The following is a 54,041-nucleotide window of genomic DNA, read 5'->3' on the forward strand; positions in this document are numbered from 1 at the left end:
CAGCATGAACGTGCGGTCGTCGGGATGGTCGGCCATATGCTCGGCGACGCCGTCGAGCACCCGGCCCATCCGCACCCTGGCGCCGGTGCGCGGCACCTTCTCGCAAAAGACGGCGGTGCAGTTCGGCTTGGCGAAGATCGCTTGCGCCACGTCTCTCCCGACCTTGCGCTGGTCCACGTCCCAGGCGGCGACCACGCGGATGTCGCTCGGCCGGTAGCCGCCCAGCTCCCAATGCATCAGCCCGACATGCTCGTTCGCGCCCTCCCGGTAATGCGCCAGCCCCTGAACCAGAGAACTCGCGCAATTGCCCACGCCCACGATCGCGACGTTAATGGAGCGGTCCGGATCATGGAGGCTCATGCGGCGGCTCCTTCGTTGAGAGTGACGAGCTTCGCGCCCCATGCGCCCCACACCAGCCGCGACAGGGAGGCTGGTCCGATCTCGAAGCGCAGGACGTTGTCGAGCGGCAGGCCAATGGCGGTCGCGATGAGCGCCTTGATCACATCCTGATGAGAGACAAGCGCGACCGTCTGACCGACGTGTCGCTCGGCGATCTCCGCGGCAAAGGCCGCCACGCGTCGCGCAACAGAGGCATATGGCTCGCCGTTCGGGGGGCACCCACTCCCGCGATGCTCGTTCCAGGCGGTGAAAGCAGGAGTGTCGATCAGATCGTCGATCGGCTGCCCGGTCCAATCGCCGAGATCGATCTCATCAAGCGCATCATCCTCCTCGACCGCGATGCCGCGACGCGCAGCCAATGCTTCGGCGGTCTCCCGTGTGCGCTGACGGGGAGAGCAATAGATCGCGTCGATCGGTTCGACAGCGAGCCGGTCAACCAAGGCGCGGGCCTGTTTCCGGCCCGCCTCGGTCAACGGCACGCCATCGGCGCGGCCGGTGAAGCGCTGGTTCAGATCGCCATGGGCCGCATGCCGGATCAGCAGCAGGGTCACGGTCATACGGGGCAGCTACTTAGCTTCATTGGCAGGCGTAACCGCCCACCCGCCCGGTAGTTCCGCGAGCGAAACGCAAATGCCTGAAGGCTCAAGGGAACTTAGATGATGATGCTTGGTTTAGGGGCGGAACGATACGGCTGCGGAACGCCTGAACCACGGAGAGTTTCCGAACATGACAGAGAAGGTGCTGATCACGGGGGGGGCGGGCTTTATCGGCCGCTTCGTCGCCGACGAACTGCTGCGGCGCGGCCATCAGGTGCGGGTGCTCGACAGCCTGATCGAGCAGGTGCACGGCGACTGCGAGCGCCCGGCGGGCCTGGCCGAGGATGTCGAACTGGTCCGCGCCGATGTCCGCAACGGCGATGCGGTGATGAAGGCGTTGCAGGGGATCGACAGCGTCATCCACCTTGCAGCGGAAGTGGGCGTCGGCCAGTCCATGTATGCGGTCGAGCGTTACACCTCGGTCAACGATGTCGGCACGGCCGTACTGTTCGAAAAACTGATCGAGCAGCCGGTCCGCCGGGTCGTCACTGCCTCCTCGATGAGCATCTATGGCGAGGGCCTGTACCGCGACGCGGACGGGAAGCTGGTCGAGAATGCCGAGCGCGGTTCGACCGCCGAAGGCCGCGGCGGCTGGGATCCGCTGGACGCCCAGGGCCGCCCGCTGACGCCGGTCGCCACGCCCGAATGGAAGCGGCCGAACCTCGCCTCCATCTACGCGCTCAACAAATATGTGCAGGAGCGCACCACGCACATCCTGTCGCAGCCCTATGGCATCGAGGGCGTGTGCCTGCGGCTGTTCAACGTCTATGGCCCCGGCCAGGCGCTCTCCAATCCCTATACGGGCGTGCTCGCGATCTTCGCATCGCGGCTGCTCAACAACCAGGCGCCGATGATCTTCGAGGATGGCGAGCAGCGCCGCGACTTCGTCTATGTCGGCGACGTCGCGCGCGCCTTTGCCGACGCCCTGGAAAAGCCCGGCCTGTCCGGCGAGACGTTCAACATCGGCTCCGGCAATGACCGGTCCGTCACTGAAGTGGCCACCGAACTCGGCAAGGCGATGGGCAAGCCGCTGCTGCCTGAGATCGTCGGCAAGGCGCGGATCGGCGACATCCGCCACTGCTTCTGCGACACAACCAAAGCAGCGGAGCAGCTCGGCTTCCGTGCTACCAACGACTTCCAGGAAGGACTCGCCGAGCTTGCCGAGTGGGTCGCCGAACAGACCGCAGAGGATCGCGTCGAGCAGGCGCGGGCCGAGCTGGAAGCGCGGGGCCTGGTCGCATGAGCGGCCCAGTCCTCGTCACCGGAGGGGCGGGGTTCATCGGCTGCAACCTGGCCGACCGGCTGGCACGCGACGGGCATGAAGTGATCATCCTGGACGCGCTGGCCCGCGCCGGCGTCGAGACGAACCTGGAATGGCTCAAACAGCGGCACGGAGATCGCATCCGGCCGATCATCGCCGACATTCGGGACGAGGAAGCGATCACCACTGCAGTGCGCGACGCTGCGGCGGTCTTTCACATGGCGGCGCAGGTGGCGGTCACGACCAGCCTCGCCGATCCGCTCGACGATTTCGACATCAACATCCGCGGCACGCTTGCGCTGCTTGAGGCTGTGCGGCGGCGCGGCGGCCAAGTGCCCGTGATCTTCGCGTCGACCAACAAGGTCTATGGCGACCTCGCCGACATCGAGCTGCGCGAGGAAGGCGATCGCTGGACGCCCGTCGACACAGAAGTTCGGAAACGCGGAATCTCTGAAGCCCGGCCGCTCGACTTCCACACGCCTTATGGCTGCTCCAAGGGCGCGGCCGACCAATATGTGCTCGATTATGCCCGCAGCTACGGCCTGCCCACGGCAGTGGTGCGGATGAGCTGCATCTACGGGCCGCGCCAGATGGGCACCGAAGACCAAGGCTGGGTGGCGCATTTCCTGATCCGGGCGCTCGAGGGCAAGCCGATCACCATCTATGGCGACGGCAAGCAGGTCCGGGACGTGCTGAATGTCGCCGATGCGGTGGAGACCTATCTCGCCGCCTGGGCGCGGATCGACCAGGTCGGCGGCCGCGTGTTCAACCTTGGCGGCGGCCCCGACAACGCGATCAGCCTGCGCCAGCTGATCCGTCACATCGAAGCGCTGACCGGAACGCCAATCGATATGCGCTACGAGGATTGGCGGGCGGGCGACCAGCGCTATTTCGTCGCCGATGCACGCGCGGCGCGCGAAACGCTCGGCTTGGCTGCGCCGAAAGGGTGGCAGCAGGGCATTGCGGAGTTGGCGCAATGGCTGGCGGACGCGCGCGGCCTGCCGCTCAAGGCGCTGCAGATGGAAGCCGCCGCGTGACGCGAGTCCTGCTGACTGCCGACACGGTCGGCGGCATTTGGCAATATGCAACGGACCTCGCGTCCGGCCTTGTCGAGCTTGGCGATGAGCCGGTGATCGTGACGCTTGGGCCTCGTCCGACGGCAGCGCAGCGAGCCAGTGTCGTGCCGGGCGTGGAGCTCATCGAAACCGACCTGCCGCTCGACTGGCTGGCCGTCGGCCCCAGCGAGCTGACCGAGGCGGCAGAAGGAATAGCCCGCCATGCCGATCGCGTCTGCGCCGACATCGTCCAGCTCAACGCACCGGCGCTTGCCGCATCTATGCGCTTCGACCAGCCGGTCGTCGCCGTGGCCCATAGCTGCGTCGGCACCTGGTGGCAGGCGGTCCGCGGCGGGCGGATCGACTCCGACCTTGGCTGGCGCGCCGAACTGACCGGCGAGGGCCTGGCGACAGCGGACGCGATCGTGGCGCCGAGTGGTGCCTTCGCGGCGATGCTGCAACATTGCTACGGTCTCGAACAGGCGCCGAAGGTGGTGCACAACGGAAGGCGGCCGCTCCAGATCGCAACAGGCGAGCCGCAGAACGTTGCTTTCACCGCCGGCCGGCTGTGGGACGAAGGCAAGAATGTCGCCGTGCTCGATCACGCGGCCCGCCTGACCAAGGTGCCGATCCGGGCCGCAGGGCCGGTCTTCGGTCCCAATGGCACCGGCATCAGCCTGTCCAACCTGCAGGCGCTGGGCAGCCTCGACGCGCACGGTGTCGGCGCTGTTCTCGCCGGGCGACCAGTCTTTGTTTCAGCCGCCGTGTACGAGCCGTTCGGCCTCGCCGTGCTGGAAGCAGCGCAGGCGGGGTGCGCCCTGGTTTTGTCGGACATTCCGACCTTTCGCGAGCTTTGGGAAGGCGCTGCCCGCTTCGTCTACCCGCATGACGCGGCCGGCTTCGCCCTCGCGCTTGAAGAGATCGTCGGCGACCCTTCGCTGCGTGCCCAGCTCGGCGCGGCGGCGCAGGCACGCGCCGCCGCCTATTCGGTGAAACGGATGGCGGCGGGCATGGCGGCGCTCTACGCCTCGCTGCCTGTCGCCGCGCGGGCGTTGGAGGCGGCATGAGGATCGCCTATTTCACCCACTCGCTCGCGAGCTGCTGGAACCATGGCAATGCGCACTTCCTGCGCGGCGTGCTGCGGGAGTTGCAGGCGCTGGGGCATCAGGTGGAGGCATTCGAGCCTGAGGGGGCGTGGAGCCTCCAGAACCTGCTCAAGGACCATGGCGAGGCTGGTCTCGACGCCTATCGCGCCGCCTATCCGGAGCTGAGCTCGACCGTCTTCAAAGCTGACGACGATCCCGCCGAACTCGTCGCAGACGCGGACCTGGTCATCGTGCATGAGTGGAACGAGCATGCGCTGGTCGCAGCGCTCGGCACCGCACGAAAGCGGGGCGCCCGGTTCACTTTGCTGTTCCACGACACTCACCACCGCGCGGTCAGCGAACCGGAGTCGATGCGGGCCTATGACCTTAGCGGCTATGACGGCGTGCTCGCTTTCGGCGAGACGCTGGCCGAGGTGTATCGCCGCTGGGGCTGGGGCGACCGTGTGTTCGTCTGGCATGAGGCCGCCGATACCCGCCTTTTCCATCCGCCCGCCCAGGAAGGCGGCCGCCAAGGCTTGGTCTGGATCGGCAACTGGGGCGATGGCGAACGCTCTGAAGAGCTCGAAACTTTTCTCCTCCGCCCTGCCCGCGCCGCCGGGCTGCCGCTCGACATCTATGGCGTCCGCTATCCGGCGGCAGCACTCGCCAAGCTGGACGAGCATGGCGCCAGATTCCGCGGCTGGCTGCCGAATGCGCGGGCGCCGGAAATCTATGCTCGGCACTTGGCCACGGTGCACGTGCCGCGCCGCTTTTACGTCGAAAGTTTGCCCGGCATCCCCACGATCCGCGTCTTCGAAGCGCTCGCCTGCGGCATCCCGCTCGTATGCGCGCCTTGGGACGACAGCGAAGGCCTGTTTCGGCCCGGCGAGGACTATCTCGTCGCCCCGACAGGCGAGGCGATGACCCGGCATTTGGCCGATCTGCGTGACGATCCCGACCTCCGCCAATCGCTCGTCGCGAGCGGCTTGGCCACCATCCGCGACCGCCACAGCTGCGCACATCGGGCCGAGGAGCTGCTCGGCATTGTCGAGCAGCTCACGGCACCCGCCCTCATGAAGGCCACCGCATGAAGATCGCATTTTACGGATCCAGCCTGCTTTCCTCCTACTGGAATGGCGCCGCGACCTATTATCGCGGGCTGCTCCGCGATCTGGCGTTGCGCGGGCACGAGATCACTTTCTATGAGCCGGACGCATTCGACCGGCAGCAGCATCGCGACATCGAGCCGCCGGAATGGGCGCGGTCCGTCGTCTACCCCGCGACCGAGGAGTCGCTCGGCCAGGTACTCGCGGAGGCGCGCCACGCGGATGTGGTGGTGAAGGCCAGCGGCGTCGGCGTGTTCGATACCGAGCTGCTCCAGGGCGTGATCCGCCATGCGAGTCCGCACGCGATCCGCATTTTCTGGGACGTGGATGCGGCGGCGACACTCAATGAGATGCGCGGCGCCCCCGATCACCCGCTGCGTGAAGCGCTGAAGGACCTCGATTTCGTCTTCACCTATGGCGGCGGCGATCCAGTGGTCGATGCCTATCAGGGCTTCGGCGCGGCGCGCTGCGTGCCCATCTACAATGCGCTCGATCCCACCACTCACCATCCGGTCCCGCCCGACGAGCGCTTTGCATCGGACCTCGCCTTTCTAGGCAACCGCTTGCCCGACCGGGAGGCGCGCGTGGAGGAATTCTTCCTGAAAGCCGCGGCGGCGCTCCCGGACCGTTCCTTCCTGATCGGCGGCAATGGCTGGCACGATAAGGTCATGCCGTCGAATGTCCGCCATCTCGGCCATGTCGGCACCGCCGATCACAACGCCTTTAACTGCACGCCGTTGGCGGTCCTGAATGTCGCGCGCGACTCGATGGCCAATGTCGGCTTCTCGCCGGCGACGCGGGTGTTCGAGGCGGCGGGCGCCGCGGCCTGCCTGATCACAGACTATTGGGAAGGCATAGAGCTGTTCCTGAAGCCCGACGAGGAAGTGCTGGTCGCCCGCGACGGACAGGATGTCGCCGAGCATGTCCGCGCCCTGACGCCGGAGCGCGCGCGGACAATTGGGGAAGCCGCACTCGCCCGTGTCCTGGCCGAACACACTTACGAGCTGCGCGGAGCACAAGTGGACGACATCCTCACCGCCGAAATGGCGCAGCGGCGCGAAAGGGCGGCTGCGTGAAGCTCGTCGTTCTCGGGCTCAGCCTGTCCTCTTCCTGGGGCAATGGTCATGCGACCACATTTCGCGCGCTGCTGAAGGCATTCGCGGCGCGCGGCCACTCGATCCTGTTCCTGGAGCGCGACAAGCCCTGGTATGCGTCGAACCGCGACCTGGGCGAGGTCGATTACTGCCGGCTGGAGCTCTACGACTCGCCCGACGACCTGAACCGCTGGCGCGGCGAAGTCGCGGCGGCAGATGCCGTGATCGTCGGCTCCTATGTGCCGGACGGTGTCGAGGTCGGCGCATGGGTGCAGCGCACCGCCCAGGGCGTGACCGCATTTTACGACATCGACACGCCGGTCACCCTCGCCAAGCTGGAACGGGATGATTTCGAATATCTAACGCCCGAGCTGATCCCCGGATATGACGTCTATCTGTCCTTCACCGGCGGCCCGACGCTCAGGCACATCGAAGATCATTACGGCTCGCCCGCCGCGCGGCCGCTCTACTGCTCCGTCGATGCTGAGCGCTACCGGCCGCTCGACATGCCCAAGCGCTGGGATCTCTCCTATCTCGGCACCTACAGCCCGGACCGGCAGCCGACGCTCGATCGGTTGCTGATCGAGCCCGCGCGGCGCTGCCCGGACAGGCGCTTCGTCGTCGCCGGCCCGCAATATCCGGTGGACTTAGACTGGCCGGCCAATGTCGAACGGATCGACCATGTGCCACCGGCCGACCATCCGGCGTTCTATGCTGCCTCGCGCTTCACCCTGAACGTCACCCGCGCCGACATGATCAAGGCAGGTTGGTCGCCTTCTGTCCGGCTGTTCGAAGCGGGGGCCTGCGCCACGCCCATCATCTCGGATCGGTGGGACGGCATCGACGACCTGTTCGCGCCCGGCCGGGAAATCATCCTCGCCGACACCAGCAAAGACGTGATCGCCGCCCTGGACACCGATGCCGCCGAAATGGGGCGCGCGGCCCAGGCCAAGACTCTGTCCGGCCACACGGCCGGACACCGGGCGGAGGAGCTGGAGAAGTGGCTCATCGAGGCAGCAGAGTCCGGACGTGAAACATTCCGGACTCGAAAGAGTTCAGCGGCTTAGCAGTTGATGAAGAAGAAGTCCGAGCGGCGGGGGCCGGAGTAGGATGAATGAAAGATAAGAAGGTCGCGTTCGTTGCCGGCGGTGCCGGATTCATCGGTTCCCATATGTGCGATCGGCTGATCGCGGACGGCTATCATGTCCTGTGCCTCGACAATCTCCAGACCGGCCGCGAGGAGAATATCCGCCACCTGAAGCGCGAAAGCCGCTTCGACTTCATCGAACATGACGTCACCGCCCCGCTGCCCACCGCCGTCACCCGCGCCGCCAGGAACATCGCGTTCGTCTATAATCTCGCCTGCGCCGCCTCGCCGCCCCACTATCAATCAGACCCCGAGCACACGATGCTGACCAATGTCGTCGGGACGTCGCATCTGCTGCGGCTGGCGGAGAAGGCCGGCGCGCGCTTCTTCCTGAGCTCGACCAGTGAAGTCTATGGCGACCCGGAAATGCACCCGCAGCCGGAAAGCTATCGTGGCTGGGTGAACTGCACGGGTCCGCGCGCCTGCTATGACGAGGGAAAAAGGTCGGCGGAGACACTCTCCTTCGACTTCGACCGGCTCGGCCGAGCGGAAGTGCGCGTGGCACGCATCTTCAACACCTATGGCCCCCGCATGCGTCCGGACGATGGGCGCGTGGTGTCGAACGTCATCTGCCAGGCGCTATCGGGCGAGGACATCACCATCTATGGCGACGGCAGCCAGACGCGCAGCTTTTGCTATGCCGACGATCTTGTCGAAGGCCTGCTGCGCCTGTCGCGCTACGAGGGCCCGCAGCCGGGTCCGGTCAACATCGGCAATCCGGTCGAGCTGACTGTGTCCGATCTCGCCGACCGCGTCATCGCGCTGACCGGCACCGACGCCGAGCTGGTTTACCGCCCGCTGCCGATCGACGACCCGCGCCGCCGCCGCCCCGATATCTCCAAAGCCAAGCAGCTGCTCAAATGGCAGCCGCGCGTCAGCCTTCAGGAAGGGCTGGAGCAGACCATCTCCTGGTTTACGCGTACGATCGATCGGCCGCAGCGGAGGACCGAAGCGGACCAGATGGTTGTAGCTGCGGAATAGCGTTCGCTGTTCCCCGGCGCAGGCCGGGGTCCACCTTACCGCAACCATGGGCCCCGGCCTGCGCCGGGGAGCAAGCACGCTCAGCGCCGATAGGCCGGCAGTTTCAGGCCCCGCACGATCGCCAGCGCGCGGAGGCCGAAGCCGAGCAGCACCGCTAGCGGCGCGGCGATCACGGCCGCCACGCCAACCCAGCTCAACAGCACGAACAGGGCGGCGGCCAGCGCGGCAGCGGTAACATAAAGTTCCGGCCGCAACAGGATCGACGGCTCACCGGCCAGCACATCGCGGATGATGCCGCCGACACAGGCAGTGATCACGCCCATCAGAACGGCAACGACTGGAGGCACTCCGAAGGCCATCGCCTTGGCCGCGCCGAACACGGCATAGGCGGCGAGCCCGACCGCGTCGAACCAGTCGAGCGCCCGTTCGCTCCACCAGCGCCGCGGTGTCACCCAGATCAGCAGCGCGGTGCCGAGGCACACGGCGGCGACGCGCCAGTCCCGCACCCAGAAGACCGGCGCGTCGATTAGCAGGTCGCGGACCGTGCCGCCGCCGACGCCCGTCACCAGTGCAAAGAAGGCGAAGGTGACGAGGGTCTGCCCCCGCTTGGCCGCCGCCAGAGCGCCCGATGCCGCGAACACGGCGATGCCGAACAGGTCGACCCAGCCGAGCAGGTCGCCGAGCGGGTTCACGCGCCCTTGCGGTGCTCGCCCTTCACCCAGCGAACGGTACCGGTCGACGCGCGCATAACGATGCTTTCGGTCGTCATGCAGCCGCCCTTCATGGTCTTGACGCCGCCGAGCAGCGAGCCGTCAGTCACCCCCGTCGCGGCGAAGATGCAGTCCCCCTTGGCGAGTTCGGTCAGGTCATAGACCTTGTTCAGATCCTCGATCCCCCATTTGCGCGCCCGGCCGCGCTCGTCGTCGTTGCGGAACAACAGCCGCCCCTTGAACTGCCCGCCGACGCAGCGCAGCGCCGCCGCCGCAAGCACGCCCTCGGGGGCGCCACCCGATCCCATATAGACGTCGATCGTTGTGTCCGGGTTGGTGGTGGCGATCACGCCGGCCACGTCGCCGTCGGGGATCAGCATGATGCCGCAGCCGACTTCGCGCAGCTCCGCGATCAGCTTTTCGTGGCGCGGCCGGTCGAGTACGCATGCGATGATCTCGTTCGGCTGCACGCCCTTGGCCGCGGCGATGGCGCGGACATTGTCGGCCGGGCTCTTGTCCAGGTCGATGACGCCTTCCGGATATCCGGGGCCGACCGCCAGCTTGTCCATATAAACGTCGGGCGCATTCAGCAGGCACCCCTTCTCGGCGATGGCGAGCACGGCCAGCGCGTTTGGCCCGGCCTTGGCGGTAATGGTCGTCCCTTCCAAAGGATCGAGTGCGATATCGATGGGCGGGCCGTCACCGGTGCCGACCTTTTCGCCGATATAGAGCATCGGCGCTTCGTCGCGCTCGCCTTCGCCGATCACCACCGTGCCATCGATATCGAGCGTGTTGAGTGCCGCGCGCATCGCCTCGACCGCCGCAGCATCGGCCGCCTTCTCGTTGCCGCGCCCGATCAGCTTCGACGCGGCGATCGCCGCCGCTTCGGTCACGCGGACCATCTCCAGCACCAGCACGCGATCAAGATTCTGGCTTGCACTCACCATCGAAATCTTTTCCTCTCCCTGAACTTGAGGCGCGATAAGCGAGGGGTGTGACGATGTCGAGAATGACAGCCTTGCTGCTGCTCCTGGCGGCGCCCGCTTCAGCGACCGAGCCGATGGACGCCTATCTCGAACAGACCACGGCGGAGCCGCGCTGCCGTGCAGCCCAGGGCGACGAGATCATGGTCTGCGGCCGGCGCGAGGCCGACAAATACCGCCTGCCCTTCGTTCCCGCCCCGACACCCGGCGATCCAAAGGCGCGCGGCGTGCATGAGGAACGCGCGCGACTCGTTTCGACAGAGGTGCCGTGCCAGCAGCGCGGACCCCATCTGATCGGCTGCGGCATGGTGGGCATCAAGGTCAGCACCAAGATTGGCAGCGGTCAGGTCGAGTATCGGCCGCTGGCGCCTTGATCAGTCCTGCAGCCACTCCGGCACGCGTTCGGCATTCATCACCGTTGCAGCGCTAATCCGGTCAGCCACGACGGCAAACCGGCCGCCATCGACCATGACCTCGGGCACCAGCGAGCGGCTGTTGTAGGTGGACGCCATGGTTGCGCCGTAAGCGCCGGCCGTGCGGAAGATGGCGAGGTCGTCGCTCCTCACCACATCGATCTCGCGGCCCATGGCAAATGTGTCGCCGGTCTCGCACACAGGACCTGCGATGTGCGCCGTCATCCGTTCGCCGGAGGGCCGAACCGCTTCGAAGTGGTGGTAGGCGCCGTAGAGCGCCGGCCGCGCCAAGTCGTTCATAGCGGCGTCCACGATCACATAGGGGTGCGTGACGCCGGGCTTCACCCAGATGACCTTCGTCATCAGCACGCCGGCATTGCCCGCGATGACCCGGCCGGGCTCGAACATCAGCTCGACATCCCAACCTTTCGTCACCCGCGCGACCATCTCGCCGAGATCGGTCGGCCATGGCGCGGGGTCTTCGGGCCGGTAGCGGACGCCAAGACCGCCGCCGAGATCCGCGCGGTCTACTTGCTCCCCGGCCGCCCTCAGCTCGCCGATCAGCTGGCCGATCTTCACATAGGCGGCTTCGAGCGGATCGACGTTGCTCAACTGGCTGCCGATGTGACAGGCGACACCCCGCATCTTCAGTCCAGGCAGCACCGCAAGGCGCGCATACATGGCGGGCGCCTGGTCGATTGGCACGCCGAACTTGTTGTCCGCCTTGCCGGTCGAGATTTTTTCATGTGTGCCGGCATCCACATCCGGATTGACGCGGAGCGTGGCGGAGACCCGCTGACCCCGCGCCGCCGCGAGGGCGGAAAGAACATGGCCTTCCTCCTCATGCTCCAGGTTGAACTGGCCGATGCCGGCGTCCAGCCCCTGCGCCAGCTCCGCAGGTGTCTTGCCCACGCCTGAGAAGACGATGTCCTCCGCCCGCATGCCGGCTGCGAGCGCCCGCACCATCTCGCCACCCGATACGATGTCGGCGCCATAGCCCTGGCGCGCCAGGACCTTCAGCACGGCAAGGTTCGGATTGGCCTTAACCGCGAAGGCCAGGTGCACTCGGCCGAGCCCCTCCAACGCTTCGCGGAACACGCGCGCGTGGCGCTCCAGCGTTGCACGCGAATAGACGTAGACGGGCGTGCCGACCGCCTCTGCGATCGCGCGCAGCGGCACGTCCTCGGCATGAAGTTCGCCGCGCTTTAGCTGGAAATGGTCCATCAGCTGGGCGGCAGGTCGAATCGGTCGTCGCGCCGCTCTTCCGACTGGCGCAGCAGCTCGTCGCTACGCCGCGGCCGCGCCTGGGTCTCGGGCATCATCAGCTGGCTGGGCGTGGAGGTCGCCTGCGCCGCATAAGGCTTGGGCGGCAGGCCCTCGCCCGCAGCCGGGCGCAGCTCCTCACGACCGCCGCAGGCGGTGAGGGCAAGCGCCAACACCAGCGCTCGTCCCGAGCGTTTAACCTTGATCACTGATCCTCTCCCATCCCGATCGCGGCCTTGGCATCCGCGATCCTGGCCCGCACCTGGTCCGGTGCGGTGCCGCCATGGCTGGTGCGCGAGCCGACGGACGCGCCGACGCTCAGCACGCCGAACACCCGCGCATCGATGCGGCCATCGATCGCCCGCAGTTGCTCCAGGCTCAGCGCCTCCAGCGCCTTGCCCTCCGCCTCCGCCACCCGCACAGCGGTGCCGACGATGTGATGCGCCTCGCGGAACGGCACGCTTGCTTCGCGCACCAGCCAGTCGGCCAAGTCCGTCGCCGTCGCAAAGCCCGCTTCCGCCGCCTGCAGCATCCGGTCGGCGCGAAAGGTCACGCTGCCGATCATGCCCGTCATCGCCGCGATCGACAGCGCCAGCAGGTCGTGGGCTTCGAACACCGGCGGCTTATCGTCCTGCATGTCCTTCGAATAAGCGAGCGGCAGCCCCTTCATCGTTGTCATCAGCGCGACCAGGCAGCCCTGGATACGCCCGGCATGGCCGCGCACCAGTTCGGCCGCGTCGGGATTGCGCTTCTGCGGCATGATCGACGAGCCGGTCGACCAGGCGTCCGATAGCTGGACGAAGCCGAAAGGCTGGGAGGCCCAGAGGATCATCTCCTCCGCCAGTCGCGACAAATGCATCGCGCAGGTAGCGCAAGCGAATAGGAATTCGAGCGCGAAGTCGCGGTCGGAGACTGCATCGAGGCTGTTGTCGGTCGGCCGGTCAAAGCCGAGCGCCTCGGCGACCGCGAACCGGTCGATCGGAAAGCCCGTACCGGCCAGCGCCGCGGAGCCCAATGGACACTCGTTCAGCCGCGCGCGAGCATCCTCGAAGCGGCCGCGGTCGCGGTGGATCATCTCGAAATAGGCCATCAGATGATGGCCGAGCGTCACCGGCTGAGCCGACTGGAGGTGCGTGAAGCCCGGCATCACCGTGTCCGCATGTTCCTCGGCACGGCCGATCAGCACCGACTGGAAGGCGGTCAGCGCGGTGTCGATCTCGTCGATCGCATCGCGCACCCAAAGCCGGAAGTCGGTCGCGACCTGGTCGTTGCGCGAGCGGGCTGTGTGAAGCCGCCCCGCCGCCGGTCCGACGATCTCCGCCAGCCGCGCCTCGACATGCATATGGATATCTTCGAGCGCCGAGTCTTCGGGCACACCCGTGTTCGCATATTCCGCGACGATCTGCTCGAGACCGCGGTCGATCGCCTCGGCGTCCACTGATGAAATGATCCCTTGCCGACCCAGCATCTCGGCATGAGCTCGGGACCCTTGAATGTCCTGGCGCCACATCCGCTTGTCGAAGCCGATCGAGGCATTTATCTCGCGCATCACCGCAGCGGGCCCTTCGGCGAAGCGCCCGCCCCACATGGCATTGGAGCTGTCCGTGCGCCCAGCGATTGCGCTTCTCCTCGGGACTCTGTTGATCGCGGGGTGCGATAGGGAAACCGCGCCGCCCCCGCAAGCGAAGCACGAGGCGCCGGCGAAAGGGCCGGAACTGACCGGCACGCTAGACATTTCGCAGCGCGGCAAGGCGGCGCCTGCGGACAGCTTCGTCGATCCCGCGGGGAAGCCGGTGACGCTCGCCGCCTTCAAGGGCAAGCCGGTGCTGGTCAATCTCTGGGCGACCTGGTGCGGCCCCTGCGTCGCCGAGATGCCGACCCTGGACGGCATCGCCCAGCGCGCCGGCGGCAAGCTGAAGGTGCTGACGGTTAGCCAGGACCGCGCAGGCGTCGACATCGGCAAGACCTTCGCGAAGGGCGGCTACAAGCTGCTCGAGCAATATCGCGATCCGGAGAGCAAGCTCGGCTTCGCCTTTGCAACCGGCATGCTGCCGACGACCGTGCTTTATGACGCTGAGGGCAAGGAGGTCTGGCGCGTGGTCGGCGCGATGGACTGGAACGGTCCCCGCGCCAACACCCTGCTCGCCGAGTTCATCGGATAAGCTTGCGCCCTCGAGCGTTCATACGGGCGAGGAGATTGTGAATGGACGACGATCGCGTCTGGGCGTTCGAAGCGAGCCTGTGGAAGGCTGACGCGGAGCATTATCAGGACTGTATCGATCCGGAAGTGCGGATGGCGCTGCCGACGCCGCCCTTTCTGTTCGAGGGCGAGCAGGCGATCGAGGCCGTGGCCGGCACGCCACGCTGGTCCAATGTCGCGTTCGAGGACGGCACCATCTCGCGCCCGCAGGAGGGCCTGATCGTCGTCGCCTACACCGCGCATGCCCAGCGCGCGGGCCAAGAGAAATATGTCGCTCACTGCACCAGCACCTACCGCAAGGACGAGCAGGGCGAGTGGCAGGTGATCCAGCACCAGCAGACGCCGAGGCTGGTGGCGGGGGCTTCCTCCTAATTCCGTTCGCTTCGAGCGAAGTCGAGAAGCGTATCTCGACTTCGCTCGATACGAACGGTGCTTAAGTTCAATCCCTCAGCAGCTCGTTGATCCCGGTCTTCGCCCGCGTCTGCGCGTCGACCCGCTTCACGATCACCGCGCAATAGAGTGACGGGCCCGGCGAGCCGTCCGGCAAAGGCTTGCCCGGCAACGACCCCGGCACCACCACCGCGTAAGGCGGTACCTTACCCATGAACACTTCACCCGTCGCGCGGTCGACGATCTTGGTCGAGGCGCCGATGAACACACCCATCGACAACACCGCGCCTTCGCCTACGACTACGCCCTCTGCGACTTCGGAGCGGGCGCCGATAAACGCGCCATCCTCGATGATCACTGGCCCGGCCTGGAGCGGCTCCAGCACGCCGCCGATGCCGGCGCCGCCGGAGATGTGCACGTTCCTGCCGATCTGCGCGCAGGAGCCGACCGTCGCCCAAGTGTCGATCATCGTTCCCTCGCCGACATAACCGCCGATATTGACGAAGCTCGGCATCAGCACGGCGCCGGGCGCGATGTAAGCGCCATGGCGCACGACGGCGCCCGGCACCGCGCGGAAGCCGGCCTTGCGGAACTCCGCCTCGCTCCAGCCGGAGAATTTGCTCGGCACCTTGTCCCACCAGCTGGCAGTGCCCGGACCGCCAGCGATCAACTCCATGTCGTGCAGACGGAAGGAGAGCAGCACGGCTTTCTTCAGCCACTGGTTCACGCGCCAGCCGCCCTGCCCGTCCGGTTCAGCGACGCGCGCTTCGCCCTGGTCGAGCAGCCGCAGCGCCTCGGCGACGGCGGCGCGGGTCTCGCCGACCGTCTGCGGGCCAATGTCCCCCCGCGCTTCCCAAGCCGCCTCAATCGTGTCGGTGAGCTTGCCGCGGTCCATCATTCCCCGTCTCCCAAAATCTCGTGCAGCCAGGCGCCCAGGTCGGTCACTTCATAATCGACATAGGCGCGGTCGTCTTCGCCGCGGCCCTGCTCCGACCCGTTATTGACCCAAACCGTGGTCATGCCGATTGCCTTAGCCGGCTTCAGGTTGCGCGCCATGTCCTCGACGAACAGCGACTCTTGGGGCTCGATGCCGAAGGCTTCGGCCATGCTTTCATAGGCGCGGGGCTGGGGCTTCGGCTCATAAGCGCAGGCGTGGATGTCGTGGATCGCCTCGAAGCTCTCCAACAGACCCAGCCGCGCCAGCACGCGCCGGGCGTAACTCTCGTCGCCATTGGTGAAGATCAGCTTCCGCCCGGGCAGCCGCGCTATGGCCTCGACCAGCCGCCGGTCCTCCTGCAGCACATCCATTTCGATATCGTGGACATAGTCGAGGAACGCGTGCGGCTCGATGCCATGCTCCGCCATCAGCCCGGACAGGGTCGTGCCGTGATTGTGGAAATAGTCCTTCTGCAGCGCCCGCGCTCTGTCCCAGTCCAGCCCCAGCAGGTCCTGGATGAAGCGGGTCATCCGCGCGTCGATCAGCCCGAACAGGTCCGCCGACGCCGGGTAGAGCGTATTGTCGAGGTCGAAGATCCAGTTGCGGATTTGGGCAAGCTGCGGAAGCATAGGGCCGCGCCTAGCTGCGACGCCCGGCTGCGGCAATCTGCAGTCTGTGTTAAGCATAATGCAATGCCCTTCAGACTAGCGAAGGGCTCGACCTGGGCAGGGGCCATGCCGGAATGAGTAAGCGTAAAGCGTGCGGGGCGACCGCCCTGATGTTATTGGCGATGTTCGGGCTGAGCGGCTGCGGCGGCGGAGGTGGCGGTGGCGTCAACTCGACGCCAACACCGCCGGTCACGGTGACGCCGGCGCCCTCGCCCACTCCGGCTCCGACGCCGACACCCACCCCGACTCCGACGCCAACCCCTACGGCGACCTTTCGCACCAACGAGTATAATCGCTCGCTGGGCCTCGAACTCGCGAACGCAGTGCCCGCCTATCAGGCAGGCGCGAGCGGACGCGGCGTGACGGCGGCCGTGATCGACAGCGGCGTCAATCCGAACAGCCCGGAGTTTGCCGGCCGGATCGCGGCGGCCTCGCAGGACCTGTCGGGTTCGCGTGGCGTCGGCGACGAAGGCGGCCATGGCACGGCCGTCTCCGCCGTGTTGCTCGCCGCCAAGAACGACAGCGCCATTCATGGCATGGCCTTTGAAGCGACCCTGCTTTCGCTGCGCACCGATACGCCGGGCAGCTGCAATAGCGACGGCGACTGCTCGCATCGCGACAATGCGATCGCCCGCGCGCTCGACGTCGCGGTTGCTCAGGGTGCGAAGGTCGCCAACCTGTCGCTGGGCGGCTCCAGCGCCAACTCGATGCTGCGCGCGGCGATCGGCCGGGCAACCGCCGCCGGGATGGTGATCGTCCTGTCGGCCGGCAATGACGGACAGGCCAATCCGAGTGGGCTTGCCCTCGCAGCCACCGACTCGATGGCGCGGGGCCAAGTTATCGTCGCGGGCGCGCACGATACCAGCAAGTCGATCTCGTCCTTTTCGAACCGCGCCGGCCAAGCCGCAAACGTGTTCGTGACCGCGCTGGGAGAGAATGTGCGCTCGTTCGACGAGAACGGTACGGCACTGATTTACAGCGGCACATCCTTCTCGGCGCCTCATGTTTCGGGCGCGGTGGCGCTGCTGGCGCAGGCCTTTCCGAACCTCACCGGCGCGGAGATCGTGCAGCTGCTGCTCGAAAGCGCGGACGATCTCGGCGCGCCGGGCACGGACCCGGTCTATGGCCGCGGCGTGCTCAACATCGGCCGTGCCTTTCAGCCCCGCGGCGGCGCTTCCCTTGCCGGCTCGCAGGTCGCGCTCGACCTGACCGGCAACAGCGCGACGCTCTCTCCGGCGATGGGAGACGCGGCGCAGCAGGGCATGGGCGCAATCATTCTGGACGGCTTCGATCGCGCTTTCGCCGTCGATCTCGCCCGCTCCGTCCGCAACGCCTCGCCGCAATCGAGCCTGACCGGCACGCTGTCACGCAGCCATCGCGGCGCCAGCTTGGCGATGGGCGACACCCGCATCGCCGTGTCGATCGCCGACACACCCGGCGGCGCGGCCGTGCGTCGGCTCTCGCTTGCTCCCGCAGACGCAGTGCGCGCGCGGACCACTGCCGGCATGATCGCCAGCCGCATCGATCCGCGCACCAGCTTGGCGCTCGGTTTCGGCGAGAGCCGGGACAGCCTGGCCGGCCAGCTTGCCGGACGAGTGGAGCCAGCCTTTCTGGTCGCGCGTGGCTCAAGCGACGGTCTTGGCTTCGATCGCCGCGACCAAAGCTCCGCCGCGATCCGGCACATGTTTGGCCGCGTCGCCGTGACTGCGGGTATGGAGTCCGGAGACGGCCTGCTGCTCCGCCGCGACCGCCTCACGCGTGACGCCTATCTGCGCTCCCCTTACTCGCTGCTGAGCATCGGCGCGGATCGGCGCTTCGGCGGACTGCGCCTCGCGGGCGGGCTGACGCGGCTGCAGGAGGAGCGGACTTTGCTCGGCGCCCGCTTCGGCAGCGTCTTCGGCGCGAGCGGCGGCGCGAGCTGGTTCGCCGATCTGAGCGCCGACTGGAGCCTCGGCCAGGGTTGGCGCCTGGGCGCATCGGCGCGCCAGGGCTGGAGCGTGCCTGCCGGTGGCGGCCTGCTGACCGAGCGGCCGGCGATCCGCTCCAACGCGTTCAGCTTCGATGTCGGCAAGGCGGGGCTGTTCTCGCGCGGCGACTTGTTCGCGGTGCGCGTGTCGCAGCCGCTGCGGGTCTCGGGCGGCGGGCTGAACGTGCGCCTGCCGGTCGGCTATGATTATGACAGCGGCGCCGCAAGCTTCGCCGACCAGCGCCTGAACCTCGCGCCTGAGGGCCGGGAGCTGGCACTGGAGGCAAGCTATTCGCGCATGTTCCTGGGCGGCCGCGTCGACACCAATCTGTTCTGGCGGCAGGATCCCGGTCATTTCGCGGCGGCGCCGGACGATCTCGGAGCGGCACTGCGCTGGCGGACGGAGTTCTAGGCTTCGGCGACCTTTGTCGCTAATGCGACAGCGGTGTCAGACTTTGATCTTCTGATCGTCGGCGGCGGCATCAACGGTGCCGCCATCGCCCGTGAAGCTGCGCTCAACGGCTTGCGCGTGTTGCTGGTCGAGAAGAACGATCTCGCCTCGGCGACCTCGTCCGCTTCGACCAAGCTGATCCATGGCGGGCTGCGCTATCTCGAATATTATGAGTTCAAGCTGGTCCGCGAGGCGCTGATCGAGCGCGAACGGCTGCTCAAGGCCGCGCCGCACCTGATCTATCCGATGGAGTTCGTGCTCCCGCACCGGAACACGCTCCGGCCCAAATGGATGATCCGCGCCGGGCTGTTTCTCTACGATCATATTGGCGGCCGCATGTCGCTGCCCAAGTCGCGCGGGATCAAGGGCGGGAGCTATCTCGCTCCGCTTAAGGAGGTGACCGACGGCTTCGTCTATTCGGACGCCTGGGTCGACGATTCGCGGCTGGTTGTGCTGAACGCCCGCGACGCCGCCGACAATGGCGCGGACATCGCGACCCGCACCGAGCTTCTCTCTGCCCGGCGAGACGGCGGCCTCTGGCGCGCTCACCTCAGCGACGAGCGCGAGGTCACCGCCCGCGCGCTCGTCAACGCCGCGGGTCCGTGGGTCGCGGAGATCGCGCAGCGGCTGGGCGTCAACAGCAAGGCCGGCGCCCGCCTGATCCGCGGCAGCCATCTAATCGTGCCCAAGCTGTTCGAGGGCGCGCACGCCTATATCCTGCAGCAGCCCGACCGTCGCATCGTCTTCGCCATTCCCTATCAGGGCCACACGCTCGTCGGCACGACCGACGTGCCGGTCGAGAGCCCCGCCGAAGCGCCGATCAGCGCAGAGGAGACGGACTACCTTCTCGCCGCGGTCAACCGCTATTTTGCCAAGCAGACGGCACAGGATGACGTGATCTCGACCTATGCGGGTATCCGCTCGCTCTACGACGACGGCGCCAGCGAAGCGCGTCAGGTCACGCGCGACTATGTGCTGGAGCTGGACGAGGCCGGCCCGCCGCTCCTTTCCGTGTTCGGCGGGAAGATCACCACGGCGCGGCACTTAGGCGAAGTGGCGGTGGCCAAGCTGGGGCGGCCGCTTGGGCTCGATCCTCTTTCGGTCACCAAGGCGCGTATCTTCCCGGGCGGAGAGATGGACGGGTTCGCCGACTTCCTGGCGAAGGTCCGTGCTCGGTGGCCCTGGCTTGGAGACGAACGGAGCTATCGAATGTCCCGCGCCTATGGCTCGATGCTTGAGGCGATGATCGGCGACCGCGGCGATCTGGGCGAGGAATTCGGCGCCGGCCTAGGTGCGGTCGAAGTCGATTGGCTGGTCGAGCGCGAATGGGCGCGCACAGTGGAGGACATCCTCTGGCGCCGAACCAAGCTGGGGCTCACGAGCGAAGTGGATGAAGCGCGGCTTCAGCACTACCTCAGAAAATAGGGACAGTCCCTATTTTCTGATCGGCGGGCTGGGTTTTGGTTTTCCCGATATGCCGCTAAGCGCCCGCGCATGACCATCAAGCATGCGCTCTCCGTTACCCGCCAACAGGATTTCGCCGCCTGGTACCAGGCCGTCGTCTCCGAAGCCGACATGGCCGAGGATTCGGGCGTGCGCGGGTGCATGGTCATCCGCCCCTGGGGCTATGGCATCTGGGAGCGGATGCAGCGGCTGCTGGACGACGCCATCAAGGCGACCGGCCATGAGAATTGCTATTTCCCGCTCTTCATCCCGCTCTCCTATTTCGAGAAGGAAGCGGAGCATGTCGAAGGCTTCGCCAAGGAAATGGCGGTCGTCACCCATCACCGGCTTAAGGCGGTGGACGGAAAATTGGTGGTCGATCCCGAGGCCAAGCTGGAAGAGCCGCTGGTGGTGCGTCCCACGTCCGAGACGGTGATCGGCGCCGCCTTTTCGCGCTGGGTGCAGAGCTGGCGCGACCTGCCTGTGCTGATCAACCAATGGGCGAACGTCGTTCGCTGGGAAATGCGCACCCGCATGTTCCTGCGCACCGCCGAGTTCTTGTGGCAGGAAGGCCATACCGTCCATGCCAGCGAAGCCGAGGCGCGCGAGCACACGCTGCGCATGCTCGAAGTCTATCGCCGCTTTGCCGAGGAATGCGTCGCCATGCCCGTCGTGGCGGGCGAGAAGCCGGAGAATGAGCGCTTCCCCGGCGCCGTCGCCACTTACTCGATCGAAGCGATGATGCAGGACGGCAAGGCGCTGCAGGCCGGCACCTCGCATTTCCTCGGCACCACCTTCAGCCAGGCGCAGAATATTCGCTTCCAGAATGCGTCCGGCGAGCTCGAGCTGGCGCAGACGACCAGCTGGGGCGTGTCGACGCGGATGATCGGCGGCATGATCATGGTCCATGGCGACGATGACGGTCTGCGCGTGCCGCCGCGCCTCGCCCCCTATCAGGTTGTGATCGTGCCGATGCTGCGGGAGACGGACGAAGATGCGGCCGTGCTCGACTATGCCCGTGCGCTGACGGCCGAGCTCAACGCGCAACGCGCTCTGGGCGAGCCGGTGCGCGCGCTGCTCGACGGCAAGGCGATCAAGGCATCGAACAAGCGCTGGTCCTGGGTGAAGAAGGGCGCGCCGGTGATCGTCGAGGTCGGTCCGCGCGACGTCGCCGCAGGCAATGTTTCCGTGATCCGCCGCGACCGGCTCTATCAGGAGAGCGGCAAGCTCGCCTCCTCGATCCAGCCCCGGGCCGAGTTCTTGAGTGCCGTGCCGGCGCTGCTGGAGGAGATCCAGTCGGGCATGTTCGCGGAAGCCAAGACTCGTCTCGATACGAACATCCGCCGCGGCGTGGCTGAATTCGCCGAGCTGGAGCGCTTCTTCGCTGAAGCCGAGCAATTCCCCGGCTGGGTCGAGGTCCAATGGTCGAAGCCGAGCGGCGGGGACCTGGAGGCGGTCGATCAGCGGCTGAAGGCGCTGAAACTAACCTTGCGCAACGTGCCCGAGAATGCGGAGCCGGCCTCCGGCACCTGCATCTTCACCGGCAAGCCGGCGGTCGAGCGGGTGCTGGTGGGACGGAGTTACTAGGCTCCCACCGACCACCCCACTCCGTTCGGCCTTAGCCTGTCGAAGGCCTGCCTTCCCTTCTGCACCTCAGCAAGAACAAGGGAGGGCTTCGACAAGCTCAGCCCGAACGGTGTTTGGGCGAACTCAGGTTAGCTAAACCTTACCACACCTTGATACGCTCTTCCGGCTTCAGGAAGAACTTGGTCCCCGGCTTCACGTCGAAGGCCGAATACCAGGCGTCGAGGTTGCGGACGACATAGGGTCGCCACATGCCCGGCGTATGCGGATCGGTGGTTAGGATCTGCAGCATGAACGGCTCGCGATACTTGTTCCGCCACACTTGCGCCCAGCCGAGGAAGAAGCGCTGGTCGCCGGTGAAGCCATCGATCACCGGCGCCGGCTTGCCGCCGAGCGACAGCTTATAGGCGTCATAGGCGACGGTGAGGCCCGCCAGGTCGGCGATGTTCTCGCCCAATGTCAGCTCGCCATTCACTTTCTTGCCCGGCAGCGGCTCATAGGCGCCATACTGGGCGACGACCTTGTCGGTATAGACCTTGAACCGCTCGGCGTCCTGCGGCGTCCACCATTCGGTCAGGTTGCCGGCCTTGTCGAACTTGCGGCCCTGATCGTCGAAATGGTGGCTGATCTCATGCCCGATGACGGCGCCGATCCCGCCATAGTTGACCGCATCGTCCGCATTCGGATCGAAGAACGGCGCCTGCAGGATCGCCGCCGGGAAGACGATCTCGTTCATCAGCGGGTTGGCATAGGCGTTGACCGTCTGCGGCGTCATGCCCCACTCGCTGCGGTCGACGGGCTTGCCGATCTTGTCGAGCTCACGCTGGTATTCGAAGCGGGTCGCGCGGACGAAATTGCCATGGGCGTCGCCCGGCCGGACCTCGAGCGCCGAATAATCGCGCCACTTGTCCGGATAGCCGATCTTGTAGGTAAAGGCGGCGAGTTTCTCGCGTGCGGCCTGGCGAGTCTGCGGCGCCATCCAGTCAAGCTTCTGCAGCCGCACGTCAAACGCGGCGATCAGGTTCTTGACCAGCTGCTCGGCCTTGGCCTTGCTCTCCGGCGGAAAATACTTGGCGACGTAGAGTTCGCCCACGGCTTCGCCCATCGCGGCGTTGACCAGATCGACGCCCCGCTTCCACCGGTCCTTCAGCTTCGGCGTGCCGGCCAGAGCGGTGCCCTTGAACGCGAAATTCTCTTCGACGAACGCTTTGGGCAGCAGCGGCGCTGCTTCTGACAGGGTGTGGAAGGTCAGATATTCCTTCCAGACCGACAGCGGTTCCGACGCGATCAGCGCCGCCGTTCCGGTAACGGCGCTCGGCTGGGTGACGATGATCTGCGGCTGCCTGACGCCGGCGGCGGGCAGAAAGGCGGCCCAGTCCAGACCGGGCATTTTGGCGCCAAGTTCGGCGGTTGAGACCGGGTTGTACAGCTTGTCGATCTGGCGCGATTGGGCGGCCGTCCAATGGGTCTTCGCGATCTTCGTCTCCAGATCGAAGATGCGCTGCGCCTTGGCTTCGGCATCGGCGATCCCCGCCAGCTTCAGCATGCTGGCGATGTGCGCCTTGTACTTGGCGCGCGCTTCCACGAACTTCGGGTTGCTGTCGTCGAGATAATAGTCGCGGTCGGGCAGCCCGAGGCCGCTTTGGCCGGCATAGACCGAGTAGACGCGGTTATCCTTCAGGTCCTGCTCGACAAAAATGCCGACCGGAACGGTGATGCCGGCGCGATTGGCGTCGCCCATCCAGCGGGCGAGCTCGGACGGGCTCGACAGCGCGGCAATCGCATCCAGCTGGGGCTTGATCGGCGCGATCCCCTTCGCCTCGATCGCGGCCTCGTCCATGAAGGCGGCATAGTAGGTGCCGACCTTTTGCGAAGTGCTGCCCGGCGCGCCGTTGCTGGCAGCCGCGGCTTGGATGATGTCGCGGGTGCGCTGGTCGGACAGGTCGCGGAGCACGCCGAAGCCGCCCCAGCTCGACCGGTCCGCGGGGATCTCGGTCGTCCGGTCCCAGTTGCCGTTGGCGAACTTATAGAAATCGTCGCCGGCCGAGACCGTGCGATCCATACCGGCCGCGTCAAAGCCGAAGCTGCCGAGCGCCGGCTTGGCCGTCTGGGCGTAGGCCGAGACGGCGAGCGTCAGCGCTGCCGCTCCGACGAGGAGAAATGCTTTCATGTGGTCATCCCCGGAAACAAAAGACGAAAGAGCTTAACGGCTTAGCTGCTCGCGGCAACAGCGCTTCATGTCGTTTGTCGGCGCTGGTTCGCCGTTGATCGACCGGTCGGCTTGGGCGGCTCCGGCTCTGCCGCCGCGGGCAGGCGCAGCCGCACGAGAAGGCCGCCCAGATCCTCGCTCTCTTCGAGCGAAACGGTGCCGCCATAGATTTCGGCCACGTCGCGCACGATGGCGAGGCCGAGGCCGGTGCCGGGTTTCGTAGTGTCGAGCCGCGCGCCGCGGTCGAAGATGCGCTGCCGCTCCTCCTCCGGGATGCCGGTGCCGTCGTCCTCGACCAGGAACTCGACGAACCCCGCTTCTCCGGACACCGTCACGAACACGCTGCCGCCGCCATATTTGGCGGCGTTCTCGATAAGATTGCCGAGCAGTTCGTCCAGATCCTGGCGCTCCATATGGACGAACAGCGTCTTGGGCCCGCTGACGTCGATCCGCACATCGGGGTAGAGGCGGCCGACGGCGCGCTCCACCGATTCAAGGCTCGGCCAGACCTGCGCGCGGCTATGAGCATGGCCGCGGCGGCCAACGGCGCGGGCGCGGGCCAGATGATGATCGACCTGACGCCGCATCGTGGTCGCCTCGCGGCACACCGTGTCCGGCAGGTCGGGCGCGTTCGCCGTCGCGGCGTTCATGATGACGGTCAGCGGCGTCTTGAGCGCATGAGCCAGGTTGCCAGCGTGGCGCCGCGCCTCCTCCGCCTGCTTCTCGTTATGCTCGATCAGGCCGTTCAGCTCTTCGACCATCGGCGTCAGCTCGTCGGGCAGCGGCTCATCCACACGCGTGGCAAGCCCCGAGCGCATCTTCGCGATCGCGGCGCGCACCCTCCGCAGAGGCAGCAGCCCGTAATAGGTCTGCAGCGCCGCAAGCACGATCAGGCCGAGCCCCAGCAGCGCGAAGCTGCGCACCAGCGTCCGCCGCAGCACGTCGATCTGCTCGTCGAGCGCGGCGCGGCTCTGCGCAACCTGGAAGCGCCAGCGCACGGGAGAGCCCGGCAAGGTCACGTCGCGCTCGAGTACGCGCAATGGTTCGTCCCTGAACTCCTTGGTGTCGTAGATGTGGACGTCGACATCGGCGTGGCGGCCGCGCACCTGAAGCGAGCGGTCCCACAGGGAGCGCGAGCGGAAATGCTCGAAGCCTTGGCCGCTGATCTGGTAATAGAGGCCAGAATTCGGCTCGAGGAAGCGCTGGTCGCCGAGCGGCCGGTTGAGCAGCACTTCGCCCGCCGGCCCGATCTCCGCCGAAGCGACCATCGCGGTCAGCACATAGTTCAGCGAATCGTCGAAGTTTCGCGTGATGGCGTTGGTGAGCACCCGGTCGAGCGCCAGCCCGCCGCCGAGCAGCAGCAGCCCGATCCAGGCCGCCGCGATCAGGATCATGCGACGGCTCAGCGAGCCGGTGGACTTGCGGCGTTGTTTCGCGACTTCACTCAACTTGTCCACCCAACCGGTTCGGCCTGAGCTTGTCGAAGGCCTCCCTTATTCTTCCCGGCCTCTTAGAAAGGGAGGGCTTCGACAAGCTCAGCCCGAACCGAGTTTTATGTTCAAGCTGCGTTCGAATCTTCGAGGCTGTAGCCGAGGCCGCGGATGGTGGTGATCACGTCCTGTCCCAGCTTCTTGCGGATGCGGGTGACGAACACTTCGATGGTGTTCGAATCGCGGTCGAAATCCTGGTCGTAGATATGCTCGATAAGTTCGGTGCGGCTGACCACCTTGCCCTTGTGGTGCATCAGATAGCTGAGGAGCTTATACTCCTGCGCGGTCAGCTTCACCGGCTCGCCGGCGAGCGTCACCTTGCCCGACCGCGTATCCAGACGCACGTCGCCGGCGGTCAGTTCGGAGCTGGAATTGCCCGAAGCACGGCGGATCAGCGCCCGCAGCCGCGCGATCAGCTCTTCCGACTGGAATGGCTTGGCGAGATAATCGTCGGCGCCCGCATCAAGTCCCGCCACCTTATCTGACCAGCTGTCGCGTGCGGTCAGCACCAGCACCGGCATCGCCCGGCCTTCCTTGCGCCAACGATCGAGCACGGTCAGGCCGTCGATCGTGGGCAGCCCTAAGTCGAGCACCACCGCGTCATAGGTCTCGGTTTGGCCCAGAAAATGGCCGTCCTCGCCGTCATCCGCCAGGTCGACGGCATAGCCGGCGCCCTCCAGCGTCTTCCTCAGCTGTGCCCCCAGGGTGGGTTCGTCCTCGACAATCAAAACGCGCATCTAGTTTCCCTCAAAAGCCCGAACGGCCGATCACCGCGCCCGTGCGGGCATCGACATCGACCCAGATCACGGTGCCGGCCCGCATGAACTTCAGCCGATAAACGCCACCATCGAATTCAGGACCCAGATAGGTGCTGCCCCGCATCCGCGGCAGCACCCGGTCCTCAATCTCACGCAACGAAAGCACCTGGCCGGACTTCCGGGCCTCGAACGCTTGATACTGGTCGCCCCGGCGCTGCGCCGAAGCCGGCACCGCAAGAGCAAGCGCAACAAGCGCCAGAGAGACAATACGCGTCATGCAGGTCATGGCCATAGCCGTTACTTGCAAGGCTTTGAATAGCCCATGAATGCTGCCGTTGGCGCTCGTTCAGCCAAGCTGATAGGAGCCGCGCCCATGTCCGCTCCCGTACTCGCTTATGAAAATCTCGGCTTGGTTCAGGGCTCCGGCTGGCTGTTTCGCGGCCTCGACCTTTATGTGGGCGAGCGCGACCGCCTGGCGCTGATCGGCCGCAACGGCGCCGGCAAGACGACGCTGCTGAAGCTGCTCGCCGGCCGCGTCGATGCCGACGAAGGGCGGCGGACGATCGTGCCCGGAACCAATGTCGTGCTGCTGGAGCAGGATCCGGACGTCTCCGCGTTCGCCACGCTACGCGATTATGCGACCAGTGGAAGCCCGGCGCCGGAGCTGCACGAAGTGGAGGCGATCGCCGACCAGATCGGCCTCGACCTTTCCCGCTCGGCGCAGACCGCGTCGGGAGGCGAGCGGCGCCGTGCGGCAATCGCCCGCGCGCTGGCGCTCGCCCCCGACGTCCTCCTGCTCGACGAGCCGACCAATCATCTCGATCTCGCCGCCATTGAATGGCTGGAAGCCTGGCTCAATCGCTTCAAGGGCGCCTTCGTCGTGATCAGTCACGATCGGACCTTCCTGACAAGGCTGACCCGCTCCACGCTGTGGCTCGACCGCGGCAATATCCGCCGAGCCGAAGTCGGCTTTGGCGGGTTCGAAGCCTGGCAGGAAAAGGCCTATGCCGAGGAAGAGCGCGCCGCGCAGAAGCTGGACGCGAAGCTGAAGCTGGAACTGCACTGGCTGCAGCGCGGGGTGACGGCGCGTCGCCGACGCAATCAGGGCCGGCTCGAAAAGCTCAATCAGATGCGTGCGCAGCGGGCGGCGATGCTGGGCCCGCAAGGCGCCGCCAAGCTCGCCATCGGCACCGACGATATCCGGACCAAGTCGGTGATTACTGCGGACAAGGTCACCAAGCGCTTCGGCGACCGGACGATCATCAAGGACTTCACGCTACGTATCCAGCGGGGCGACCGGATCGGCATTGTCGGCGCGAACGGTGCCGGAAAGACGACGCTGCTGCGCCTGCTGACTGGCGAGATCGCGCCGGACGAAGGCAGCGTCACGCTCGCCAAGACGCTCGACGGGGTGATCATCGACCAGCAGCGCAGCCTGCTCTCCCCGGACAAACGCGTGCGCGACGTGCTCGCCGATGGCGGCGACTGGATCGAAGTGCTCGGCACCAAGAAGCACATCCACGGCTATCTGAAGGAGTTCCTGTTCGACCCCGGTCTCGCCGATGCGCGGGTCGGCACGCTGTCAGGCGGCGAGCGCTCGCGCCTGCTGCTGGCGCGCGAGTTCGCGCGGCGGTCGAACCTGCTGGTGCTCGACGAGCCGACCAACGATCTCGACCTGGAAACGCTCGATTTGCTGCAGGAAGTCATCGCCGACTATGAAGGCACCGTCCTGATCGTCAGCCACGACCGCGACTTCCTCGACCGCACCGTCACCGTGACGCTGGGCCTCGACGGCAGCGGCAAGGTCGATATCGTCGCCGGCGGCTATGAGGATTGGGTACGGCAGCGAGCCGCGGCTCCTTCACGTTCCCCGGCGAAGGCCGGGGTCCAGCCGACGCGAGACACTGGGCCCCGGCCTGCGCCGGGGAGCAAGAAGCTCAGCTACAAGGATCAGCGCGATTATGAGCTGCTGCCCAGGCGCGTCGAGGAACTGGAAGCCGCCATCGCCCGCGACGAAGCAGCGTTAGCGGACCCCGATCTCTACACCCGCGATCCGAAGCGCTTCGCCGCGCTTACCGCCGCGATCGACAAGGCGAGGGAGGAGAAGGACAAAGCCGAACTCCGCTGGCTAGAGCTGGCGGAGCAGGCGGAGGCATTGGCGAGCTAAGCCCCTCCCCTTCAGGGGAGGGGTTGGGGTGGGGCTGTTGCCCCATCCGAAGTCTTCGGGCGAGCAGACGCTCGCCCCCACCCCTTACCCCTCCCCTGAAGGGGAGGGGCTATGGGTCAGGCACTTTTCATCCGCTCGCGCACGCGGCGTTCCAGGATGGTCAGCGGCATCGCGCCTTCTTTCAGCACTTCGTGGAACTGCTTGACGTCGAAGCCCGGCTGGCGCTCCGCCTCGGCGCGTAGCCGCTGCCAGACGCCGTGGCCGACCTTGTAGCTGCACGCCTGGCCGGCCTGGGTGCAGTAGCGCTCGACCTCGCGCTGGGTGCGCGGGCGCGCGAAGCCGGTGGTCTCGACCATATAGTCGGTCGCCTTTTCGCGGGTCCAGCGCTTGTCGTGCAGTCCCGTGTCGACGACGAGGCGCGTCGCGCGGAACAGGTAGGATTGCAGGAAGCCGGCGCGCTCCAGCGGCGTGCGATAGACTTTCGCCTCGTCGGCCACGCTCTCCGCGTACAGCGCCCAGCCCTCCGAATAGGCCGAGAAACCGCCCAGCTTGCGCAGCATCGGAATGTCTTTGGAGGTTTGCGCGATGCTGATCTGCAGATGGTGGCCGGGCGTGCCTTCGTGAAAGCTAAGCGCCGGCAGCGTGTATTTTGGCCAGTCGCGCACATCCTTCAGGTTGATGAAGTAAATGGCCGGCCGCGAACCGTCGAGCGAGGCGCGGCGATAATAGCCGTTGGACGCGCCGTCCTGGATCTCCACCGGCACCGCACGAATCTCGAGCGGCTGGTCGGGCAGCGTCGCGAAGAAGCGCGGCAGCTGAGCGTTCATCCGGCGGACGTCATCGTTCAGGCTCTCGATCAGCGCGGCGCGGCCGTCCGCAGTGTCCGGATAGACCTGGTCTGGCCGGGCGTTGAGCTGAGCAAGGCGAGCACCGACACTGCCGCGGGTTAGTCCCTCAGTGCGAAGAATCTTATCCAGCTCGGCGCTGATTTCCGCCACCTGCGCCAGGCCCATGCGGTGCACTTCGTCCGGGGACATGGTGGTGGTCGTCATCTGCTCGAGCGCCGCGGCGTAGATGGCATCGCCCTGGGGGAGCCGCCACACGCCATCCCCAGGCCGAGTGGATGGCCGCAGCGCCTCGATGGCCGCGATCTGGCGGTCGAGCGCGGGATAGACCTTGTCATCGACGATGCGCGTGGCGCGAGCGGCCCAGTCTCCCGCGACATTCGCCGACTTGGCGCGCGTGACGAGCGACTGGACCATGCCCGACTGGTCAGGCGCGGCACTGCGCAGCTTGCGCATCTGCACGAGCGTCAGGTCCAGCGACCAGGCAGGAGCGAGGAAGCCACGGGCCGCCTGAGCTCGCTGCTCCGCCGCTTCTTCGTCGAGCACACGCGAGAACGCCTCCAGTCGCGCCAGATAGGCTTCGGCATCGGCCGATGTCTTGATCGTATGGGCAGAGTTCAGGAAGTCGGGCATCGAGAAATAGGCGCCGCCCTGCTGAAAGATCGGATACGGCCGCACGACGCTGTCGATGCCGAAGCGTGCCGGCGCGACCTCCTGGCCCTCGAGCGAATAGACCAGCACATCGCGATTGAGTTCGTTTGCAGACGAAAGGCCGTTCAGCGCCCGCAACCGTGCCAGCGCCCGACGGGTGAGCGCCAGGTCCTTCTGCCGCTCCTCGGCAGTGCGCGGGGACAACTGGCTCTTGAGACTCGCCAGCGGCCCCTGATCGAGGCCGAGCGACGTCGCCAATTCCGGCGACCGCGCCACCGCTTCGTTGAACAGCTGCTCGAAGAGCGCATTGGCGGCAGCATCGCCGCTCCCGGGCTGGGCAAGCAATTGCGCCGGCAGCAGGCTTGTGCCGGCAAGCAGGGCGGAGCTGGTCAGAAAGGCGCGGCGATCCATGGCATCCCTCTCGATCTTTTGTATTTCGGGCGGGATAGCCACCGGTTTCCGCCCCGCCAGCGCGTTTCGACGAACGTCAGCCGATCGCGTCGAGCGTCCGCCCGGCACGCCCCGCCAATTCGGTGACATAGTGCCAGGCCACGCGGCCGGAACGGGCGCCCCGCGTCGTGGCCCAGAGCAGCGCATCGGCGGCATCGAACGACAGCGAACAGGCATCCGCATAGCGCGCGACGATCGCCAAATAGGTCTCCTGATCGAGCGCGTGAAAGCCGAGCGACAGACCGAACCGGTCGGCGAGCGCCAGGCGGTCGTCGACGACATCGCGGGGATTGATCGCGCTCGCCTGCTCCTCGATGTCTCGGGCGACGATGTGACGGCGGTTGGAGGTGACGTGCAGCCGGGCATTGGCTGGCCGCGCCTCGGCGCCGCCCTCCAGCAGTGAGCGGAGCGTGCGAGTCTCGGCGCCGCCCGCCTCGAAGCCGATGTCGTCGACGAACAGCACAAAGCCTCGGCCGGCTTTTTCCAGCAGATCGAACAGCTTCGGAAGCGTCGAGAGCCGGTCGGCCGCCACATCCACCAGCGCCAGGTCCAGTCCCTCCGCCTGCACGGCGCCTACCACCGATTTGACCAGCGCCGACTTGCCCGTGCCCTTGGCGCCCCACAACAGCACGTCATGCGCCGCCGCTCCCCGCGCTAGCCGCCGCGCATTGTCGAGCAGCGCCCTCTTCTGTGCGTCGATCCCGGTCAGCAGATCGGGCGAAAGTGGCGCGAAATGGCGCGCCGGCTCCAGCGCCTCGCCGCGCCAGAGATACGCGCCATGTGCCCGCACATCGGCATGAGCCGCAGGCGGCGGTGCGATCCGCTCCAGTGCTGCAGCGATGCGGGCGAGTGCGTCTTCCACATTCTCCCTTTAGCGGCGCGATACGGCCGCCGCCATGGCGTCACGCCGCCAATCGGCTCTCCGCCTCCATCACGCGATAGGGCAAGCGGCCGCCATCCGGCTCGGTGATCGTTACATAGTCGCCGACGCGTAGCGGGTGCGTCTCGAGGTGGAACAGTTCCTCGTCGTCGCCCGCGCCGATCGCGTAGGAAAAGGCCCAGCCATTCTTCTTGCGGATCACATGGCCGGTGCGATCACGCTCGTTCGGCCAATGCCGGCGTACCGTGGCAAGCGCCGGCGCCCGGCGGAACGCGTCCTCATCTACGCGCCCGTTTTCGTCCACCGGCAGATGAAGCAGATAGGCACGGCTAGCCGATCCGTTCGGAAAATCTGGGGATCTGGCAAGCTCGAGGCGAATGGTTTTCCAACTCATTTACTGATGCTGCCGGATCCGAGGCTGGTAAAGAATACGGATTGATACGGAGGGCCGCAGCGGCGAAAGGCGCTTGATGCCTGCCGACCAACCGGCCCCGACTTCGCTCTCCAGCCTCAGCGAAGCGCATCTGCGCTCGATCCTGTCGACGGTGCAGGACGCGATGGTGGTGATCGATGCGCGGGGCGTCGTCCTGTCGTTCAGTGCCGCTGCCGAGCGTATGTTCGGCTATGCTGAGGTCGATGTGCTGGGCGAGAATGTCAGCATGCTTATGCCCTCGCCCGACCGCGAGCGGCATGACGGCTATCTCGAACGTTATCAGGCGACGGGCGAGCGGCGGATCATCGGCATCGGCCGGGTGACGACAGCGCGGCGGCGCGACGGTTCGACCTTTCCGATCGAGCTGGCGGTCGGCGAAGCGCGGACGGGCGAAGGCCGGATCTTCACCGGCTTTATCCGCGACCTGACCGAGCGCCAGCAGACCCAGCGGCGGTTGCAGGACCTACAAAGCGAACTCGGCCATGTCTCGCGCGTGAGCGCCATGGGCACGCTGGCCGCCGCGCTCGCGCACGAACTGAACCAGCCGCTCAGCGCCATTTCGACCTATATGGAGGCGTCGCGCGATCTGCTCGACGCGGAGCCGACGCCGGACATCATCGAGATGCTGCGCGAAGCTTTCTCGGAAACCGCCGCGCAGGCGATCCGCGCGGGCCAGATCGTGCGCCGTTTGCGCGACTTCATTGCCCGCGGCGAAGCGGAGCGGCGGGTCGAAAGCCTCTACAAACTGGTGACCGAGGCCAATGCCCTGGCCATGGCCGGCGGCGGCGATCGCGGCGTCGACGTGCTGCTGGAGCTCGATCCAGCGGGCGACGCGGTGCTGGTGGACCGCATCCAGGTCCAGCAGGTGTTCCTGAACCTTGTCCGAAACGCGATCGAGGCCATGGAAGGCTGCGCGGTCAGGAAGCTCGAGATCAGGTCAAGGCGCGAGGGCGACTGCGTCCGCATCACGGTCGCAGACAGCGGTTCCGGCCTGGACGAAGACATACGCTCCAAGCTGTTCGAGCCGTTCCAGAGCACCAAGGACGCCGGCATGGGGCTCGGCCTTTCCATCTGCCGCACCATGATCGAGGCGCAGGGCGGGCGGATCTGGGCGGAGCCGTCGCCGCTGGGCGGCACCGCCTTCCACTTTACGTTGGTCGCAGGAGACGAGGGTGGCTGAAAAGCAGGTTTATGTCGTCGATGATGACGAGGCGATCCGCCGCTCGCTGAGCTTCATGCTGCGCACGTCTGGCCACAAGGTCGACCTGTTCACGCAGGGCGAGGAGTTTCTAAAGGGTGCGGCCAAGCTCGACCCCGGCTGCGTTCTGCTCGACATCCGCATGCCAGGCATGGACGGGCTGGAAGTGCAGCGCGCGCTGGCGGAGCAAGGCGTTAGCCTGCCGGTGATCATCATGACCGGGCATGGCGATGTCGGCCTCGCCGTGCGCGCAATGAAGGCGGGCGCGATCGACTTCATCGAAAAGCCGTTCGAAAAAGCGACCCTGATGTCGGCCTTGGAGCAGGGTTTCTCGCGCATTGGCGAGACCGACCTGCGCCGGCTGCGCGCCCAGGAGGCCGCCACCCGCCTTGAGGCGCTGACGCCGCGTGAGCGCGACGTGCTCAAAGGGCTGGTGTCCGGCCTGCCGAACAAGTCGATCGCCTATGATCTCGGCATCAGCCCGCGCACTGTCGAGATTCATCGCGCCAATCTGATGACCAAGTTGGACGTGAAGAGCCTGTCGGAAGCGCTCCGCATCGCCTTTGCGGCCGGGCTGGAGCAGGAGGAATCCTGAGCTTGTCGTCATTGCGAGCGCAGCGAAGCAATCCCATGCTGCGATTGAGCTCAGCTGGATTGCTTCGTCGCTTCGCTCCTCGCAATGACTATCCGCGACACTTTCATCCTAGGCGGCGCGGCCGAGCAGGTCCTCGCCCCTGTGAAAGGCGATGCCGAGCTGCAGGCTTTCGGCGATCCGCGCCGCACGGTCCTGCATCGCTGCGGCGTCGTCCGGCTCCAGAAGCTCCTCCGTGGTCTCGCGCCACAGGGCCAGCCAGCGGGTGAAGCTTGCCCGGTCAATACGGTCGGCATGCTTGATGTGCGCGGGCATGGGCCGGCCCTTGTAGCGGCCCGTCGTCAGCATCACGGAGGACCAAAAGGCCTGGAGCTTTTCCAGATGCTCCGGCCAGTCGCCGATCGCGTCATTGAACACGGGACCGATTACCGCATCTTCCCGCACGCGGGCATAAAAGGCATGAACCAAGCGTTCGAGCTTCTCTTCGGTGATCATGCCCGCGCCATGGCGCACCGCTCATGTCCGGGGCAATCCGGAACTTCCCCTAACCCATTCATCCGAACTGGCGCGAACCTGAGGCCGCCAGTCCGATCGGCTCTGCAGCTCCGAACAGCGCAGCGCGCCGGACGATCGTCTCCGCCCAGCGCCGGTGCGTGGCCGGCTCGCACATGCGGCGATTGGCGGCGAACACAGCCGGCGCCGCGCAGCCGAGGATCGCTTCTGCCTCGGCGAGATCGCGAGCAGGGACGGTCAAGGCGCCCTGCACGACGGCGATCTGGGCGGGGTGGATCACGGTTTTGGTGAAGAGCCCATGCTCCATGTCGCGCTGAAACTCGTCTCGTAGCAGCACCGGCTCGCCATAGCCCTCCATGACCGGGGCGCTGAGCGGTATACCAAAGGGCAGGAACACTCCTGCCAGCATCGCGATCAGGGGTCCGAGCGGACCATCATAGCTTGTGCGGCCCGGCGCTCGACGCACGCCGAGGCATTGCAGCAGGTCATTGCCGCCGATCCGCACCGCCAGCACCCGCTCCTGGACGACAAGCAACTGGTCGCGCAGCCGCCGGGCCTCGACGGGATCGAACATCTCCCGCGTCTCGAGGGTAGGCATTAGCAGGTGCGACGGCGCGAACGGATGCGCCAGCCATTCAGGCAGCGTCTCGGCGGTGACTTTGGGCAGCACGAACCCGGCGACCCGCTCGACGCCCGGCATGCGCAGGATGCGGGCGAGCATGGTTGGATCGCGCGGCCGCACGAAGACCAACGGCGCGCCGCCATCGAGGCCGGGCCGGGCGAGCAGAGCGGCCAGGCTCGCCAAGGCGGCAGGCACATGCTCTGCGCGGACCGCGTCTTCCAGACACACCACCGCAGAGCGCAGGCCTGGGATATGGCCGCCAGACAGCGCCGCGGCCAGGTCTGTGCGGGTCGCCGGCATATAGAGGGTGGCGCCCAGCTCCAGTACGTCGATCATGGCGCCCGCCCGATCACCGCCACTGCGCGGTAGGCCCCGCCCGACAGCCGATCGACAGCCACTCCGGCCTGCTTGGCGAGATGGATCAGATGCTCGACATCGGGATCATCGGGGTCGCGGATGAACAGCCGGGCCGGCATCCGCCGCAGAAACACGCGCGTGGCTTCGGCGATGCCCGGCTTGATCAGGTTCGGGTCTCGCGTGCCGGTGCGGAGCATCGCTTCGTCCAGCATGGCCGCGCAGGCGCGCTGTAGCTCGGCGCGGCGGAGGCAGTGGGTCGAAATGTCGGAGACCAGGCTCGTCCGCGCTGCGTCGAACAGCCGGTCCACGAAGGCGCGAGACAGGTCCTGCGGCGCAAGCTGCGGATAGGTGACACAGGCGTGGAAGTCGCCGGGTCCGACCGTCTTCGCACTGAGGATAGACCGGCTGACCAGGCCTGACACGATGCCGTTCAGCAGGCCTGAAGCGATCAGATAATCGTCCGCGGTCGCGGCGATGTCCGCCTGACCGGCAGGATCGGCAACCACCGCCAAGGTCGGCGAGAAGCCGAACGGCCGCTCTGCAAGCGCGCGCCGCAGCTCGCCGGCGATCGCGCCTTTGCCAGTCCAGCCGTCGACGAACACGGCATCGGCGGGATCGTGCAGCGAGGCGATATGGCGCAGCGCCTCCAGGTCGATGCCACGATCGCGGATGATGCTGACCGAATAGTGGACCGACCTCGCGCCCAGATGCCGCAGCATGCGGACCAGCAACACTCCGATTGGCGTCCCTCCACGGGCCAGTGAAACGAGCACGATCTCGCGGCCTTCCGCCCGCCTTGCCAGATGTCCGGCAAGGCTGGCGATGTCGGCTGCGAGGCGGGCACGGTTCCGCCGTTCGGCGGCATGGAACAGCGCCATATAGTTCTCGTCGGGCACCGTCTCCTTGCCGATCAGCTCGGAATAATGGCGGCGGCCGGATTGAATCAGCGCTTCCTTTTGCTCGCGCGCCGTCGCCGCCAGCGAGACGGGCTTGAGCAAGAAAGTGACGTCTTCGGGCAAGTAGCTGCCCGAGAAGTTGGCCGGTTGGATCCTGCGCTCAGCCAGCATCGAACAGTCTTTCGCCGAGCTGTGACGCGGGCGGCAGCATGGCGAAGTCGCACAACTTCATGAAAGGCGCGTCCGTGAGGCTGTCGCCAATCCCGACAACGGCGGCATTCGGATGCCGCGCGCGCAGCTGTCCCAGCATCCATGCGACGGCATGCTGCTTGCCGAGATGCGGCGGCAGCAGGGCCGCGTTGTTGCCGTTCAGGTGCAGCGTCCAGCCGGGCGGAAGTACAGGCACAGCCGCACGGATCACGGCGTGCAGCCTCTCCGCATCGGCTGCATCGTGCTTGGCGAGCACGTAGAGCGGCATGCCCGCTTCTTCCAGCACCCGGACGGCAAGTGGCTCGCCTCGCTCGCGGGCACATACACGTATACGTTCGACCAGCTGACCAAGCAGCTCGCCATGAGCCGCCGCCTGCACAGCCATGCGCTCGGCCCATTCGCCATCGGGAGTCCCATCCTCGCCGAGGATCACGCCGCCATGCGCGCAGATCGCCGCGCGATGCGGCACATGGGCGCGGGTCAGCGCATCCCGGCTGCGGCCCGTGACCGGGATCAGCATTGTCGTGCGGGCGAGCCACTCGAGGAAGTTCAGCTGCCGGGGCGTCGCGTAACTCAGCGCCGCGCCGTCCCGCGCGAAGCCCAACGGCGTCAAGTCGGCCTCTGCCCAACTCGGCGGGCATTTGCCGCGCGTCTGGAACAGCGTGTCATCCAGGTCCACAAAGGCGATGACGCCCGTCATGGCCAGGCGATCAGCCGGGCATCGAACGTCCGGATCAGGTCGGGATCGATGGACTGGGCGCCGGTCTCGTGCACGATCCAGGTCTCGCGCCCGTCGTCCGGGTCGGCGTTATAGAGATAGTTGGGCACGCCCGTTCCGTAATTGTCAGCAAAAGCCAGCGACCGGCCGATCGCGCCGCCGATCCTTGCCGGGCTCCGCGTCGTCGCCTGCACGACCACGTCGCAGCCGCGGCGCTGCAGCTCCTCTGCAACCAGCAGCCCGGAATAGGTGAACTCACCGGTGCCGAGGATGCGCAGCCGCCCAGATCGGGGCGCGGGCAGTGGCGGACAGGCGAGCGGCTCGCGCAGGCCGAGCCGGCCGAGATTCCTATGTTCCGCTATTCGTCCGAGTGCAGGCGCTTCCCTCTCAAACATGGGCATGGGCGCTGCGGCGTCGGGTGCGGCTTGCCAGCGCAGCCTTCCCTTGAGCAGCGATGCACTGCCGCAGCGCCGCGGCATCCGCCATTGCCAGCCGCCATCGGACCAGTTTGTCAGAGTAGCGACCCAGATGGTCTCGACCTCCGACCAGCAGCGGACCAAAGCCTCGGCCAGATTTGCCAGGGTAGTGCCGGTCGAAAGCTCGTCGTCGACCAGGACCAGGCTGCGCGGCGGCACGAATCCTTCGATCCGGGGCTGGTAGATGAGGTGCGCCGAAGCGTGGCTGTGCGGCTCCTCGAAACGACAGAGCAACGGCGCTTCGATCAGCTGCCGGGTCGAATGGATGAAGAATATGTCATCGCGGCCGGTGCTCGCCCGCAGCTCTGCATGCACACACTGGCCAAGGCACACGGCGGTCTCGGCCAGGCCGAGCACCAGCACCGGGCCAGGCAGATCGGGCGGCAGCCGCGCCGCAAGGTCGCGGGCGCTGGCGCGGATCAGTTGCGGAGCGGCGGGGATGTGCCGGCCGAGCACCTTGGAGACGACCAGAAAGCCGCGCTTCGGGTTCAATCGCGCGCCGAAGCCGCAAAGCACGTCGAGCGGCCAGTCCGCCCTGGTGACGCTCACCTCCAGCGAGCCTCCCGGCAGCCGGATGGAGCGATGATCCAAGGCGGGCGCGCGCTTGCTGGCGGCCCGGCCGAGCATGGGGCTGACTAGATGCTGACGCCGTAGGACTGGGCAAGCGGGCCCAGTCCGCCGCGAAAGCCCTGGCCGACCGCTTTGAACTTCCATTCGCCGGAATGGCGGCACAGCTCGCCGAAGATCATCGCCGCCTCGACCGATGCGTCCTCCGACAGGTCGTAACGTGCAATCTCCCGCCCGCCATCCTTGTTCAGCACGCGGATGAAGGCGTTGCTGACCATGCCGAAATTCTGGTTGCGGCCCTCGGCGTCGTGAATGGTGACGGCAAAGCTCAGTTTCTGCACGTCGGCGGGCAGCCGCTCCAGATCCACCATCACGACCTCGTCATCGCCCTCGCCGTCACCGGTCAGATTGTCGCCCTGATGCTCGACCGCACCGCCGGCCCCCTGCTTGTTGTTGTAGAAGACGAAATCGGCGTCGGACCTGACCTTGCCGGCTTCGGTCAGCAGGAAGACGCTGGCGTCGAGGTCGAAGCCCTGGCCGTCCGTGACGCGCGCGTCCCAGCCGAGCCCGACATGCACATGGCGCAGCCCCGGCGCTTCCTTGCTGAGACTGACATTGCCGCCCTTCGCCAGAGATACCGCCACGCCCGTCCCCCTTTGCTCGTACCGGCGAACTTCCGGCCCGGCGCGAGGCTAGGAGTGGGTGATCGACCGACGCAATCCGGGGAATGATCCAAAATGGTTGGAAACGACTCTACTCAACGGGTGTGCGCATAGTCCGCCGATCGAGGACCCTAGCTCTTGCCGCCGAGCTTGTCCTTCAGCGCCTGAAGTGCCGCGAAGGGGCCTGCTTCCGCCGCTTCACCCAAGCCCGCTTCGCGGAGCGCCTCGTCGGCCCGGTCCGAGCGAGGGAATGGGTCGAGCGCAAGCGCCAGGGTTTCGGCCGCGACTTCGCCGAGGTCGATCTGATTGCCTTCGATAGGAAGCGTGTCGCAATCCTCGGCGCTCAGCTCCACCTCTTCTTCGCTCGGTCGGGTATAAGCATTCGGCACAAACCGGACGGAGAAGGGCGCCCGCACCTCGGCTGGCATCGGTTCGCCGGTCACCACGCAGCTTTGCACCACGGCAGCATCGACTTGCCCGTCGGCATGGATGACGCCGGCGCGGCGGGCGAGCTTCACCCGCGCGCTCAGCCGGTCGATCTGCTGCAGGCGGAAGCGGCCGGCCAGCTTGCGTCGCTCATCGGCATCAGCGCCGATCTCGACCTCGCGCGGCGCCTCGTCGATCGTATCGGCAGCAAAGGTCCGGGAGAATTCGGGTGTCATGGCAGCCTGCCCGCAATGATCGAATCGGCGGACGCGGCGTGCAGACCCAGATAGAGCGCGCGCAACCGCTCCGCCGCATGATCCAGCGCAGCGGCGGGCGGCTCGGTTCCGCGGTACAGGTTGCGAACGAGCGCCGCCTCGAAGGTTCCGGTCCGCAGACCGTCGCGATAGGCGCCGATCCGGCCGCCCAGGGCGCCCATCATCCGGCCGATATGCTTGCCCACCACCATATCGCCGATGCCGATCTCGCGCAGCTGGCTATCCATGTCGGATACGAACAGCTCGACCAGCCAGGCAACGTTCTGGCGCTGCTCCGCCTCCAGCTCCAGTCGCGCGATGACCAGCGACAGGCAGGCGGCGATCATCTCGAAGCGACCGTCGATGGTGTCGGGAACGCCGCCCTGTTCGTACCAATGCCGCTCGCGGCCTAGCGCGATCACCGCATTGTAGAGCGGCCGCACGGCTTCGTTCGCGTCGCGCCGGCCGAACAAGCGGTCAAAGAAGGACATCAAGGCTCCGTTCAGGGTGCCGCGCGCTTGTGCACGGCGTGCGCCAAGCATATTGAAGCGGCCGTGGCCAAGTGCAATGCTTGCCCGCCCATCCGGGAGAGTGGAATGAGTTTGTTGAAGCGGCGCGTTGCGTTGGGCGCCGCCCTTGCCGGGACACTGGTCGCGACCGGCGGCTGCTCGCGCGTCGTCGGCCATCAGGGCTATCTGCTCGACACGCAGCTCGTCTCGACCGTGCAGCCGGGCGTCGACAACAAGGCGTCGGTGCAGCGGACGCTCGGCCGGCCAAGCTTCACCGGCCAATTCAGCGACAGCGATTGGTACTATGTCGCCCGCGATACCCGTCAGTTTGCCTTCGGGTCCCCGCGCCCAGTCGCACAAACGGTGCTGCACGTGCAGTTCGATCCGGCGGGCAATGTCGCCAATGTCCGGCAGCTCGGCCTGGGCCAGGTCGCATCGATCGATCCGGTGAACGCCAAGACGCCGACGCTCGGCCGCAAGCGCGGCTTCTTTGAAGACCTGTTCGGCAATATCGGTCGGGTCGGCTCGATCGGCGGCGGCGCGCAGCCAAGCGACAATACCGGCGGCTAAGTCCTGCTCCCCGAGCGCAGGGGTCATCATCTATATCAGAGCGCAATCGGGCCCCGGGCTCCGCAGGGGAACGGGGTGGTTGCCGTCCAGCGGATCGGCTATGCGCGCCGGCTCCCATGCATGCACCCCTGCCCCCGAAAGCCCAGCCGTGGCGTGAGGAAGCCGCTGCCACCGCCGCGCTGGCGGGGCCGCTTATCCTCACCAATGTGGCGCAATCGGCGATCAACGCCACCGATGTGGTGCTGCTCGGCTGGCTGGGCGCGACCCAGCTCGCCGCGTCCTCGATCGGCATCAACCTCTATATCGCCTTCCTGATCTTCGGCATGGGCCTCGTCATGGCCGCCTCGCCGATCTTGGCGCGGCAGCTCGGCCGGCGGCGTCACAGCGTCCGTGAAGTCCGGCGCACCGTGCGCCAGACCATGTGGGCGGCGGCCACTATCACCGTCCCGACCTGGCTGCTGCTCTGGCAGGCGGAACCGATCCTGCGGCTGCTCGGGCAAGAGCCCGCGCTGTCGGCGCAGGCCGCGGTGTTCGTACGTCCGCTCATGTTCGGCTTCCTGCCGGCCCTGCTCTATCTCGTTCTGCGGGCCTTTGTTGCCGCGCTGGAGCAGCCCAACTGGGCGCTCGCGATCAGCGTTGCCGGCGTGATCGCCAATGCGCTGATCAACTATGTGCTGATCTTCGGCGCGGGGCCGATCCCGCAGCTCGGGCTGTTTGGCGCCGGGCTGGGCAGCGCGCTGACGCAGACGCTGATGTTCCTGGGCATGGCCGCGGTCGTGATGCTCCACCCGCGCTTTCGGCGTTACCGGCTGTTCGGACGCTTCTGGCGCGCCGACTGGCCGCGCTATGTGGAGGTGTGGCGGCTCGGTCTGCCGATCGCGCTGACGCTGTCGCTTGAAGTGACCCTGTTCATCGCGGCGGTGTTCCTGATGGGACTGATCGGAACCACCTCCATCGCCGCACACGCCATCGCGATACAAATCGCGTCGCTGACGTTCATGGTGCCGCTGGGGCTCAGCCAGGCCGTGACGGTGCGCGTCGGCCTGGCCTATGGCCGGGGCGATCCAATCGGCATCACGCGCGCGGGCTGGACGGCCTTCACGATGGCGATCGCCTTTATGGCGGCGATGGCGCTGGTGATGTTCGCCATTCCTGAGGCGCTGGTCCGGCTCTTCCTGGACGTGAAGCTGCCGGAGAACCAGGCAGTGCTGCCGCTGGCGGTGTCGTTCCTCTATCTGGCGGCCTTGTTCCAGGTGTTCGACGGCGCCCAGTCGGTCGGTGCAGGCATGCTGCGCGGTCTCCAGGACACGACCGTGCCGATGATCTTCGCCGGCTTCGGCTATTGGGTGATCGGCATCGGCACGGCGGTGTGGCTCGGCTTCGGCCTGGGCTGGGAAGGCGTCGGCATCTGGATCGGCCTGGCCGCAGGTCTGGCTGTCGTCTCGGTGCTGATGCTCTGGCGATGGAGCCGGCGCGAGCGAATGGGGTTAACACCATAGCCAGCTTAACACATCGGTAAGCTTTCAGGGACAAACGTGAAATCAGCACGTTAGATGCTGAGGTCGTTTATGCGTATTGTTCGGGTTCTGGTTGTAGACGACTCCGTCACCATCCGCGCGATGATGCGGCAGGTGCTTGAAAGCGATCCGGAAATCCGTATCGCTGGCCTCGCCGGAAGCGCCGACGAAGCCGACCGCATGCTCGAAGACCATCTGGTCGACGTGATCACGCTCGATGTCGAAATGCCGGGCCGCAGCGGCCTCGACTATCTGCGGGACCTGCGCAAGCGGCGGCCGACGCCCGTGATCATGCTGTCCAGCTACACCGCGCGGGGCGAAGAAATGCGGGCCAAGGCGCTGCTGGAGGGCGCGTCGGGTTGCTTCAACAAGGCCAATGCAATGCGCGAAAAGGACCGGCTGATCCAGCTGGTCAAGGATGCCGCGCACCGGGAAGCCCGGCTCGACCGCGACGATTCCGCGGCCCTCGAAGCGATGCGCGCCGCCGCCGAATAAGCCGGGGTTTGATCGGAGGAGCGGCATCGTCATAGTGAGGCGGTGCTGCGCCTTGATGCCTTTCTCCCCTACCAGCTCTCGATCGTTTCGAACGCCGTCAGCGGCGTCATCGCCCGCACCTATGAAAGCCTGTTCGGCCTGCGAATCCCGGAATGGCGGCTGATCGCAGTGCTGGCCGAGGAGGAGGGACTCACGCAGCAGGCTTTGGTCGCCCGCACCGAGATGGATAAGATGACCGTCAGCCGCGCCGCCCAGGCACTGGTCACGCGCGGACTCGTCAGCCGCGGCGCGCATGGCAGCGACCGGCGCTCCAATGCGCTGGCCCTCACCGACGAAGGACGCGCTCTCTATGCGCAGATCTCGCCCAAGGCATTGGAACTGGAACAACGGCTGCTCCAGTCGATCGGCGAGCGGGAGCTGAAGCAGCTCAAGGCGACGCTCGAAAAGCTCAAGGCGGCGAGCGATGCGTTGCGCTGATTGGTAACATCTGTTACTAACTGTCTTCGCCACGTCGAAGGAGTGAGTGATGAGCGCCGACAACCCGCTGGGCCTGAACGGTTTCGAATTCGTCGAGTTCACTTCGCCCGATCCGGAGGCGATGGCGCGGCAGTTCGAGCAGCTCGGCTTTGTCGCCAGCCATAAGCATCCGCGCAAGAACATCACCCGCTACAAGCAGGGCCGCATCAACCTGATGCTGAACCGCGACGAGACTGGCCGCGTCGCCGAGTTCCGCGCGGCGCACGGCCCCTCCGCCAGCGCCATGGCCTTTCGCGTCGCCGACCCGGTCAAGGCGCTCGAATGGGCGCTCGCTCATGGCGGCCAGCGCACGGAGGAGGAGGACACCTGCATCCTCGGCATCGGCGGCTCCTATCTCTATTTCATACAGGACGGCAGCGACCTCTACGCCGATTGGGAAGAGATTCCCGGCTGGCAGCAGGCGGAGGCGGAGAATAATGTCGGCCTCGACCTGCTCGACCACCTGACCCACAATGTGAAGCGCGGCCAGATGCGGGTCTGGAGCGAGTTCTACCGCGAGCTGTTCGGCTTCGAAGAGCAGAAATATTTCGACATCAAGGGCCAGGCGACCGGACTGTTCAGCCAGGCGATGATCGCACCCGACCGGGCGATCCGCATTCCGTTGAACGAGAGTCAGGACGACAAGAGCCAGATCGAGGAGTTCATCCGAGAATACAAGGGCGAAGGCATCCAGCACCTCGCGCTGACCACGCCCGACATCTACGACACGGTCGAGCGGCTCCGCGCCCGCGGCGTCAAGCTGCAGGACACGATCGAGACTTATTACGAGCTGGTCGACAAACGCGTCCCTGGCCATGGCGAGGATCTGGAGCGGCTCCGCAAGAACCGCATCCTGATCGACGGTTCGGTCGAGACCGGCGAAGGCATTCTGCTGCAGATCTTCACCGAGAATATGTTCGGCCCGATTTTCTTCGAGATCATCCAGCGCAAGGGCAATGAAGGTTTCGGCAACGGCAATTTCCAGGCGCTGTTCGAGAGCATCGAGCTCGACCAGATCCGTCGGGGCGTGATCAAGGTCGAAGAGCCGGCGGAGTGACACTGAGCTTCCGTTCGTTTCGAGCGAAGTCGAGAAACGTTCGGCTCGGAGCATGCGCTTCTCGACTTCGCTCGAAGCGAACGGAGTTTATGTGAACATCGAAACGCAGATTACCGCCGCCCCGCTGACCGGCTTCGGCAACCACTTTGCCACCGAGGCGGTGCCCGGTGCCCTGCCAGTCGGCCGCAACAGCCCCCAGAAGGTGCCGTTCGGCCTCTATGCCGAGCAGCTCTCCGGCTCGGCCTTCACTGCTCCTCGCACCGAGAATAAGCGCAGCTGGCTGTACCGGCTCCGACCCACGGCGAGCCACAAACCCTATCGCGCCTACGAAGGTGCAAGGCTCCTCCGCTCCGGCCCTTTTGATGAAGTGCCGCCCAGCCCGAACCGCCTGCGCTGGGATTCGCTGCCCCTTCCCGCCGAGCCGACCGACTGGGTGGATGGGCTCGTCACCTATGGCGGCAATGGCGACGTCGCGACGGGCGCCGGCATCGCCATCCACCTTTATGCGGCTAATCGCTCGATGGAGCAGCGCGTCTTCTACTCGGCCGATGGCGAGCTGCTGATCGTGCCGCAGCAGGGCCGCGTCGGCTTTGCAACGGAGCTGGGCCGCCTCGACCTTGCGCCGGGCGAGATTGGAGTGATCCCGCGAGGCGTGCGATTCCGCGCCGAGCTGCCCGACGGCGCTGCACGCGGCTATGTTTGCGAGAATTACGGCGCGCCCTTCAAGCTGCCGGACCTCGGCCCGATCGGTGCCAATGGCCTCGCCAATCCGCGCGACTTCGAAACGCCGCAAGCCTGGTTCGAGGACCGGGACGGCAGTTTTGAAGTGGTGCAGAAGTTTCAGGGCCGCCTGTGGGCTTGCGATCTCGACCATTCGCCGCTCGACGTGGTCGCCTGGCACGGCAACCTCGCGCCCTACAAATATGATCTCGCGAGGTTCAACACGATCAACACCGTCAGCTACGACCATCCGGATCCATCTATCTTCACCGTGCTGACCTCTCCGAGCGAGATCGCCGGCACCGCTAATTGCGACTTCGTAATTTTCCCGCCGCGCTGGATGGTGGCGGAGGACACGTTTCGCCCGCCGTGGTTCCACCGCAATGTGATGAGCGAGTTCATGGGGCTGATCCACGGCGCCTATGACGCCAAGGAAGGCGGCTTCGCGCCGGGCGGCGCCTCGCTCCACAACCAGATGGCGGGGCACGGGCCCGACCTGGCATCTTGGGAGAAGGCAACCACCGTGGAGTTGGCGCCGCACAAGATCGAGAACACCATGGCCTTCATGTTCGAATCGCGCTGGGTGATCCGCCCCACGCGCTGGGCCACGGAGACGGAACTCTGCCAGCTCGACTATGACGATTGCTGGGCGGGGTTCCCGAAGGCGAGCGTCTGAGCCACGAACTCCGTTCGGGCTGAGCTTGTCGAAGCCCTGCTTTTCTTTACGGACCCAAGAACAAGAACAGGCCTTCGACAAGCTCAGGCCGAACGGAGTGTGGGATGAAGCTAGCCAGCCTGAAATCCGGCCGCGACGGCCGTCTCGTCGTCGTCTCCCGCGACCTGCATTACTATGCGGACGCCGCGCACATCGCGCCGACGCTGCAAGCGGCGCTGGACGATTGGGATCACGTCGCGCCCAAGCTCCAGCTGCTTGCGACCGACCTTGAGCATGAGGCGATTCCGCGCGAGCGTTTCCACGAGCGCGAGGCCGCCGCGCCGCTGCCGCGCGCCTATCAGTGGGCGGACGGCTCGGCCTATGTGAATCATGTCGAGCTGGTGCGCCGCGCGAGAGGCGCGGAAATGCCGGCGAGCTTCTGGACCGACCCGCTGATGTACCAGGGCGCGTCTGACAGCTTCCTCGCGCCCCGCGATCCGATCCCGCTCAAGGACGAGAGCTGGGGCTGCGACATGGAAGGCGAAGTCTGCGTGGTCACCGGCGACGTGCCGATCGGCGCCGACCGCGAGGCCTGCCTTGCCGCCATCCGCCTGGTCGGCCTCGTCAATGACGTGTCGCTGCGCAACCTTATCCCCGGCGAGCTCGCAAAAGGGTTCGGCTTTTTCCAGTCCAAGCCCGCATCGACCCTGTCGCCGGTGCTGGTGACGCCGGACGAACTCGGCAGCTATTGGCGGGACGGCAAGCTGCACCGGCCGCTGCTGGTCGAGCTGAACGGCCAGTCTTTCGGCAAGGCCGATGCCGGCACAGACATGACCTTCGATTTCGCCACGCTGATCGGCCATGTCGCGAAGACGCGGGAGCTCGGCGCCGGCTCCATCATCGGATCGGGAACCGTATCCAACAAGGATGCGGACGGCGGGCCCGGCAAGCCGGTCAGCGAAGGCGGCCTCGGCTATAGCTGCATTGCCGAAATCCGCATGATCGAGACGATCAACGAAGGCGCACCGAAAACCCCCTTTCTGCGCCACGGCGACCGGGTGCGGATCGACTGCCACGACGATCACCACCACAGCATCTTCGGCGCGATTGAGCAGGAAGTGGTTCCGGTTTGACCTCAACGCATCCGTTCGCTTCGAACGCAGTCGAGAAGCGTGATCGACATCCCACGCGTTTCTCGACTTCGCTCGAAACGAACGGTGTTTGATTGGACCGTCTGACCTCTACTCCTGCCGGCGTCACGCTCTGTGCGCTGGCCGATCTGCCGGATCCGGGCGCGCGGAACTTTGTGCTCGAGATCGGCGACAAGCGCTTCCATGGCTTCGTCGTCCGGCGCGGCGACACGGTGACGGGCTATGTCGATAGCTGCCCGCATATGGGCCTGCCGCTCGCGAAGCGGCTCGACGAGTATTTGACCGCGAGCGGCGAGCTGATCGAGTGCAGCTGGCACGGCGCACTGTTCCGGCCGGAAGACGGGCTATGCGTTGGCGGACCTTGCCAGGGGCACAGCCTCAAGCCCTGGCCGGTAGAAGTCGTGAACGGCCTGGTGAAAACCGCTAGACCGTGAACAGCGCATAGGGCCGGCCGAATTTCGGGCCGACCACATGCTGCGCGACGTTATAGACCGGAATGCCGCGCATCGTCTTGCCCTCGTAAGAGCCATGGTGCGCATGACCGTGCACCGCCAGCTTCACATGCTCGAACCGGTCAATGGCATCGGCCAGCCGCGCAGAGCCGAGATAGGGGAAAATCTCGATCGGCTCGCCTTCGAGCGTCTGCGGAATAGGGGCATAGTGGAGAACGGCGACCGACCGGTCGGTCCGCAGCGAGCGTAGGCCGTTCTCCAGCTTGCGTGCCTCATTGTTTGCCTCGTCGACGAAGGTCTTGACCGCCGCTTCCCCGAAGGGCGCCAGTTCGCCGCGGCCGAAACCGCCGAGGAACCCCTTCACGCCCGCGAAACCCACCCCTTCGATCACCACAGCCTGCTCGTCGAGCACCGTCATCCCTGCCTGGTGGAGGATGCGCGCGACATTCTCCGGCTGGCCACATTCGAAGTCGTGATTGCCGAGCACGCCGACCACCGGCTTGGAAGCGCATCGGATATCCTCGGCAAGCGACTCGGCCTCGGGCGTCTTGCCGAAATTGGTCAGGTCGCCGGCGAGGACGATCACGTCCGCCTGGTCGGACATCTCGCGGAACAGTGCGGCATATTGCCCCTTTGACGTTTCGGTCACGTGCAGGTCGCCGATCGCGGCGATGATGATCGTCTCAGTGGTGCTCATAACGTTTTTCCAGATTGCCGAAGGCTTCCGAAAAGCCCCATTCGGCGACGTCGGTCTGATAATCGTGGGGCGAGAAGATGCGGCCGCGACAGACTTTCACGCCGGGGGCCGGCATCTCCATCGGCGCCTGCAGCCGCTCCAGCAACTCGTCCATCAGCCAGCGCGGGATCAGGTCGCGCTCGCTCGGATAGATAAAGCGGAAGTTGAGCAGAGCCATCAGCAGCACTCCCAATAGAGCTCCAGATGGTCGAGCAGCCGCCGCCAGTCGATCTCGCCATGCTTCTTCAGGATCACATGCGCGACATCGGCGCCGTCATAGCGGTACCGGTCCTGGACGAAGATCTTCGATCAGATGAACTCGGTCGGCGGTACCAGCCGCACGATGGTGTCGTAAACCTCCGCGCGCGGTGCCCCGATGAACCACTCGTCGTTGATCGGCGTGCCCGAGGTCGGGCTGTTGAAAAGCACGTCCATGAACAGCTCGCCCCGGGTCACGCGCGCGAGCCAGCGCTCATCGACCATCTCGACGGATACGCCCTGCTCCTTGAAATAGGCGAGGATCTTCAGCGCGTCACTCGGCTTGGCGAAGACGTCCATCCTTGGTCGGCCGTAAGATGCCGGTGTAGCAGGACAGCGCATAAGTTCCCGACAACAGGAAAGGGTGACCGGACTGCGCGATCAGCCGAAGGCACTCGGCATAGAAGTCTTCCCGCTCAGGCGGTACCCGCAGCTCTGTCGAATGTAGGGTGTCGCCCTGCGCCATGGCCGTGGAACGGTGGGCTCATGCCGCTTGTTCCGCGTTCAGGACCAGCGAACAACTGTGCCAGAATCGCACAATCACCTCAAGACGGCTCCGCCTCTCTTCGTGTTGATCGAAAGATCGGCTATAGTTAATTGCCGCTAGGCGCCGGTGAATGTGTAACTAGGCACAATGTTGTTTGCAATCGGGGGGTTGCGTATGAGAATCGCTGTTCTTGCCTGTGCGGCGTCATTGTCGCTGGGTTTGGGATCCACGCTGCCGGCACAGGCTGCGGTAACGCTCATGCCCGTGACGTTCGACTTCACCAACGGCAACAACAGCAATGTTCAGGACGGCAATGCGCGCTTCTACAGCGCCACCTCTCCGGTCTGGGGCGTGTTCAACTTGAGGGTTACCGCTTGGAGCCTGGAGACGAATGCGATGGGTGTGTTCGTCCGCGACTCCAAGCTGATGGCCTATAGCGGCGGCCTGGGCGTGATCTCGGGCGACGATGGCGATGGCAGCCAGAACCGGCACAGTATCGACAATAACGGTCGCAAGGACTTCATTCTGCTGCAGTTCAACCGGCAAGTCCGGCTGACTTCGGCCACCTTCAACACCTATAGCGTCATGGGCTCGGGTAGAGACAGCGACGCAACCATCCGCCATGGCACCACCGCCCTGCCCTGGAACCAGCCGTTCGCGATTGACAACAAGCCGGTTGCCCAGCTGAATGCCCTCTTCACAGGCAGCTGGTCGTCGCCGGTGAGCACGAGCGGGAACAGCATTCGCAATCCGAACCCGCAGCTCAAGAGCGGCAATCTCTGGCTGATCGGCGCCGACTTCACCAACAGCGACCGGCGCATCGACGGCTTCAAGCTGGCGTCGATCACGGTCATTCCCGAGCCGGCAACCTGGTCGATGATGATCGGCGGCTTCGCTCTAGCCGGAACGGCGCTACGCCGCCGGACGGTGCGGGTTCTCGCTTAGCCGGTCGATACGGGCGACTGAGCCGCGTCGGTCTCCATCCGATCGGGCGCGGTCCCGCTTCCACTCTTGCCCCCGCCGCCCGAGTGGCGGTCGTCACGCGCGTCATGGTGCGCAACGGCGGGGCCGCGTTCCTTCTTCTGCCGGTAATAGCCCCGCGACGCCTCGATGCCCTTGGGCAGGCCTGACCGGTCGCTGTAATCGGCGGGCGGCGGACGCTCGCCGCCGCGCTTGCTCATCAGCGTCGCCGCGAATGCGTCCAAGGCAGCGATACCCGCGACAGCGCCGATGCCGATCAGCGCATTGCGCTTCGCATCCTGCCGGTCCGACCGCGCGCCGAAGGCCAGAGTGGCCATGTCGAGCACGTCGCCGCCCACCCGCGACCAGAGCGCCGGCTGCGGATCGGCCGAAAGCGTACCGATGCCCGACGCAATCTCGCGCGCTCCAAAAGCGCGCAGCAGGCCTTCCTTGCCTTCGAGGCCGAAGGTCTTCGCGATCTTCCCCGGCGCGATCAGCTCGGCGACGCCGAGTCCGAGCGAGAAGAGCCCGATCCCGCGCACCAGCGCATCGGCTCCGGTCAGCGAACTGTCCTTGCCATATTTGAACGCCATCACGCCGCCTCCATCTCGGGCTTCAGCATCACCTTGATGCAATTGTCCTTCCGGCTTTCGAACGTCGGGTACATGGCCGGGCCGTTCGACAGCGGCGCGGTGTGGGTGATGACGAAGCTCGGGTCGAGGGCGCCATCCTCGATCAGCTCGATCAGCTCGTCGGTCCAGCGCTTTACGTGCGTCTGACCCGTGCGGATCGTCAGCCCCTTGTTCATCGCCGCGCCGAACGGCACCTTGTCGAGCACGCCGCCATAGACGCCGGGCACGGAGAGGATGCCGCCGGGCCGGCAGAGCAGCATCATTTCGCGCAGCACGTGGGGCCGGTCGGTTTCCATCATCATCGACTGTTTCGCGCGGTCGTACAGATGCTCGGGCGTGATCTGGGAATGCGCCTCGAGGCCCACGGCGTCGATGCATTTCTGCGGACCCTTGCCGTCGGTCAGCTCGTCAAGCCGTTCCTTGACGCCTTCTTCGCCCGGATTGATCGTGATCGCCCCCGCGGCGGCGGCCATGCTCAGCCGCTCGGGCAGAAAGTCGATTGCAACGACCTGTTTCGCACCCAGCAGGATCGCCGACCGGATCGCCATCTGGCCGACGGGACCGGCGCCCCAGATCGCGACCGTATCGTCCGGCTCGATGTCACAATAGACTGCAGCCTGCCAGCCAGTGGGCAGAATGTCCGTAAGAAACAGCGCCTGCTCGTCGGGAATGGAGTCGGGCACCTTGATGTGCGTGTGATGCGCAAAGGGCACGCGCAGATATTCGGCCTGCCCGCCGGAATAGCCGCCGGTCAGATGCGTATAGCCGAACAGCCCGGCGGTGCTTCGGCCGAATGCGGCTTCCGCAAGCTTCGCCTTGCGGTTGGTCGTCTCGCAGACAGAGAAGTTGCCTTTTCGGCACTGTTCGCACTCGCCGCAGGTCATCTGGAAAGGCACCGCGATGCGGTCGCCGACCTTCAAGGCTCTGTTGTCCTTGCCGACTTCGACCACCTCACCCATCGTCTCATGGCCGACAATGTCGCCCGGCATCATGCCCGGCATCAAGTTGTGGAACAGGTGCAGGTCGGAACCGCAGATCGCGCAGCTCGTCACCTTGATGATCGCGTCGCGCCCGTCTTCGATCTCCGGATCAGGAACGCTTTCGTAGCGGATATCCTGTTTGCCGTGCCAGACCAGAGCCTTCATGCGCCATCTCCTGCGTTCGAGCCGACAACGACAGGAGCAGGACGACGTTGCATTCCGCACCGGGCCTGAAATGATCCGTGAGGCAGTCAGTGTAGCAGAATCACCACAGTCCCGCGGAAAACCCGCACCCCGATTGCCTTTGACTTTCGACTCGCTAAAGGAGGGTCGAGTGAGTGGGACATCCCACGCACCCAGACTTTGTGCCGTTCAGGGAGGCAATGAATGTTCAAGCGTGGTTTGATTGCGGCGGCCGCTGCCGCCAGCCTGGTTGCGGCTCCGGCCGTTGCGCAGAGCAGCGCGTCGAAGCTGTCGGTCGCGTCGTCGGTCCGTTCGGGCGCGGCAGTCGAAGGCAATGAACTCGCCGGTGGCGCCCTGATCGGCGTGCTGGTGTTCGTCGCCGCCGTTGCGATCATCTACTTCGTCGCCGAAGAGAATGACGAGTCCGAGAGCGCCTAAGCTCTTCGTCAACTGATATGGAAAGGGCCGGGTCTCCAAGGAGGCACCGGCCCTTTCTTTTGCGCGCGGCGCACTGACCTTCTCAGACCCACTTCTCGTCGCCCCGGCTTGCGTCGGGGCAAGGCTGCCTCTGGGACAAGCAAGAGAGAAGAAGAAGACTTGGCCCGGATCAGGTCCGGGCCGACGTAAGAAGGGGGCCTATTCCGCCGCGGTGGCGAGCCGCGCATCCGCATAGTCGCTGTCGGCCAGGCTGATCAGCGCGCGATCGTCATGGTTCCACGGGTGAAAACCCGGCAGGAAGAAGGACAACCAGGCGGGCAGCGCGCGCCGCACAAGGCCGGGGCTGACGAACAAGTGGCGGAGCAGACCGAAGCGCGCTTTCCAGCCGGTAATGCCGTCCTGGCGCAGCAGCTCCATCGATCCCGCCCAGCGCTTGGTCCAGAAGCGGTAGGAGACGAGCAGCATCATGATGCTCTTCACCTTCCACCTTTTCCAGCGCGACCAGTCGCGCGTGGCGTGCAGCCAGGTGTCGTAGGCGACGCCCTTATGCTCAATCTCCTCGACCGCATGCCACTTCCACATGGCGACGCTTTCGGCGTCCGCCCTTGACCAATAATGCTGATAGCGCAGCATAGTTTGAGCCAAGATGGCCGTATAATGCTCCAGCGCCATGGTGACGGCGAGGTTCAGGATCTGCGGCCGCCCCTTGGTCAGAGCCAGCGCCTCCTCGACATCCCTTTCGAGCTTCGCCACGTCATAGCCGGCATCGACCACGCGCTTGTTGAAGGCGACATGCTCGCGCGTGTGCATGACCTCCTGCATCACGAACGCCCTGATCTCCGCCTCAAGCTTGGGAGGCACCCCGTCGCGGTGCGCCTTCACGCTTTCGATGAAAAAAGCCTCGCCTTTCGGGAAGGTCACGGACAGCGCGTTGTGGAAAGCGGTCGCATAGGGATCGCCGCCATACCACCAGCGCTGTTGCACGCTGCCGCGACCGAAGCGGCGGTCACGCGGCGTGATGGTCAGGTCGGCCGGGGTCTTTGCGGCAAGCTGCATGAGTCGCGTCTCCTGTCTCATCCACTCAGCACATACTGACATGAATGTCAATATGCTGCAGCTTCCGTCTGCCGCTTCGACCGGCTATTATCCTTGCATGTCGCTCGCCAAACGCCGTCTTTCTCCGGAAGCGAGCCGCTCGGCCGCGCTGCAGGCCGCCCGCGACCTGCTGATCGAAGCGGGGCCGCAGGCTGTCACCCTGAAAGCCGTCGCCACACGGATGGGCCGCACGCACGCCAACCTGCTGCATCATTTCGGCTCAGCCGCCGGACTGCAACAGGCCTTGATGACCACGATGGCCGAACGGATCACGGAGCAGATCGAGGCTGCGGTGCTGAAGGCGCGATCGGGCGACGGCGACCAGCGCACGGTCGTCGACATGACCTTCGACGCATTCGAGCGTGGCGGCGGCGCCCTCGCTTCATGGATGATCCTGTCGGGCAACGACAATGCGCTGGACCCGGTGCTCGGCGCCATTCACCGGCTCGTCGACCGGCTCGGCGAAGGCCATGAAGACACCGACGTCCACAAGGAAACGCTTAATCTCGTGCTGCTAGCGCTCGGCCACGCACTGTTGGGTGAGCAGATGGCGGCCGCTCTTGGTCTGCCCCCGGAAACAGCGCGCGAGATGGCGCATCAGCAGCTCTCCGCTTCCATCGCGCAGCGTGGGCGTGGCTGACGCCGCAGCAAAGCCGCGCCGTCGGCCGGTCGGGCCTTGAAAGCCTCGCTTTAGCTGCCTTAAAGCGTTAGGCGCGCCCGACATGCACTTCCTCGACCAAGCCAAGATTTTCGTCCGTTCGGGCGCCGGCGGCCCCGGCGCGGTCAGCTTCCGGCGCGAAAAGTTCATCGAATATGGCGGCCCTGACGGCGGCAATGGCGGCAAGGGCGGCGACATCGTCTTCGAAGCGGTGGCTGGCCTGAACACGCTGATCGACTTCCGCTACACCCAGCATTTCCGGGCGCCGCGTGGACAGGGCGGCTCGGGCAGCAACAGGACGGGCGCCGGCGGCGACGATCTGGTCATCAAGGTGCCGGTGGGCACCCAGATCCTCGCCGATGACGAAGAGCGGACCCTGCTCGCGGACTTGACCGAAGTCGGTCAGCGGATCGTTTTCCTGCGCGGCGGCGACGGGGGGCGCGGCAATGCCAGCTACAAGACCTCGACCAATCGCGCGCCGCGCCAGCATGGCAGCGGCTGGCCCAGCGAAGAAGCGTGGGTGTGGCTACGGCTGAAGCTGCTGGCCGACGCAGGGCTGGTCGGCCTGCCCAATGCCGGCAAGTCGACCTTCATCAATGCGGTCACCAACGCCCAAGCGAAGGTCGGCGAATATGCCTTCACCACCACCCGGCCACAGCTCGGCGTAGTGCGCCACAAAGGCCGCGAGTTCGTCATCGCCGACATTCCTGGGCTGATCGAAGGCGCCGCTGAAGGGGCCGGCATCGGGGACCGCTTCCTTGGCCATATCGAGCGCTGCCGCGTGCTGCTCCACCTGGTTGACGCCAATGACGAAAGCGTCGCCGACAGCTACCGGGTCGTCCGCGACGAGCTCGACGCCTATGGCG

At 66.0% G+C, this 54,041-nt stretch carries 57 protein-coding genes and 1 pseudogene (1 of these 58 running past the window's edge); 28 read left to right on the top strand and 30 right to left on the bottom strand.

Features of this window, described 5'->3' with window-relative positions; genetic code table 11:
- A pseudogene (locus VGT77_RS12900) lies at positions 1 to 360 on the bottom strand (inositol-3-phosphate synthase); the annotation flags it as partial.
- Positions 357 to 956, bottom strand: a complete 600-nt coding sequence (locus VGT77_RS12905; RefSeq protein ID WP_327463206.1) for a histidine phosphatase family protein — start codon at positions 954 to 956, stop codon at positions 357 to 359. The gene VGT77_RS12905 and the pseudogene VGT77_RS12900, both read right to left, overlap by 4 nt.
- 169 nt (positions 957 to 1,125) lie before the next feature.
- Between VGT77_RS12905 and VGT77_RS12910 the strand changes: the two genes are divergently transcribed.
- The 7 genes from VGT77_RS12910 to VGT77_RS12940 are packed head-to-tail and all read left to right on the top strand — an operon-like array spanning position 1,126 to position 8,724.
- Positions 1,126 to 2,238 carry an NAD-dependent epimerase/dehydratase family protein gene (locus VGT77_RS12910; protein WP_327463208.1) on the top strand — a complete coding sequence of 371 codons (1,113 nt, stop codon included), beginning with the start codon at positions 1,126 to 1,128 and terminating at the stop codon, positions 2,236 to 2,238.
- Positions 2,235 to 3,293: an SDR family NAD(P)-dependent oxidoreductase gene (locus VGT77_RS12915; RefSeq protein ID WP_327463210.1), complete on the top strand. Its 1,059-nt coding sequence runs from the start codon at positions 2,235 to 2,237 to the stop codon at positions 3,291 to 3,293. The genes VGT77_RS12910 and VGT77_RS12915 overlap by 4 nt, the downstream gene beginning before the upstream one ends.
- Positions 3,290 to 4,378, top strand: coding sequence for a glycosyltransferase family 4 protein (locus VGT77_RS12920; RefSeq protein ID WP_327463213.1), 1,089 nt, complete (start codon positions 3,290 to 3,292; stop codon positions 4,376 to 4,378). Before VGT77_RS12915 ends, VGT77_RS12920 begins: the two co-directional genes overlap by 4 nt.
- On the top strand, positions 4,375 to 5,487 hold the full coding sequence (locus VGT77_RS12925) for a CgeB family protein (protein WP_327463215.1): 1,113 nt from the start codon (positions 4,375 to 4,377) through the stop codon (positions 5,485 to 5,487). The genes VGT77_RS12920 and VGT77_RS12925 overlap by 4 nt, the downstream gene beginning before the upstream one ends.
- Positions 5,484 to 6,578, top strand: coding sequence for a CgeB family protein (locus tag VGT77_RS12930; RefSeq protein WP_327463217.1), 1,095 nt, complete (start codon positions 5,484 to 5,486; stop codon positions 6,576 to 6,578). The genes VGT77_RS12925 and VGT77_RS12930 overlap by 4 nt, the downstream gene beginning before the upstream one ends.
- Positions 6,575 to 7,663 (top strand): CgeB family protein, encoded by a 1,089-nt coding sequence (locus VGT77_RS12935; protein ID WP_327463219.1) that lies wholly within the window; start codon positions 6,575 to 6,577, stop codon positions 7,661 to 7,663. The genes VGT77_RS12930 and VGT77_RS12935 overlap by 4 nt, the downstream gene beginning before the upstream one ends.
- 47 nt (positions 7,664 to 7,710) lie before the next feature.
- Entirely contained in the window at positions 7,711 to 8,724 is a 1,014-nt protein-coding gene (locus tag VGT77_RS12940) for a UDP-glucuronic acid decarboxylase family protein (RefSeq protein ID WP_327463221.1), read from the top strand.
- 80 nt (positions 8,725 to 8,804) lie between these two features.
- On the opposite strand, the gene VGT77_RS12945 is transcribed toward VGT77_RS12940, so the two are convergent.
- Positions 8,805 to 9,416, bottom strand: coding sequence for a trimeric intracellular cation channel family protein (locus VGT77_RS12945; RefSeq protein ID WP_327463223.1), 612 nt, complete (start codon positions 9,414 to 9,416; stop codon positions 8,805 to 8,807).
- The gene (glpX, locus tag VGT77_RS12950; protein WP_327463225.1) at positions 9,413 to 10,381 is read right to left on the bottom strand and encodes a class II fructose-bisphosphatase; all 969 of its coding nucleotides are present in this window, start codon (positions 10,379 to 10,381) and stop codon (positions 9,413 to 9,415) included. Before glpX ends, VGT77_RS12945 begins: the two co-directional genes overlap by 4 nt.
- 53 nt (positions 10,382 to 10,434) lie before the next feature.
- Here glpX and VGT77_RS12955 point away from each other — a divergent pair, with 53 nt between their 5' ends.
- Positions 10,435 to 10,791 (top strand): hypothetical protein, encoded by a 357-nt coding sequence (locus VGT77_RS12955; RefSeq protein WP_327463227.1) that lies wholly within the window; start codon positions 10,435 to 10,437, stop codon positions 10,789 to 10,791.
- Here the strand turns inward: VGT77_RS12955 and lysA are convergent, their stop codons facing one another.
- The 3 genes from lysA to argH are packed head-to-tail and all read right to left on the bottom strand — an operon-like array spanning position 10,792 to position 13,681.
- Positions 10,792 to 12,054 (bottom strand): diaminopimelate decarboxylase, encoded by a 1,263-nt coding sequence (gene lysA / locus VGT77_RS12960; protein ID WP_327463229.1) that lies wholly within the window; start codon positions 12,052 to 12,054, stop codon positions 10,792 to 10,794. It abuts the gene before it with no gap.
- A complete protein-coding gene (locus VGT77_RS12965; protein WP_327463231.1) occupies positions 12,054 to 12,302 on the bottom strand; it encodes a hypothetical protein in 249 nt (82 codons plus the stop codon). Before VGT77_RS12965 ends, lysA begins: the two co-directional genes overlap by 1 nt.
- Positions 12,299 to 13,681 (bottom strand): argininosuccinate lyase, encoded by a 1,383-nt coding sequence (gene argH / locus VGT77_RS12970; RefSeq protein ID WP_327463233.1) that lies wholly within the window; start codon positions 13,679 to 13,681, stop codon positions 12,299 to 12,301. Before argH ends, VGT77_RS12965 begins: the two co-directional genes overlap by 4 nt.
- Between argH and VGT77_RS12975 the strand changes: the two genes are divergently transcribed.
- Together VGT77_RS12975 and VGT77_RS12980 are read left to right on the top strand one after the other, a co-directional pair.
- Entirely contained in the window at positions 13,680 to 14,255 is a 576-nt protein-coding gene (locus VGT77_RS12975) for a TlpA family protein disulfide reductase (RefSeq protein ID WP_327463235.1), read from the top strand. The genes argH and VGT77_RS12975 overlap by 2 nt on opposite strands.
- A 41-nt stretch (positions 14,256 to 14,296) precedes the next feature.
- Entirely contained in the window at positions 14,297 to 14,665 is a 369-nt protein-coding gene (locus VGT77_RS12980; RefSeq protein WP_327463237.1) for a DUF4440 domain-containing protein, read from the top strand.
- A gap of 67 nt (positions 14,666 to 14,732) precedes the next feature.
- Here VGT77_RS12980 and dapD read toward each other — a convergent pair whose 3' ends face one another.
- Both dapD and VGT77_RS12990 read right to left on the bottom strand, forming a co-directional pair.
- Positions 14,733 to 15,581 carry a 2,3,4,5-tetrahydropyridine-2,6-dicarboxylate N-succinyltransferase gene (gene dapD, locus VGT77_RS12985; protein WP_327463239.1) on the bottom strand — a complete coding sequence of 283 codons (849 nt, stop codon included), beginning with the start codon at positions 15,579 to 15,581 and terminating at the stop codon, positions 14,733 to 14,735.
- Positions 15,578 to 16,249, bottom strand: a complete 672-nt coding sequence (locus tag VGT77_RS12990; RefSeq protein ID WP_327463241.1) for a pyrimidine 5'-nucleotidase — start codon at positions 16,247 to 16,249, stop codon at positions 15,578 to 15,580. Before VGT77_RS12990 ends, dapD begins: the two co-directional genes overlap by 4 nt.
- A 113-nt stretch (positions 16,250 to 16,362) precedes the next feature.
- On the opposite strand from VGT77_RS12990, the gene VGT77_RS12995 reads away from it, so the two are divergent.
- From VGT77_RS12995 to proS, 3 genes are all read left to right on the top strand, one after another.
- A complete protein-coding gene (locus tag VGT77_RS12995) occupies positions 16,363 to 18,666 on the top strand; it encodes a S8 family peptidase (protein ID WP_327463243.1) in 2,304 nt (767 codons plus the stop codon).
- A 33-nt stretch (positions 18,667 to 18,699) separates the two neighbouring features.
- Positions 18,700 to 20,130, top strand: coding sequence for a glycerol-3-phosphate dehydrogenase (glpD, locus tag VGT77_RS13000; RefSeq protein ID WP_327463245.1), 1,431 nt, complete (start codon positions 18,700 to 18,702; stop codon positions 20,128 to 20,130).
- Between the two features lie 69 nt (positions 20,131 to 20,199).
- Positions 20,200 to 21,735: a proline--tRNA ligase gene (gene proS, locus VGT77_RS13005; protein ID WP_327463246.1), complete on the top strand. Its 1,536-nt coding sequence runs from the start codon at positions 20,200 to 20,202 to the stop codon at positions 21,733 to 21,735.
- A 139-nt stretch (positions 21,736 to 21,874) separates the two neighbouring features.
- Here the strand turns inward: proS and VGT77_RS13010 are convergent, their stop codons facing one another.
- From VGT77_RS13010 to VGT77_RS13025, 4 genes are all read right to left on the bottom strand, one after another.
- The gene (locus tag VGT77_RS13010; protein WP_327463248.1) at positions 21,875 to 23,902 is read right to left on the bottom strand and encodes a M13 family metallopeptidase; all 2,028 of its coding nucleotides are present in this window, start codon (positions 23,900 to 23,902) and stop codon (positions 21,875 to 21,877) included.
- A gap of 65 nt (positions 23,903 to 23,967) precedes the next feature.
- Complete coding sequence (locus VGT77_RS13015; RefSeq protein ID WP_327463991.1) at positions 23,968 to 25,335, bottom strand: ATP-binding protein; 1,368 nt, start codon at positions 25,333 to 25,335, stop codon at positions 23,968 to 23,970.
- Positions 25,336 to 25,499: 164 nt separating this feature from the next.
- The gene (locus tag VGT77_RS13020; protein ID WP_327463250.1) at positions 25,500 to 26,168 is read right to left on the bottom strand and encodes a response regulator transcription factor; all 669 of its coding nucleotides are present in this window, start codon (positions 26,166 to 26,168) and stop codon (positions 25,500 to 25,502) included.
- Positions 26,169 to 26,178: 10 nt separating this feature from the next.
- Positions 26,179 to 26,466 (bottom strand): PepSY domain-containing protein, encoded by a 288-nt coding sequence (locus VGT77_RS13025; RefSeq protein WP_327463252.1) that lies wholly within the window; start codon positions 26,464 to 26,466, stop codon positions 26,179 to 26,181.
- 96 nt (positions 26,467 to 26,562) lie between these two features.
- On the opposite strand from VGT77_RS13025, the gene VGT77_RS13030 reads away from it, so the two are divergent.
- Complete coding sequence (locus VGT77_RS13030) at positions 26,563 to 28,356, top strand: ABC-F family ATP-binding cassette domain-containing protein (protein WP_327463254.1); 1,794 nt, start codon at positions 26,563 to 26,565, stop codon at positions 28,354 to 28,356.
- 116 nt (positions 28,357 to 28,472) lie between these two features.
- Here VGT77_RS13030 and VGT77_RS13035 read toward each other — a convergent pair whose 3' ends face one another.
- From VGT77_RS13035 to VGT77_RS13045, 3 genes are all read right to left on the bottom strand, one after another.
- Entirely contained in the window at positions 28,473 to 30,263 is a 1,791-nt protein-coding gene (locus VGT77_RS13035; RefSeq protein WP_327463256.1) for a DUF885 domain-containing protein, read from the bottom strand.
- A 76-nt stretch (positions 30,264 to 30,339) separates the two neighbouring features.
- Positions 30,340 to 31,164 carry a DUF815 domain-containing protein gene (locus VGT77_RS13040; RefSeq protein WP_327463258.1) on the bottom strand — a complete coding sequence of 275 codons (825 nt, stop codon included), beginning with the start codon at positions 31,162 to 31,164 and terminating at the stop codon, positions 30,340 to 30,342.
- A 40-nt stretch (positions 31,165 to 31,204) separates the two neighbouring features.
- Positions 31,205 to 31,576: a hypothetical protein gene (locus tag VGT77_RS13045; protein WP_327463260.1), complete on the bottom strand. Its 372-nt coding sequence runs from the start codon at positions 31,574 to 31,576 to the stop codon at positions 31,205 to 31,207.
- 76 nt (positions 31,577 to 31,652) lie between these two features.
- Here VGT77_RS13045 and VGT77_RS13050 point away from each other — a divergent pair, with 76 nt between their 5' ends.
- The gene (locus tag VGT77_RS13050; RefSeq protein WP_327463262.1) at positions 31,653 to 32,795 is read left to right on the top strand and encodes a PAS domain S-box protein; all 1,143 of its coding nucleotides are present in this window, start codon (positions 31,653 to 31,655) and stop codon (positions 32,793 to 32,795) included.
- A gap of 55 nt (positions 32,796 to 32,850) precedes the next feature.
- Positions 32,851 to 33,408, top strand: a complete 558-nt coding sequence (locus VGT77_RS13055; protein ID WP_414713417.1) for a response regulator transcription factor — start codon at positions 32,851 to 32,853, stop codon at positions 33,406 to 33,408.
- A gap of 108 nt (positions 33,409 to 33,516) precedes the next feature.
- Here VGT77_RS13055 and VGT77_RS13060 read toward each other — a convergent pair whose 3' ends face one another.
- The 8 genes from VGT77_RS13060 to VGT77_RS13095 all read right to left on the bottom strand — a co-directional run bounded on the left by VGT77_RS13060 (position 33,517) and on the right by VGT77_RS13095 (position 39,597).
- Complete coding sequence (locus VGT77_RS13060; protein WP_327463266.1) at positions 33,517 to 33,900, bottom strand: group III truncated hemoglobin; 384 nt, start codon at positions 33,898 to 33,900, stop codon at positions 33,517 to 33,519.
- A 58-nt stretch (positions 33,901 to 33,958) separates the two neighbouring features.
- On the bottom strand, positions 33,959 to 34,876 hold the full coding sequence (locus VGT77_RS13065; protein ID WP_327463268.1) for an HpcH/HpaI aldolase/citrate lyase family protein: 918 nt from the start codon (positions 34,874 to 34,876) through the stop codon (positions 33,959 to 33,961).
- Positions 34,873 to 35,964: a cysteine protease StiP domain-containing protein gene (locus VGT77_RS13070; protein WP_327463270.1), complete on the bottom strand. Its 1,092-nt coding sequence runs from the start codon at positions 35,962 to 35,964 to the stop codon at positions 34,873 to 34,875. The genes VGT77_RS13065 and VGT77_RS13070 overlap by 4 nt, the downstream gene beginning before the upstream one ends.
- Positions 35,954 to 36,703 carry a hypothetical protein gene (locus VGT77_RS13075; RefSeq protein WP_327463272.1) on the bottom strand — a complete coding sequence of 250 codons (750 nt, stop codon included), beginning with the start codon at positions 36,701 to 36,703 and terminating at the stop codon, positions 35,954 to 35,956. Before VGT77_RS13075 ends, VGT77_RS13070 begins: the two co-directional genes overlap by 11 nt.
- Positions 36,700 to 37,824, bottom strand: coding sequence for a phosphoribosyltransferase domain-containing protein (locus tag VGT77_RS13080; RefSeq protein ID WP_327463274.1), 1,125 nt, complete (start codon positions 37,822 to 37,824; stop codon positions 36,700 to 36,702). The genes VGT77_RS13075 and VGT77_RS13080 overlap by 4 nt, the downstream gene beginning before the upstream one ends.
- 8 nt (positions 37,825 to 37,832) lie before the next feature.
- Positions 37,833 to 38,408 (bottom strand): TerD family protein, encoded by a 576-nt coding sequence (locus tag VGT77_RS13085; protein ID WP_327463276.1) that lies wholly within the window; start codon positions 38,406 to 38,408, stop codon positions 37,833 to 37,835.
- Positions 38,409 to 38,557: 149 nt separating this feature from the next.
- Entirely contained in the window at positions 38,558 to 39,088 is a 531-nt protein-coding gene (locus VGT77_RS13090) for a DUF177 domain-containing protein (RefSeq protein WP_327463278.1), read from the bottom strand.
- Positions 39,085 to 39,597: a ubiquinol-cytochrome C chaperone family protein gene (locus tag VGT77_RS13095; RefSeq protein ID WP_327463280.1), complete on the bottom strand. Its 513-nt coding sequence runs from the start codon at positions 39,595 to 39,597 to the stop codon at positions 39,085 to 39,087. The genes VGT77_RS13090 and VGT77_RS13095 overlap by 4 nt, the downstream gene beginning before the upstream one ends.
- 105 nt (positions 39,598 to 39,702) lie before the next feature.
- Here VGT77_RS13095 and VGT77_RS13100 point away from each other — a divergent pair, with 105 nt between their 5' ends.
- The 8 genes from VGT77_RS13100 (at position 39,703) to VGT77_RS13135 (ending at position 46,730) form a co-directional block, all read left to right on the top strand.
- Positions 39,703 to 40,185, top strand: a complete 483-nt coding sequence (locus VGT77_RS13100) for an outer membrane protein assembly factor BamE (protein WP_327463282.1) — start codon at positions 39,703 to 39,705, stop codon at positions 40,183 to 40,185.
- 116 nt (positions 40,186 to 40,301) lie between these two features.
- Entirely contained in the window at positions 40,302 to 41,684 is a 1,383-nt protein-coding gene (locus tag VGT77_RS13105) for an MATE family efflux transporter (protein ID WP_327463284.1), read from the top strand.
- A 69-nt stretch (positions 41,685 to 41,753) separates the two neighbouring features.
- Positions 41,754 to 42,197, top strand: coding sequence for a response regulator (locus VGT77_RS13110; protein ID WP_327463286.1), 444 nt, complete (start codon positions 41,754 to 41,756; stop codon positions 42,195 to 42,197).
- A 42-nt stretch (positions 42,198 to 42,239) separates the two neighbouring features.
- On the top strand, positions 42,240 to 42,674 hold the full coding sequence (locus tag VGT77_RS13115) for a MarR family winged helix-turn-helix transcriptional regulator (RefSeq protein WP_327463288.1): 435 nt from the start codon (positions 42,240 to 42,242) through the stop codon (positions 42,672 to 42,674).
- A gap of 49 nt (positions 42,675 to 42,723) precedes the next feature.
- Entirely contained in the window at positions 42,724 to 43,770 is a 1,047-nt protein-coding gene (hppD, locus tag VGT77_RS13120; RefSeq protein ID WP_327463290.1) for a 4-hydroxyphenylpyruvate dioxygenase, read from the top strand.
- Positions 43,771 to 43,894: 124 nt separating this feature from the next.
- Complete coding sequence (hmgA, locus tag VGT77_RS13125; RefSeq protein WP_414713418.1) at positions 43,895 to 45,166, top strand: homogentisate 1,2-dioxygenase; 1,272 nt, start codon at positions 43,895 to 43,897, stop codon at positions 45,164 to 45,166.
- Between the two features lie 104 nt (positions 45,167 to 45,270).
- On the top strand, positions 45,271 to 46,278 hold the full coding sequence (locus VGT77_RS13130; RefSeq protein WP_327463294.1) for a fumarylacetoacetate hydrolase family protein: 1,008 nt from the start codon (positions 45,271 to 45,273) through the stop codon (positions 46,276 to 46,278).
- 92 nt (positions 46,279 to 46,370) lie between these two features.
- Positions 46,371 to 46,730: a Rieske (2Fe-2S) protein gene (locus VGT77_RS13135; protein ID WP_327463296.1), complete on the top strand. Its 360-nt coding sequence runs from the start codon at positions 46,371 to 46,373 to the stop codon at positions 46,728 to 46,730.
- Here the strand turns inward: VGT77_RS13135 and VGT77_RS13140 are convergent.
- The 3 genes from VGT77_RS13140 to VGT77_RS13150 form a co-directional block, all read right to left on the bottom strand.
- The gene (locus tag VGT77_RS13140) at positions 46,720 to 47,445 is read right to left on the bottom strand and encodes a metallophosphoesterase family protein (protein WP_327463298.1); all 726 of its coding nucleotides are present in this window, start codon (positions 47,443 to 47,445) and stop codon (positions 46,720 to 46,722) included. The two genes, VGT77_RS13135 and VGT77_RS13140, sit on opposite strands and share 11 nt — an antisense overlap.
- Complete coding sequence (locus tag VGT77_RS13145) at positions 47,432 to 47,662, bottom strand: hypothetical protein (RefSeq protein ID WP_327463300.1); 231 nt, start codon at positions 47,660 to 47,662, stop codon at positions 47,432 to 47,434. The genes VGT77_RS13140 and VGT77_RS13145 overlap by 14 nt, the downstream gene beginning before the upstream one ends.
- A gap of 131 nt (positions 47,663 to 47,793) precedes the next feature.
- The gene (locus VGT77_RS13150) at positions 47,794 to 48,042 is read right to left on the bottom strand and encodes a hypothetical protein (RefSeq protein WP_327463302.1); all 249 of its coding nucleotides are present in this window, start codon (positions 48,040 to 48,042) and stop codon (positions 47,794 to 47,796) included.
- Positions 48,043 to 48,403: 361 nt separating this feature from the next.
- On the opposite strand from VGT77_RS13150, the gene VGT77_RS13155 reads away from it, so the two are divergent.
- Positions 48,404 to 49,174 carry a PEPxxWA-CTERM sorting domain-containing protein gene (locus tag VGT77_RS13155; protein ID WP_327463304.1) on the top strand — a complete coding sequence of 257 codons (771 nt, stop codon included), beginning with the start codon at positions 48,404 to 48,406 and terminating at the stop codon, positions 49,172 to 49,174.
- On the opposite strand, the gene VGT77_RS13160 is transcribed toward VGT77_RS13155, so the two are convergent.
- Together VGT77_RS13160 and VGT77_RS13165 are read right to left on the bottom strand one after the other, a co-directional pair.
- Positions 49,171 to 49,782 carry a hypothetical protein gene (locus VGT77_RS13160; protein ID WP_327463305.1) on the bottom strand — a complete coding sequence of 204 codons (612 nt, stop codon included), beginning with the start codon at positions 49,780 to 49,782 and terminating at the stop codon, positions 49,171 to 49,173. The two genes, VGT77_RS13155 and VGT77_RS13160, sit on opposite strands and share 4 nt — an antisense overlap.
- A complete protein-coding gene (locus tag VGT77_RS13165) occupies positions 49,782 to 50,966 on the bottom strand; it encodes a zinc-dependent alcohol dehydrogenase (protein ID WP_327463306.1) in 1,185 nt (394 codons plus the stop codon). The genes VGT77_RS13160 and VGT77_RS13165 overlap by 1 nt, the downstream gene beginning before the upstream one ends.
- Before the next feature lie 222 nt (positions 50,967 to 51,188).
- Here VGT77_RS13165 and VGT77_RS13170 point away from each other — a divergent pair, with 222 nt between their 5' ends.
- Positions 51,189 to 51,422, top strand: a complete 234-nt coding sequence (locus VGT77_RS13170; RefSeq protein ID WP_327463308.1) for a hypothetical protein — start codon at positions 51,189 to 51,191, stop codon at positions 51,420 to 51,422.
- A 198-nt stretch (positions 51,423 to 51,620) separates the two neighbouring features.
- Here the strand turns inward: VGT77_RS13170 and VGT77_RS13175 are convergent, their stop codons facing one another.
- A complete protein-coding gene (locus VGT77_RS13175; RefSeq protein ID WP_327463310.1) occupies positions 51,621 to 52,478 on the bottom strand; it encodes a metal-dependent hydrolase in 858 nt (285 codons plus the stop codon).
- Positions 52,479 to 52,575: 97 nt separating this feature from the next.
- Between VGT77_RS13175 and VGT77_RS13180 the strand changes: the two genes are divergently transcribed.
- The gene (locus tag VGT77_RS13180; RefSeq protein WP_327463992.1) at positions 52,576 to 53,157 is read left to right on the top strand and encodes a helix-turn-helix domain-containing protein; all 582 of its coding nucleotides are present in this window, start codon (positions 52,576 to 52,578) and stop codon (positions 53,155 to 53,157) included.
- Between the two features lie 82 nt (positions 53,158 to 53,239).
- Positions 53,240 to 54,041: the 5' portion of a GTPase ObgE gene (gene obgE, locus VGT77_RS13185; RefSeq protein ID WP_327463312.1), read on the top strand. The gene runs 248 nt beyond the window's last position; the window shows 802 of its 1,050 coding nt (coding positions 1-802); the start codon lies at positions 53,240 to 53,242; its stop codon lies beyond the right edge, outside the window.

The organism is Sphingomonas sp. (assembly GCF_035944535.1).
In the GTDB taxonomy this organism is placed as follows: domain Bacteria; phylum Pseudomonadota; class Alphaproteobacteria; order Sphingomonadales; family Sphingomonadaceae; genus Sphingomonas_B.

Coding starts and splice junctions, on each gene's coding strand:
- VGT77_RS12905 (WP_327463206.1), bottom strand. CDS start 956: ATGACCGTGACCCTGCTGCTGATCCGGCATGCGGCCCATGGCGATCTG.
- VGT77_RS12910 (WP_327463208.1), top strand. CDS start 1,126: ATGACAGAGAAGGTGCTGATCACGGGGGGGGCGGGCTTTATCGGCCGC.
- VGT77_RS12915 (WP_327463210.1), top strand. CDS start 2,235: ATGAGCGGCCCAGTCCTCGTCACCGGAGGGGCGGGGTTCATCGGCTGC.
- VGT77_RS12925 (WP_327463215.1), top strand. CDS start 4,375: ATGAGGATCGCCTATTTCACCCACTCGCTCGCGAGCTGCTGGAACCAT.
- VGT77_RS12930 (WP_327463217.1), top strand. CDS start 5,484: ATGAAGATCGCATTTTACGGATCCAGCCTGCTTTCCTCCTACTGGAAT.
- VGT77_RS12940 (WP_327463221.1), top strand. CDS start 7,711: ATGAAAGATAAGAAGGTCGCGTTCGTTGCCGGCGGTGCCGGATTCATC.
- glpX (WP_327463225.1), bottom strand. CDS start 10,381: ATGGTGAGTGCAAGCCAGAATCTTGATCGCGTGCTGGTGCTGGAGATG.
- VGT77_RS12955 (WP_327463227.1), top strand. CDS start 10,435: ATGTCGAGAATGACAGCCTTGCTGCTGCTCCTGGCGGCGCCCGCTTCA.
- lysA (WP_327463229.1), bottom strand. CDS start 12,054: ATGGACCATTTCCAGCTAAAGCGCGGCGAACTTCATGCCGAGGACGTG.
- VGT77_RS12975 (WP_327463235.1), top strand. CDS start 13,680: ATGGCATTGGAGCTGTCCGTGCGCCCAGCGATTGCGCTTCTCCTCGGG.
- argH (WP_327463233.1), bottom strand. CDS start 13,681: ATGTGGGGCGGGCGCTTCGCCGAAGGGCCCGCTGCGGTGATGCGCGAG.
- VGT77_RS12980 (WP_327463237.1), top strand. CDS start 14,297: ATGGACGACGATCGCGTCTGGGCGTTCGAAGCGAGCCTGTGGAAGGCT.
- dapD (WP_327463239.1), bottom strand. CDS start 15,581: ATGATGGACCGCGGCAAGCTCACCGACACGATTGAGGCGGCTTGGGAA.
- VGT77_RS12990 (WP_327463241.1), bottom strand. CDS start 16,249: ATGCTTCCGCAGCTTGCCCAAATCCGCAACTGGATCTTCGACCTCGAC.
- VGT77_RS12995 (WP_327463243.1), top strand. CDS start 16,363: ATGAGTAAGCGTAAAGCGTGCGGGGCGACCGCCCTGATGTTATTGGCG.
- proS (WP_327463246.1), top strand. CDS start 20,200: ATGACCATCAAGCATGCGCTCTCCGTTACCCGCCAACAGGATTTCGCC.
- VGT77_RS13010 (WP_327463248.1), bottom strand. CDS start 23,902: ATGAAAGCATTTCTCCTCGTCGGAGCGGCAGCGCTGACGCTCGCCGTC.
- VGT77_RS13015 (WP_327463991.1), bottom strand. CDS start 25,335: ATGATCCTGATCGCGGCGGCCTGGATCGGGCTGCTGCTGCTCGGCGGC.
- VGT77_RS13020 (WP_327463250.1), bottom strand. CDS start 26,168: ATGCGCGTTTTGATTGTCGAGGACGAACCCACCCTGGGGGCACAGCTG.
- VGT77_RS13025 (WP_327463252.1), bottom strand. CDS start 26,466: ATGACGCGTATTGTCTCTCTGGCGCTTGTTGCGCTTGCTCTTGCGGTG.
- VGT77_RS13030 (WP_327463254.1), top strand. CDS start 26,563: ATGTCCGCTCCCGTACTCGCTTATGAAAATCTCGGCTTGGTTCAGGGC.
- VGT77_RS13035 (WP_327463256.1), bottom strand. CDS start 30,263: ATGGATCGCCGCGCCTTTCTGACCAGCTCCGCCCTGCTTGCCGGCACA.
- VGT77_RS13045 (WP_327463260.1), bottom strand. CDS start 31,576: ATGAGTTGGAAAACCATTCGCCTCGAGCTTGCCAGATCCCCAGATTTT.
- VGT77_RS13050 (WP_327463262.1), top strand. CDS start 31,653: ATGCCTGCCGACCAACCGGCCCCGACTTCGCTCTCCAGCCTCAGCGAA.
- VGT77_RS13055 (WP_414713417.1), top strand. CDS start 32,851: ATGCTGCGCACGTCTGGCCACAAGGTCGACCTGTTCACGCAGGGCGAG.
- VGT77_RS13060 (WP_327463266.1), bottom strand. CDS start 33,900: ATGATCACCGAAGAGAAGCTCGAACGCTTGGTTCATGCCTTTTATGCC.
- VGT77_RS13065 (WP_327463268.1), bottom strand. CDS start 34,876: ATGATCGACGTACTGGAGCTGGGCGCCACCCTCTATATGCCGGCGACC.
- VGT77_RS13070 (WP_327463270.1), bottom strand. CDS start 35,964: ATGCTGGCTGAGCGCAGGATCCAACCGGCCAACTTCTCGGGCAGCTAC.
- VGT77_RS13075 (WP_327463272.1), bottom strand. CDS start 36,703: ATGACGGGCGTCATCGCCTTTGTGGACCTGGATGACACGCTGTTCCAG.
- VGT77_RS13080 (WP_327463274.1), bottom strand. CDS start 37,824: ATGCTCGGCCGGGCCGCCAGCAAGCGCGCGCCCGCCTTGGATCATCGC.
- VGT77_RS13090 (WP_327463278.1), bottom strand. CDS start 39,088: ATGACACCCGAATTCTCCCGGACCTTTGCTGCCGATACGATCGACGAG.
- VGT77_RS13095 (WP_327463280.1), bottom strand. CDS start 39,597: ATGTCCTTCTTTGACCGCTTGTTCGGCCGGCGCGACGCGAACGAAGCC.
- VGT77_RS13100 (WP_327463282.1), top strand. CDS start 39,703: ATGAGTTTGTTGAAGCGGCGCGTTGCGTTGGGCGCCGCCCTTGCCGGG.
- VGT77_RS13105 (WP_327463284.1), top strand. CDS start 40,302: ATGCATGCACCCCTGCCCCCGAAAGCCCAGCCGTGGCGTGAGGAAGCC.
- VGT77_RS13110 (WP_327463286.1), top strand. CDS start 41,754: ATGCGTATTGTTCGGGTTCTGGTTGTAGACGACTCCGTCACCATCCGC.
- hppD (WP_327463290.1), top strand. CDS start 42,724: ATGAGCGCCGACAACCCGCTGGGCCTGAACGGTTTCGAATTCGTCGAG.
- VGT77_RS13130 (WP_327463294.1), top strand. CDS start 45,271: ATGAAGCTAGCCAGCCTGAAATCCGGCCGCGACGGCCGTCTCGTCGTC.
- VGT77_RS13140 (WP_327463298.1), bottom strand. CDS start 47,445: ATGAGCACCACTGAGACGATCATCATCGCCGCGATCGGCGACCTGCAC.
- VGT77_RS13145 (WP_327463300.1), bottom strand. CDS start 47,662: ATGGCTCTGCTCAACTTCCGCTTTATCTATCCGAGCGAGCGCGACCTG.
- VGT77_RS13150 (WP_327463302.1), bottom strand. CDS start 48,042: ATGGACGTCTTCGCCAAGCCGAGTGACGCGCTGAAGATCCTCGCCTAT.
- VGT77_RS13155 (WP_327463304.1), top strand. CDS start 48,404: ATGAGAATCGCTGTTCTTGCCTGTGCGGCGTCATTGTCGCTGGGTTTG.
- VGT77_RS13160 (WP_327463305.1), bottom strand. CDS start 49,782: ATGGCGTTCAAATATGGCAAGGACAGTTCGCTGACCGGAGCCGATGCG.
- VGT77_RS13165 (WP_327463306.1), bottom strand. CDS start 50,966: ATGAAGGCTCTGGTCTGGCACGGCAAACAGGATATCCGCTACGAAAGC.
- VGT77_RS13170 (WP_327463308.1), top strand. CDS start 51,189: ATGTTCAAGCGTGGTTTGATTGCGGCGGCCGCTGCCGCCAGCCTGGTT.
- VGT77_RS13175 (WP_327463310.1), bottom strand. CDS start 52,478: ATGCAGCTTGCCGCAAAGACCCCGGCCGACCTGACCATCACGCCGCGT.
- VGT77_RS13180 (WP_327463992.1), top strand. CDS start 52,576: ATGTCGCTCGCCAAACGCCGTCTTTCTCCGGAAGCGAGCCGCTCGGCC.